The following is a 57,303-nucleotide window of genomic DNA, read 5'->3' on the forward strand; positions in this document are numbered from 1 at the left end:
GCCACTCCCGAATCGGAGTTCTCGTACAACCCGGCCGCGACGCCGGCGGCGAGCGCCAAGCCTGTAGCGGCCAGCCGCCCGGCCGAGCGCGAGGCCAAGGAGTCGCTGATCGCCTCCGACCTGACGATCGAGGGCAAGATCGAGGGCGCCGGCCACATCCGCATCGCCGGCCGCTTCAAGGGCGACGTGCACGTGCAGGGCGACCTGACCATCGAGCACGGCGCCAAGCTGACCGGCGGCGTGCGCGCACGCAAGGTCACCATCGCCGGCGAACTCGACGGCAACATCGAGGCCGCCGAGAGGGTCGAACTGCTCGACGCCGGCGTGATGGTCGGTGACGTCAAGGCCGGCGTTTTGATTGTCGCGGCGGGCTCGAAGATGCGCGGCCAAGTCGAGTTCGGCTGGGACGAGAAGGACGCCGGTGGCAGGTCGCAGGGCAGCCGGAAAACCGAAGGCAGCACCGCGGAGTCCGGCGCCAGCGCATGAGCACACTGCGTCCAGGCGCCGCGCGCCCGGGCGCGGCGCGTCCGGGCAGCCCGGGCGCGACCCGCCCCTGCCCGCATTGCAAGACCACGATCCTGGAAAGCGCCAGCGTCTGCCCGGCCTGCAAGCATCACCTGCGGTTCGACTCGGCCCCGACGCAGGCCCGCGCGAGCGTGCCGCTGCAGGTCGAGGGCACGATCCGGCATCCGCCGAACGAGGCGGCGTGGGAATATTCGATGGTGTTGTCGATCCGCAACGAACGCGGTGAAGAGATCGACCGCAAGGTGATCGGCGTCGGCGCGCTGCAGGCGGGCCAGTCGCGCACGTTCAGCCTCGCGGTCGAGGTGACCGAAGCCCGCGGCGCGAAGCCGGCCAAGGGATTGCTGAAGAGGTAAGTTCGTCGCGGCGGCCCCTGGTGCTCCCTCACAGGCGGCACGACCGCCGACTCACTATCATCGACGGTCCCCGCAACCGACGGACCGCCCATGACCCACCCGCTGCTGAACCTGCGCGACGGCCCGATCGCGCGGCTGCGCCTGACCCGCCCCGAGGTCCACAACGCCTTCGACGCGATGCTGATCGCGGCGCTGACTGGCGCGCTGGAGGCGCTTGCCGGCGACGACGACATCCGCGTGGTGGTGCTGGAGGGCGACGGCGCCTCGTTCTCCGCCGGCGCCGACCTCAACTGGATGCGCGGCATGGCCGCCGCCAGCGAAGCGGACAACCGCGACGACGCCCTCGCCCTGGCCCGGCTGATGCGCACGCTCGACGAGCTGCCCAAGCCGACCATCGCCCGCGTGCACGGCGCGGCGTTCGGCGGCGGCGTCGGGCTGGTGGCGTGCTGCGACATCGCCATCGGCACCCCGCAGGCGAAGTTCGGACTGACCGAAAGCAAGCTCGGGCTGCTGCCGGCGGTGATTTCGCCGTACGTGATCGACGCCATCGGCGCCCGCCAGGCGCGACGCTGGTTCGCCAGCGCCGAGATCTTCGATGCCGCCGAGGCGCAGCGCATCGGGCTGCTGCACGAAGTGGTGGAGGCCGACGCGCTGGACGCCACGATCCAGCGCCAGATCGCCCTGCTGCTCAAGGCCGGCCCGCACGCGGCCGCGCAGGCGAAATCACTGGTGCGCCAGGTCGCCGCACACAGCGACCGCGACCGCCACGATGCCGACAACGCCGCGTTGATCGCGCAATTACGAGTCTCCGCAGAAGGCCAGGAAGGACTTAGCGCGTTTCTGGACAAGCGCAAACCGGGCTGGTGCAGTTGAGCCTCACCACAGCCCACGGCAAACGCAGGACGCGGATCAACACGGATGGACACGGATAAAAGCAGAATCATCGAGAAGGCGCTGACCGACAAGGTCATCGGCGGTTTTTACGCGGTCTACAATGAGCTGGGTGCCGGTTACCTGGAAAGCGTCTATGAAAACGCGTTGGTGATTGCGCTCGCGGAAGCGGGACTGGCGGTGGCGCAGCAGGCGGCGCTCAAAGTCCGGTTCCGCAGCCACGTCGTTGGCGAGTTCAGAGTGGATCTATTGGTCGAGGGCAGATTGATCGTTGAGGTCAAGGCGGTATCGCAGTTGGCCCCTGCCCACGAAGTGCAATTGGTCAATTACCTGAAGAGCTCAGGCATAGCCCTAGGACTGCTGCTGAATTTCGGCCCACGCCCAAATTTCAAACGTCGAATCCTGAGTCCAGCACTCCCAACCTCAGACAGCCGGCAAGCAAGTCCCTCCACGCCGACGTATACCCACCACTTGCCCTAGGCTGTTCCTGCTTTATCCGCCCTTTTTCGCTCTGATCCGCGTCAAAAAAATGTTCAATAAAATCCTCATAGCCAATCGCGGCGAGATCGCCTGCCGGATCATCCGCACCTGTCGCGAGCTCGGCATCCGCACCGTCGCGGTGTATTCGGAAGCCGACGCGGATGCGCAGCACGTGCGCCTGGCCGACGAGGCCCATTGCATCGGCGGGCCGCGTCCGGCCGACAGCTATCTGCGGGGTGAGGCGATCATCGAGGTCGCGCGCAACACCGGCGCGCAGGCGGTCCATCCCGGCTATGGGTTTCTCAGCGAGAACGCCGACTTCGCCGAGGCGGTCGAGGCCGCCGGTATCGTGTTCATCGGCCCCAGTGCCGCGTCGATGCGCAAGATGGGCAGCAAGGCCGGGGCCAAGGAGCTGATGCAGGCTGCCGGCGTGCCGGTGGTGCCGGGTTACACCGGCGAGGACCAGGACCCCGCGCACCTGCAGGCGCAGGCCGACCGCATCGGCTATCCGCTGATGATCAAGGCCGCGCACGGCGGCGGCGGCAAGGGCATGCGCATCGTGCGCGCCGCGGATGAATTCATCGCCAGTCTTGAGAGCTGCCAGCGCGAGGCACGCAATGCGTTCGGCCGCGACCGGGTGCTGCTGGAGCGCTACGTCGAGCAGCCGCGGCACATCGAGATACAGGTGTTCGGCGACGGCCACGGCAACGTGATCCACCTCAACGAGCGCGAGTGCTCGGCGCAGCGCCGTTACCAGAAGGTGCTGGAGGAGGCGCCCTCCCCCGCCCTGACGCCCGAGATGCGCCAGGCGATGGGTGAAGCGGCAGTGCTGGCTGCGCGCGCGATCGACTACGTCAACGCCGGCACGGTGGAGTTCATCGTCGGCCAGGACGCGGACGGCAGGCCCGGCGCGTTCTACTTCATGGAGATCAACACGCGCCTGCAGGTAGAGCACCCGGTAACCGAGCTGGTCACCGGCCTGGATCTGGTCGCGCTGCAGTTGCAGGTGGCCGCCGGTGCGCCGTTGCCGCTGGCCCAGCACGAGGTGCGCCAGCACGGCCATGCGATCGAGGTGCGGCTGTACGCGGAGGACCCGGAGGCCGGCTTCCTGCCGGGCTCGGGCCGGCTGGAGCGGCTGCGCCTGCCGGAGCCCTCGGCCCATGTGCGGATCGACTCGGGCGTGGTCGAGGGCGACAGCGTGACGATCTTCTACGATCCGATGATCGCCAAGCTCATCGTGCACGACCTCGACCGGCCGCGTGCGCTAGCCCGGCTGCGCGAGGCGCTGGCGCAATGCGCGATCGCCGGGCCGAAATCGAATATCGAATTCCTCGAACGGCTGGTGCGCCACCCGCGCGTGGTCGAAGGCACGATCGACACCGGCTATCTCGATCGCCACCTCGATCAGTTCCTGCCATCCGACAGCGCCCCCGACACCGACCTGCTGCTGGCCGCGGCGGTCACGCGCCTGCTCGCCCAGGAGCGCATAATGCGCGAACGGGCGGCCGCCTCGGGCGATCCGACCTCGCCCTGGGCGATCGCAGACGGCTTCCGCCTCGGCCACGGCAGCCGGCGCAGCCTGGCGTTCCTGCACCGCGGGGAGCGTATCGAGCTGCACGCCCAGGGCAGCGATGGCGACTACCGGATCGAACACGACGGCCAGTCCCACACGATCGGCGGTGCGCGGCTGGCCGGTGGCGTCCTCACTTTGCGTAATGGCGGGAGGGGGAAACGATTTTCGGTGCTCGGATCTGCTGTGCTCGACGGGGACACGCTCGATCCGGGCGGTTCCGGCGGCGGCGGTGACCTGCTCGTGCACGATGGCCAGCAGCGCCTGCGCCTGCAGGCGGTCGCGATGTACCGGCCCGAACACGGTGCCGATGGCAGCAGCGCCGACCGCCTCACCGCACCGATGCCGGGGCGGGTGGTGGTGGTCAAGGCCGCCGCCGGCGACGCGGTCGAGTCCGGACAGGAAGTGATGGTGATCGAAGCGATGAAGATGGAACTGAGCCTCAAGGCACCGCGCGCGGGCACGGTCCAAGAGGTGCGTGCGTCCGCCGGCGATTTCGTCGACGCCGACGCGGTGTTGGTGACGCTGGAGCCATGAACATGCGTGCCACGCCCGCGAACCGTGGAACCGAGCTTGCTCGGCTGCATTGTCGCGGAGAAGAGCAGCCGAGCAAGCCCGGCGTCGCGGGTGCGCGGTGATGGGCAACCACGTCCGCATCGTCGAAGTCGGCCCGCGCGACGGGCTGCAGAACGAGAAGACGCTGGTCGCCTCCGCCGACAAGATAGAGCTGATCGACCGGCTCTCGGCGACCGGGCTGAAAAGCATCGAGGCGACCAGCTTCGTCAGTCCCAAGTGGGTGCCGCAGCTGGCCGACGCCGCCGAGGTGTTCGCCGGCATCACGCGCAGGCCCGGCGTGCAGTACCCGGTGCTGGTGCCCAACGAGCGCGGCTACGAGCGCGCGCGCAGCGTCGGGGTCGAGGAGATCGCGGTGTTCACCGCCGCCTCGGAGGCGTTCAACAAGACCAACATCAACGCCTCCATCGACGAGTCGCTGGCGCGGTTTGCGCCGGTGCTCCAGCGTGCTCGCCAGGACGGGGTGCGGGTGCGCGGCTACGTCTCCACCGTGCTCGGCTGCCCGTACCAGGGCGAGGTGCCGCTGGCCGACGTGGTGCGCGTGGCAAGTTCGCTGCACGCGATGGGCTGCTATGAGGTCTCGCTCGGCGACACCATCGGCATCGGCACGCCGCACCAGGCGCGCGCAATGCTGCGGGCGGTCGCCGCGGAACTGCCGATATCGGCGCTGGCGGTCCACTTCCACGACACTTACGGGCAGGCGCTGTCGAATATCCTGGCGTGCCTGGAGGACGGCGTGGCGGTGATCGACTCGGCGGTGTCCGGCGCCGGTGGCTGCCCGTACGCCAAGGGCGCCAGCGGCAACGTCGCCAGCGAAGACGTGGTGTACATGCTGCACGGCCTCGGCCTGGACACCGGCATCGACCTGGACGCGCTGGCCGAAACCGGCCGCTGGCTCGCCGCCAGGCTTGGCCGCGAGACCGGCAGCAAGGTCGGCAGGGCGCTGGCGGCGGCATGAACATGCGGCCGCACACGACCGACCCGTCCTCATCGCGCGACGCGCTGAGCGCGCTGAACGTGGTGAATGCATTGGGCGCCTTCAGCCACCTCGACGCGACGGATGCTGCGGACACGGCAGGCACACTGGCGGCGCTTGAGCGTATCGCCGACGACCCATCGCAACCGGCCGCAAACCGCCTGCTGCTGCAGCAGGCCTGCGAAGCGCTACGCGCGAACCGCGATGCCGCCGAAGCCGCGCACCTGCGCTACCGCGCGCTGTTCGACGCGGTGCCCGACCCGGTCAGCATCCTTGACGAAACCGGCCGCGTGCTGGACCTCAACAAGGCCGGCATGGCCGCCTACCAGCGTCCGCGCGAGCAGATCGTCGGCCAGTCGATCCACGCACTTAATCCGGAACTGCCGCACGACCATCTGAAGCCGATCCTGGACACGCTCAGCCGTGGCGAGACCTGCGTCATGGAGGTCACCAACATGCGTAGCGACGGCAGCCGTTTCCCGGTCGAGGTGCATTTCGCCGGGTTCGTCCACGAGGGGCGCAACTGCATCGTCGCGGTCGCACGCGACCTCACCGGCCGCCGCCAGGCCGAACTGCGCTACCGCGAACTGATTGAGACCATCGACAGCGGCGTGATCGTGCAACAGGCCGACGGCCGCGTGATCCACGCCAACGTCGCCGCCTTGCGGATCTTCGGCATCGGCGAGGGGCAGCATGTCGACGAGGAACTCCAGCCGCAGCACTGGATGATCGTCGACGAACACGGCCGCGAGCTGCCACCGGCGCAGCTGCCACCGCAGCGCGCGATGCGGTGGGGCCGCATCATCGAGAGCACCGTACTGGGCTACTTCCACCGGCAGCGGCGGCAACTGATCTGGTTGTCGGTGACCTCGGTGCCGCAGTACCCCGCCGGCGCGGACCACCCCGAGCAGGTGCTAACCCTGTTTTCCGACGTCACCGAACTCAAGCGCGACAGTGCGCTGTTCGACCGGGCGCAGTCGCTGGCGCACATCGGCGGTTGGGAGTGGGACACCGGCCGCGACAGGCTGTACCTGACCGACGAGGCCCAGCGCATCCTCGGCCGCTATCCCGCGCCGGACACCATGGAGGGCATGCTGGACTGCCTGCGCGATGCCGACCGGGAGACCTTGCGCGACGGCTTCGAGCGCGCGATCGCCACCGGCCGCGCGATCGACCTGGAGCTGCAGGGCGCGCGCGGCAGCGGGCAGCCGTTCTGGGTGCGGGTGATCGGCGAGGCCGAGTCCAGCGACCCGGTCAGCTCGCGTCTGACCGGCACGCTGCAGGAGGTCACCGAGCGCAAGCAGACCGAGGAGACGCTGCGCGTGCAGGCGCGCACCGACCCGCTGACCGGGCTGCTCAACCGCGACGCGGTGCTGCTTGAACTGGACGCGAGGCTGCAGGACGCGGTGCAGGCCGAACTGGCGGTGCTGTACATCGACCTGGACCGCTTCAAGATCGTCAACGACGTGCTCGGCCACGCCGCCGGCGACCGCCTGCTGGCCACCGCCGCGCGCCGCATCCGCCAGGCGGTCGGCACCGAAGGCCTGATCGCGCGTTTCGGCGGCGACGAGTTCCTGGTGATCTGCTCCACCGGCGACGACCCCGGCTGCCCGCAACGACTCGCCACGGCGATCCTGCAGGTGTTCGGCGACAGCTTCCGGCTCGATGGCGAGGAATTCAGCATCACCGCCAGCATCGGCATCGCTCAGGCCCCAGCCGATGGCGTGCGTTCGCAACAACTGATCCAGAGCGCCGACGTCGCGATGTACGACAGCAAGCGGCGCGGCCGCAATGGCTTGCAGGCGTTCACCCACCAACTGGCCGAGCAGCAGCTGCACCGCCTGCAGATGGAAACCCACCTGCGCCGCGCGGTGCAGAACGACGAGTTCCGTCTGGTCTACCAGCCGCAGGTGGCGCTCGCCAGCGGCCGACTGGTCGCGGCCGAATCACTGATCCGCTGGCGCAACCAGTCGCTCGGCGAGATGCGCCCGGACCGTTTCATCGACCATGCCGAGAGCACCGGCGACATCGTCGGCATCGGCACCTGGGTGCTCAACGAATCCTGCCGGCAGCTGCGGCGCTGGCGCGACGACGGGCTGGCGATCGAACGCATCGCGGTCAACGTCTCGTACCGGCAGTTCCTGGGCCAGGACCTGGCCAGCAACGTGCGACGGGCGCTGGCCGAATCGGGCCTGCCCGGCAGCTCGCTGGAACTGGAGTTCACCGAGCGGGTGCTGATCGAGGACGAGCCCGACACCCTGCGCACCTTCGCCGAGCTGCGCGCGCTCGGCGTGACCCTGTCGATAGACGATTTCGGCGAGGGCTACAGCGCGCTTAACTACCTGCGTCGCCTGCCGATCCACGGCCTCAAGCTCAGCCAGTTGTTCGTGCAGGGCGTGCCGGACAACCATTCCGACATCGCGGTATGCCAGGCGATCACCGGCATCGCCACCAGCCTCGGCCTCGGCCTGGTCGCCGAGGGCATCGAAACCGAGGCCCAGCGCGAATTCCTGATGAAGCTCGGCGTGCCGATCGGCCAGGGCTACCTGTTCGCCAGCGGGCTGCCGGGCGATGAGTTTCTCGAGCGCTACCTGGCAGGTGCCCCCGCTCCCACGCCGCGGCCGACCAGTGCGGGACCGGCCGCCCACCACCCGTCGTAGAGCGGAGCCTGCTCCGCTGCCTTGCTCCCGTCGCGCCTAAAGCCAGCCGAGCAAGCTCGGCTCTACGGGCTGCGTGAAAGCGGCGCCGCCGTTAAAATCAGCGCTTTCCGCCCGCAGGACCTCCCTCATGCAGCTATCCGATACCCGCGCCATCATCACCGGCGGCGTCTCCGGCCTCGGCCTCGCGGTCGCCCGGCACCTGGTCAGGCACGGCGGCAAGGTCGCGCTGTTCGATGTCAACGATGAAAAGGGCGAGGCCGCGGTGGCCGAACTCGGCGACACGCACGCGCGCTACTTCAAGACCGATGTCACCGACGAGGCCGGCGTGGAGGGCAACGTTGCGGCGGCCAGCGAATTCCTCGGCGGACTCAACGCGACCATCAACTGCGCCGGCATCCTCGGCGCCGGCCGCGTGCTCGGCCGCGAGGGCGCGATGAAACTGTCGCAGTTCCAGACCACGGTGATGGTCAACCTGGTCGGCAGCTTCAACGTGGCCAAGGCCGCCGCCGAGCTAATGCAGCACAACGAGCCCGGCAACGATGGCGAGCGCGGCGTGATCGTCAACACTGCGTCGGTCGCCGCCTACGAGGGCCAGATCGGCCAGGCCGCGTATTCGGCGTCCAAGGGCGGCGTGGTCGGCATGACCCTGCCGATGGCGCGCGAGCTGGCGCGCTTCGGCATCCGCGTGATGACGGTGGCGCCGGGTGTGTTCTGGACGCCGATGGTCGACGGCATGCCCGAGGAGGTGCAGAAGTCCCTCGCCGCGACCATCCCCTACCCGTCGCGCCTGGGCCGGCCGGAGGAGTTCGCCGACCTGGTCGGGTACATCCTGGGCAACACGTATCTCAACGGCGAGACGATCCGGCTGGACGGGGCGACGCGGCTGGCGCCGAAATAAGCCGCTCTGACAGGCACGACACCTGTAGGAGCGCCCCATGGGCGCGATGCTCTTCGATCCGGCCATGCGCGGAAGCATCGCGCCCATGGGGCGCTCCTACAAAGGCAACCAACGTTCTCTGGAAAACGCATGAAAGCCTACGACATCAAGAAAGGCAACGTGGTCGAGCACAACAACACCGTCTACCAGGTGCGCGACATCGAACGCAGCTCGCCGCAGGGACGCGGCGGCAACGTCAAGTTCCGCTTCACGATGTATTCGGTGCCCGGCGGCAGCAAGTTCGACCTGAGCCTCGGTGGCGACGACGAGCTCAAGGAAGTCGAGCTCAGCCGCCGCCAGGCCACGTTCTCGTACAAGGACGGCGAGGCGTTCGTGTTCCTCGACGACGAGGACTACACCCCGTACACGCTGGATGCCGACGTTGTCGGCGACGCCGCCGGCTACATCGTGCCGGACCTGTCGGGCTGCTATGTGCAGATCATCGACGACGCCCCTGTCGCGCTGCAGTTGCCCGCCAGCGTCTCCCTGGAGGTGGTCGAGACCCCGCCCGAACTCAAGGGCGGCACCGCGACCAAGCGGCCGAAGCCGGCGCGGCTGTCGACCGGCATCGAGATCATGGTCCCGGAGTACATCGGCACCGGCGAGCGGGTCCTGGTCAGCACCAGCACCGGCGAGTTCGCCGGCCGCGCCGATTGAAACGCCCCCCTGTACCGGCCGCGCCGATTGAAACACCCCCCTGTAGGAGCGGCTTCAGCCGCGATGCTTTTCGGCCCGGTCGCGAAGAAGCCCACCCCGGTGTAGGAGCGACGTAAGTCGCGACAAGCCGAACGCGGCGATGATGTACAGGTCGCGGCTGAGAGCCGCTCCTACAAAAACTCGCATCCCTGTAGGAGCGACGTAAGTCGCGACCCGCCAAACGCGGCGACGATGTACAGGTCGTGGCTGAAGCCGCTCCTACGCGAGGGCGCCCTCCAGCCATTTCACCGCCATCCGCCGCAGCGAGAGGTCGGCATCGGGATCGCTCGCGATTCCGGCGATGTCGCGCCACGCCAGGTCGTGCGACTCCTCGCCGATCACGTAACGCTCGTCCTCGCCGGCACGCACGACATAGCGGACGTCGTAGTGCCAGTGCCCCGGCACCTCGCCGCGCTCGGGAATCCAGTGCCGGTCGAGGTCGAACGGTTCCGACTCGACCCGCAGGCCCGGCAGTCCGGATTCCTCCCCGGCCTCGCGCAAGGCGACCCGCGCCAGGTCGCGATCGCCATCGGCGTGGCCGCCCAGCTGCAGCCAGCGTTCGAGCTTGCGGTGATGAGTCAGCAGCACGCGGGTACCGCTGCGGTCGACCAGCCACGCCGAAGCGGTGAAATGCCCCGCCAGCCGCGCCCTCTCGAACGGGTCCTGCGGGTCGGCCAGCAATGCCTCGAATCCAGTCACAATCGCCGCTTCGGCCGGCCAGCGCTGGCGGTATCGCGCCAGTGCCTGCAGCAGGCGGTGGGCGCTTTCGGTGGTCGGAACGCACATACGCGGGTCTGTCGGCAGGCGCGGCAGGGGGCGCGATTATGCGCGCAAAACCACGCGACGCATGCGGCTTGCCGCTGGTTTCCGCACTGGGTTAAGGTGGCGCGCCGCCTCTCCGCATCATGCCGCGCAAGTGGATCGGCCGCAGACACTCACCGGGGATCGGGATGCTCGATAAATTGTTCGCCGCCACGCGCGGCGTGGCCAGTGGCGCTATCCGCCGTTCACGTGCAGGCCGCGCCGCCCGATGGTTGCTGGCCGCCGCGGCGATGTTCGGCGGGCACGCCCACGCCTCCCCCGGCGGTGGCCTGGACGACGCGATCAACACCGCCTTCAAGCCGCTCGCCGATGCGGTGTCGTGGTTGGTGTTTTATCCGATACCCATCGGCTTTGGCGCGACCCTGCCGTTCGTGGTGCTGTGGCTGATCGTCGCTGCGCTGTTTTGCACCGTCTATTTCGGCTTCATCAACCTGCGCGGCTTCGCCCAGGGCTTCCGCGTGATCCGCGGCGACTACGCCCATGCAGGCCACGCCGGCGAGGTCACCCAGTTCCAGGCGCTGGCCACCGCGCTGTCGGGGACGGTGGGGCTGGGCAACATTGCCGGCGTCGCGATCGCGATCAGCATCGGCGGGCCCGGCGCGACGTTCTGGATGATCGTCGCCGGCCTGCTCGGCATGAGTTCCAAGTTCGCCGAATGCACGCTGGGCGTGAAGTACCGCCGCATCAATGCCGACGGCAGCATATCCGGCGGCCCGATGCACTACCTCAGTCGTGGGATCGCCGAGCAATACCCGCGCCTGAAGCCACTCGGCAAGGGCCTTGCGGTGCTTTTCGCGCTGTTCTGCATCGGCGGCTCGCTCGGCGCCGGCAATATGTTCCAGTCGAACCAGACCTTCCAGCAGATGCTCAACGTATCGGGCGGGGCGGACAGCTGGCTGGCCGGCAAGGGCTGGATGTTCGGGCTGGTGATGGCCGCACTGGTCGCGGTGGTGATCATCGGCGGGCTGCGCTCGATCGCGCGGGTCACCGGCAAGCTGGTGCCGGTGATGGCGGTGATCTATTTCGTCTGCAGCATCTACATCATCGGCGCCAATCTGGGCAGCGTCGGGCCGGCGTTCACCGCGATCATCAGCGGCGCGTTCACCCCGGAAGCCGGCTATGGCGGCTTCATCGGCGTGCTGATCCAGGGCTTCCGCCGCGCGGCGTTCTCCAACGAGGCCGGCGTGGGCTCGGCGGCGATTGCGCATTCCGCGGCGCGCACCCGCGAGCCGGCCTCCGAAGGGCTGGTCGCGCTGTGGGAACCGTTCATCGATACGGTGGTGATCTGCACCCTGACCGCGCTGGTGATCGTCATCACCGGCATGTACCAGGTCGACGGCATCGGCGATGGCGTGGCGCTGACCTCAATGGCGTATGCCTCGGTGCTCACCTGGTTCCCCTATCTGCTCGCGGTGTCGGTGTTCCTGTTCGCGTTCTCGACCATGCTGGCGTGGTCGTATTACGGCGAGAAGTCGGCCTGCTACCTGTTCGGTGAGTCGCGCACGGTCAGCCTGGGTTACAAGCTGCTGTTCTGCGTGTTCGTGGTGATCGGTGCGTCCAGCAACCTCGGCGTGGTGATGAACTTCTCCGATGCGATGATCCTGGTGATGTCGGTGCCCAACCTGATCGGCGTGTACCTGCTGGCCCCGGTGATCCGGCGTGAACTCGGCGACTACCTGCGTCGGCTGAACAGCGGCGAGATCCGCAATTACCGCACCCACCCTGAAGGCAGCACCGCATGAGCAGTACGTCCACGCGGGAGCCATCGCTGCTGCAGGCGCTGGTCCCGCTGCTGTTTTTGAGCGCGGCGCTCGCCGGCGCGGTGTATTTGTACGGCGACAACGCCTCCTACGGCGCCAACCAGATCGCGCTGCTGCTGGCCGGCGGCATCGCCGCGCTGGTCGGGCTGCGCAACGGGATGCGCTGGGCGGACCTGCAGGAGAGCCTGGTGCAGGGCGTGTCGCTGGCGGTCGTGCCGATCTTCATCCTGCTGGCGGTGGGTGCGCTGATCGGCACCTGGATCCTCAGCGGCACCGTGCCGACCTTGATCATCTACGGCATGCAGCTGCTGCACCCCTCGTTCTTCTATCCCGCCGCCTGCCTGATCTGCGCGATCGTGGCCCTGGCCATCGGCAGTTCGTGGACCGTCGCGGGCACCCTGGGCGTGGCGCTGATCGGGGTCGCCCAGGGCTTGGACATGTCGCCGGCGATCACCGCCGGCGCGGTGATTTCCGGGGCCTATTTCGGCGACAAGATGTCGCCGCTGTCGGACACCACCAACATCGCCCCGGCGGCCGCCGGCAGCGAACTGTTCGAGCACATCCGGCACATGATCTGGACCACCGGGCCCAGCATCGTGATCGCGCTGATCGCGTTCACCGTGATCGGGCTGGGCGGCGGCGGACGGATGGACGGCGGCGATGCCTTCGGTGACCTGCCGGTCCTGCTGGATGCGCAGTTCGACCTCGGCCTGCACCTGCTGATCCCGATGCTGGTGGTGTTCGTGCTGGCGATGCGCCGGTTCCCGGCCTATCCGACGATCCTGATCGGGGCACTGCTGGGCGCGGTGTTTGCGGTGGTGTTCCAGCCCGACGTGGTGGTCCGCCTAGCCGGCAACGAGGCCTTGTCTCGGCCGATGGCGCTGCTGTCGGGCGCGTGGACGGCGCTGTTCGACGGGTTCAAGGCCGACACCGGCAACGCCGCGGTGGACGATCTGCTCAGCCGCGGCGGCATGATCAGCATGCTCAACACGATCTGGCTGATCGTCTGCGCGATGGCGTTCGGCGCGATGATGGAAAAGGCCGGACTGCTCGAGCGCATGATCCGCAGCGTGCTCAAGGCCGCCCGCTCGACCGGTTCGCTGATCGCCGCGACGCTGGGCACCGCGGTCGGCGCCAATGCCATCGCCGCCGACCAGTACATGGCCATCGTGCTCACCGGCCGGCTGTACCGGCCCGAATACGAACAGCGCGGCCTGGCGCCGGTCAACCTGTCGCGCGCGCTCGAGGACGGCGGCACCATCACCTCGCCGCTGGTGCCCTGGAACACCTGCGGCGCCTACATGGCCGGCACCCTGGGTGTGGCCACGCTGGACTACCTGCCCTACGCGTTCTTCAACCTGGTAAGCCCGCTGGTGGCACTGGTGCTGGCCTACGCCGGCTTCAAGATCCTCCGGCTGCGGCCGGCCGAACCCGTCACCGCCCCGCGCGCCTGACCGGCGCCATCACTGAAAACACCGAGCCGAAACAGACCTATGGAAAAGACCTCGATCCACGGCATGTGGTCCTCGCGCCTTGCCTTCATCCTCGCCGCCACCGGTTCTGCGGTCGGCCTGGGCAATATCTGGCGCTTCCCATACCTGGCCTCTGACAACGGCGGCGGCGCATTCGTGCTGGTCTACCTGGCATGCATCTTCGTGGTCGGCCTGCCGGTGCTGATCGCCGAAATCCTGCTCGGCCGGCATGGCCGCCGCAGTCCGATCAACACCCTGCTCGACCTGACCCGCGAAACCGGTGCGGCCAAGGCCTGGGCGGGTATCGGCTGGATCGGGATCATTGCCGGCGTGCTGATCCTGAGCTTCTACAGCGTGGTCGGCGGCTGGACCCTGCACTACGCGTGGCTGTACCTGATGCAGTTGTTCGGCGGTGCGCCGATCTCCGATCCGGGCGCCACCTTCAGCGCGCTGCTGGCGGATCCGGTTGAGCTCAGCCTATGGCACGCGGCGTTCATGCTGGTGACCGTCGGCGTGGTGGCACTGGGCGTCGAGAAAGGCCTGGAGCGCGCGGTCAGCTTCCTGATGCCGGCGCTGTTTCTGATGCTGCTGCTGCTGGTCGGCTACGGCGCCACCACCGGCTACCTCGGGCAGGCGGCGGCCTTCCTGTTCCAGCCGGACTGGTCGAAGGTCTCCGGCGGGGTGTTCGTCGCCGCGCTGGGCCAGGCTTTCTTCACCCTCAGCCTGGGCATGTGCACGATGATGACCTACGGCGCCTACCTGCCCAAGAACGTCTCGATCCCCAAGACCGGCGCGGTGGTCGCGGTGGCCGACACCGGCGTCGCGCTGCTGGCGGGCCTGGCGATCTTCCCGATCGTGATCGCCTTTGGCATCGACCCCGCCGGCGGCGGCCCGGGGCTGATCTTCACCTCGCTGCCGCTGGCCTTCAACGCGATGTCGATGGGTGTGGTCTACGGCCTGCTGTTCTTTGGCCTGCTGTTCGTCGCTGCCTGGACGTCCTCGATCTCGCTGCTGGAGCCGGCCACCGCCTACATGGTGGAGCGTGGACGCACCAGCCGCCGCAAGGCCGCACTGACCATGGCCGGTGTGTGCTGGCTGCTCGGCCTGGCCTCGGTGCTGTCGCTCAACCTGCTGTCGCACGTTCGCCTGCTCGACCGCGACATCATGGGATTGATCGAGCTGGTCGCGAACGAACTGATGCTGCCGCTGGGCGGGCTGCTGATCGCGCTGTTCACCGGCTGGGCGCTGAAGGAGTCGATCCTGCGCGAGCAGCTCAAGGGCATGTCGCCGGTGCTGTTCACGCTGTGGCGCTGGCTGGTGCGGGTGATCGCACCGCTGCTGGTGCTGGCGGTGCTGCTGAACGTGCTGCTCTGACCCGGCCGAGGGGACGCAGCGGCCGGCTCCGCGATAAACTGATCGCATGGATGACCGGCCCTACGACCCGCGGCAACTGTCCCACTGCGCTGGCGAAATCATCACCCACGTGCGCGAGCTGGCCGCGCGCGGCTGGACCCCGGCGACCAGCAGCAACTTCTCGCAGCGCCTGGACGAGCGGCATGTCGCGATCACCGTGTCCGGCCGCGACAAGGGCCGGCTGACCGAGGCCGACATCATGGTCGTCGACCTCGACGGCCAGCCGGTCGCCACCGGGCACCGGCCGTCGGCCGAGACCCTGCTGCACACCCAGCTGTACTCGCGTTTCGCCGAGGTCGGCTGCGTGCTGCATACCCATTCGCAGACGCAGACGGTGGCCTCGCGGCTGTACTCGGGCGCCGGGCGCGTGCACCTGGAGGGCTACGAGCTGCTGAAGGCGTTCACCGGCAATACCACCCACGAGACCACCGTCGAGCTGCCGGTACTGCCCAACAGCCAGGACATGCACACCCTCGCTGCCCAGGTCGACGCGCTGCTGGACCGGCAATGCATGTGGGGGTATCTGATCGACGGCCACGGCCTGTACGCCTGGGGCCGCGACATGCACGAGGCACGCCGCCACCTGGAGGCGTTCGAATTCCTGCTCGGTTGTGAACTTGAATTGAGGAGACTGCAGCGATGAGCCGGCTACGCGTATTTTCCGATGCCGCCCCCGACACCATGCAGCTCAGCACCCGCGACCACGCCGAAATGGCGCGCGAGCTGGCCCGCATCGGCGTCGGCTTCGAGCAATGGCAGGCCACCCAAGCGGTCGCGCCGGGCGATGCGCCGGAAAAGATCATGGCCGCCTACCGCGCCGACATCGACCGCCTGGTCGAGCAGCGCGGCTTCAAGAGCGTCGACGTGGTCAGCATCGCGCCGGACCACCCGCAGCGCGGGGACATGCGCGCCAAGTTCCTCGACGAGCACTTCCACAAGGAAGACGAGGTGCGCTTCTTCGTGGCCGGCTCGGGGCTGTTCACCCTGCACGTGGACGACAAGGTCTACGAGATCCTGTGCGAGGCCGGCGACCTGGTGTCCGTGCCCGATGGCACCACGCACTGGTTCGACATGGGCCCGGAGCCGAGCTTCGTCGCGATCCGCTTCTTCACCGAGCCCGACGGCTGGGTCGGCCATTTCACCGGCACCGATATTGCGCAGCAGTTCCCGCGCTACGAGCCGGAATAAGGTTCTCCCGTAGGAGCGGCTTCAGCCGCGATCCGAAACCGGCGCGCAATCGGGCACCCGATCGCGGCTTAAGCCGCTCCTACAAAAAATACAGAGAGGACCGACAGCCACATGCCCAAAGCCATCCTCACCGACATCGAAGGCACCACCAGCAGCATCTGCTTCGTCAAGGACGTGCTGTTTCCGTATGCGCGCCGCGCGCTGCCGGGCTACATCGACGCACGCGGCCGCGAGCCGGCGGTGCGCAAGTGGCTGGATGCGGTGGCGACCGAGTGCGGCGGCATGTGCGACGACGCGATGATCGTCGAGGTGCTGCAGGGCTGGATCGACCAGGACCGCAAGCACACCGCGCTCAAGGCGCTGCAGGGCATGGTCTGGGCCGAGGGGTACCGCAACGCCGACTTCACCGCGCACCTGTACCCCGACGCCGCCGCCGCGCTGCGCGCGTGGCACGGCGCCGGCCTGCCGCTGTACGTCTACTCCTCCGGCAGCGTGCCGGCGCAGCGCCTGTTCTTCGGCCACAGCGACGACGGTGACCTGAGCACGCTGTTTTCCGGCTGGTTCGACACCGAGGTCGGCGGCAAGCGCGAGGCCGCCAGCTACCGGCACATCGCCGAGGCGATCGGTCGAGCGCCGGGGGACGTGCTGTTCCTCTCGGATGTGGTCGCGGAACTGGACGCCGCGCGCGAGGCCGGCATGCAGACCGCGCTGGTCGATCGCCGCGAGGACTACCCGCAACCCCGCTCCGGCAGCGATGCGGGCGGGCATCCGCGGGTGGAGTCCTTCGCCGAACTCGACGTCAACGCCTGATGACCGGAACCACGGTGTTCCGAGCAGCCGAGCGCAGCGATCTGGCCGCGATCGTGCGGATGCTCGCCGACGATCCGCTCGGCGCCCGGCGCGAGCGCTACGAGCTGCCACTGCCCCCGGCCTACCAGGCCGCGTTCGACGCCATCGCCCCGGATCCGAACAACGAGCTGATCGTCGCGGAGTCCGGCGAAGGCGGCGTCATCGGCGTGATGCAGATCACCTTCATTCCCTATCTCACCTATCAGGGCGGCTGGCGCGCGCTGGTCGAAGGCGTGCGCATCGACGCCAGCGCGCGTTCGCTCGGCCTGGGCCGGCGCATGCTGGAGTGGGCGATCCAGCGCGCGCGCGAACGCGGCTGCCATGTCGTGCAGCTCACCACCGACAAGGCCCGACCTGACGCCCTGCGGTTCTATGAAAGCCTCGGGTTCGCCGCTACGCACGAAGGCATGAAACTGCATCTGCAGGATTGAACCGCGGCTCTCAGCCGAGTCAGTGAAGCTCCAATACTCACTGCCGACGATTTTTTTCCTCGTCATTCCTGCGAACGCGGGAACCCAGCGACTTTGCTGCCACCGATCAGTCGGCAGCGCGCCACGCCATGATGCTGTGATGGCCGGCCTTCGGGCGAACGGTCGCAGGCGATGTTAGTGTTGAGAAAGGCGGTAGTTCCTGGGACCACAAGCACACACGCGGGGAGGCGGTGATGGGCGATACCTCAGTGACTGACGGGCTCGACAGTTCCACCATTGCGCAATTTGCGGCATCACTTCGCGGCACGCTCATCGTCCCCGTTGACCCTGGCTATGATGAAGCCCGTGCCGTCTGGAACGGGATGGTCGACCGGCGACCATTGATGATCGTGCGATGCAAGGGTGCAGCCGACGTCCTTTGCTCGATCAACTTCGCACGCGAGCACGGCTTGCCGTGCACAGCGAAAGCCGGCGGGCACGGCGTCGCGGGGAAATCCATCTGCGATGACGGGCTGGTGATAGACCTCTCGCTGATGAGCGGCGTCCGAGTCGATGCGGACGCCAGGACGGTACGGGTCGGGCCCGGCGCCAGGCTCGGCGATCTCGACCATGAAACACAAGCCTTCGGGCTCGCCACCACCGCCGGCACGGACTCCAGGACGGGCGTCGCCGGGCTCACGCTCGGCGGGGGGATCGGCGTGCTTGCCCGCACCCATGGACTGGCGGCCGACAACCTGATTGGTGCGGACGTGGCGTTGGCCGATGGCACCCTCGTGCGCGCCAGCAAAGATGAGAATCCCGATATCTTCTGGGCACTTCGAGGTGGCGGCGGCAATGTCGGCATCGTCACGTCATTCGAGTTCCAGCTCCACCGCGTCGGTCCGCAACTGCAGGTGGTGCAGGTCTTCCATCGGCTCGAGGATGCCGCGCAGGTTCTGAGGTTCTATCGGGACTTCAGCGCGCAGGCGCCGGATGAAGTCGCCTGCTACGCGCTGTTCGCCAACATTCCACCTGCGGCGCCCTTTCCGGAGGAACTGCACGGAAAGACCACCCTGGTCCTGTTCGCCTGCTATTCGGGCGATCCAGCCCAGGGGGCTGCGCTGTTGAAGCCGGTCGAGGATTTCGGCATGCCCATCGTGAAGTCGGCCCAGCCGATCCCGTACACGACGCTGCAGAAAACATTCGATGCGGGCACGCCCGATGGCCTCCGCTACTACTGGAAATCGCAGTTCCTCCACGACCTTCCCGACGGTGCCATCGAAACCATTGTCAGCCGTATACAGACGCTGCCGGGCGCGCTCACCATGGGCGGCTTCGAGCCAATGGGCGGTGCGATCAACCGCGTGAATCCGGCCGCCACCGCTTATCCGCACCGCGATGCCGCATTCAATTTCAGTATCTTTGCCGGCTGGAACGATGGCGCTGACGACGACGCCATCATCGGCTGGACCCGCGAGTTCCACGACGCAATGAGGCCCTACTCCAGCGGAGGCGCGTATTACAACTATCTCGACGCCGACGAAGGCGGCCGGGCCAGCGAAGCGTACGGTGAGAACCACCAGCGCCTGTGTGAAATCAAGGCGAAGTACGATCCGGGCAACCTGTTCCGGTTGACCCGGACATGAAGATTTGCGCCTGAAGCGATCGCGTCATTTGCAGCCACGACGCGGATAACTTCGACTACAGCGGCTTGTGTCGGGCGCGGAGCACGGCGACCGCGTCCTCCAGCGACAGGCCGCGCGCGCGCAGCAGGACCTGCAGGTGGAACAGCAGGTCGGCCGCTTCACCCGCCAGCGCCGCATCATCCTGCGCCACCGCGGCCAGTGCCACCTCCACGCCCTCCTCGCCAACCTTCTGCGCGATGCCGCGCACGCCATCATCGAACAGCCCGGTGGTGTAGCTGCCGGCGGGGCGCTCGCGTTCGCGCTCGGCGATCAACGCGTCCAGTTCGGCGAGGAAGCTGCCCGGCGCCTCGGCAAAGCAGCTCGCGCGTCCCAAATGGCAGGTCGGGCCGTGCGGCCGCGCCTGGACCAGCAGGGTGTCGCGGTCGCAGTCGGTCCGCATCGAAACCAGCTGGAGCACATGGCCGGAGGATTCGCCCTTCATCCACAGCCGCCGCTTGCTGCGACTGAAGAAGGTCACGCGGCCGCTGTCGAGCGTCGCCTGCAGCGCCGCGCGGTCCATGTAACCGAGCATCAGCACCCGCAGCGTCGATGCGTCCTGCACGATCGCCGGCAGCAGGCCGTCCTGTTTTTCCCAGGCCAGGGACTCGATCGAGAAGTCCGCACAGAGAACTGCGGGCTGTTGCGAAGGACTCGCATCACTGGACATCGCGCACCTCGACACCTTGGGCGCGCAACTCGCGCTTGAGCTCCGGGATCTGCACCGTGCCGGCATGGAACACGCTGGCAGCCAGCGCGGCGTCGACGTCGACCTCGGCGAACACGTCCACGAAGTGCTGCGCGCCGCCGGCCCCGCCCGAGGCCACCAGCGGCACCGCGCACACGGCGCGCACCGCACGCAGCTGTTCCAGATCGAAGCCGTCGCGGACGCCATCGCTGCCCATGCAATTGAGCACGATCTCGCCGGCACCACGCTGCTGGGCCTCGACCACCCAGTCCAGCGTGCGCCTGGCCAGCGCCTGGGTGCGCGCCGGATCGCCGGTGTACTGGCGCACGCGCCACTGGCCGTCAGCGTCGCGCAGGCTGTCGATGCCGACCACCACGCATTGCACGCCGAACGCCAGCGCCAGTTCGTCGATCAGCGGCGGCCGCTCCAGCGCCGGCGTGTTGACCGAGATCTTGTCGGCACCGGCCTGCAACACCTCGCGCGCGTCCGAGACGCTGCGGATGCCGCCGGCGACGCAGAACGGGATGTCGATCACCCGCGCCACCCGCTCGACCCAGTCGCGCCCGACACGCCGCCCCTCCGGACTGGCGGTGATGTCGTAGAACACCAGCTCGTCGGCGCCGGCATCGCGGTAGCGCAGCGCGAGCTCGACGATGTCGCCCATGTCGACGTGGTCGCGGAAGCGCACGCCCTTGACCACGCGGCCGGCGCGCACGTCCAGGCACGGCACGATGCGGCGGCTCAACACGACGCCTCCAGCGCATCGGCCAGTTCGAAACGGCGCTCGAGCAGCGCCTTTCCGAGCACCGCCCCGGCGCAGCCACTGCGGCGCGCGGCGATGATGTCGGCGACGTCGCGCACCCCGCCCGACGCCTGCAGTGCAACGACCGGCGCCAGGCGGCTGAGCATGGCGTAGAGCTCGAGGTTGGGGCCGGACAGCATGCCGTCGCGGTCGATGTCGGTGCACAGCAGGTGGCGCAGGCCGACGTCGACGTAGCGCGCGAGGACCGCGGGCAGTTCGACCTCGCCGGTTTCGGTCCAGCCGGCCACCGGCAACAGCCAGCGGCCGTCGGCGGAGCGCCGTGCATCGAGTGCGACTGTGATCGCCTGCGCACCGAAGCGCGACAACCAGCCGATCACACGCTCGGGCTCGCGCACCGCCAGTGAACCGACCACGACGCGATCGGCACCAGCCTGCAGCATTGCGGCGACGTCATCCTCGCTGCGCACGCCGCCACCGGTCTGGATGCGCAGCGGCGTGGCCGACTTGATCTCGCGCAGCAGCGGCGCCAGCGAATACCCGCCGGCGCGTGCGGCGTCGAGGTCGACCAGGTGCAGCCATTCGGCGCCGGCTTTCGCATAACGTTCCGCGACCGCGAGCGGCGTGTCGTCGTAACGCGTCTCCTGTGCGTAGTCGCCCTGGCGCAGGCGCACCACGCGCCCTGCACGCACGTCGATCGCCGGGTAGACGGTAAATGGAGCATTGGGCTTGTTCATGCCGGCACCTCACGCAGGAAATTCTCCAGCAGCCGCGCGCCGGCGACGCCCGAGCGCTCGGGGTGGAACTGCGCGCCGTGGCAATGCCTGCGCCGGACCACCGCCGAGAACAGATCGCCGTGGCTGCACGCTGCGAGCGTGTCGGCGGTGACCGGCGCGGCATAGCTGTGGACGAAATACGCCTGCGCACCGTCGTCGATACCAGTCAGCAGCGGGTCCTCGCGGCGGATCTGCAGACGGTTCCAGCCCATGTGCGGCACCCGCACGCCGCCTCGGGGGTAGAGCCGAGCTTGCTCGGCTGGCGTGGTGGCCGACGAATTCGCGCAGCCGATCAGGCTCGGCTCTACCGGAAGCAGTTTGCGCACGCGGCCGGGGATCAGGCCGAGGCATTCGACATCGCCCTCCTCGGACGAATCGAACAGCAACTGCATGCCCAGGCAGATGCCCAGCAGGGGCTGCTGCAGCTCGCGGATCAGCTTGACCAGTCCCAGCGCGTGCAAGCGGGCCATCGCCGCCGCCGCCGCGCCCACGCCCGGCAGGATCACCCGGTCGGCGCCGGCAATGGTCGCGGCATCACCGCTCAGTTGGGCCTGGATGTCGAGCCGCTCCAGCGCGTACAGCACCGAGCCGATGTTGGCGCCGCCCGAATCGATCAGCACCACCTTCATCGCGGCGCCCCGCTCACAGCGCACCCTTGGTGCTCGGCAGCTCGCTGCCCTCGCGCCTCACGGCCTGCCGCAGCGCGCGCGCGACGACCTTGAAGCAGGCCTCGACCTTGTGGTGGTCGTTATCGCCGGAGACCTTCAGGTTGAGGTTCAGCCCGGCGGCTTCACACAGCGAGCGGAAGAAATGCGGCACCAGCTCGGTCGGCAGTTCGCCGACCCGCTCGCGCGCGAACGTGCCATCGAACACAAAGTATGGGCGTCCGGAAAAATCCAGTGCCGCGCTCGCCAGCGCCTCGTCCATCGGCAAGGTGAAGCCGTAGCGTCCGAGGCCGCGCTTGCCGCCGACCGCCTCGCGCAGCGCCTGCCCGAGCGCCAGCGCGCTGTCCTCGATGGTGTGGTGTTCGTCGATATGCAGGTCGCCCTCGCAGCGCAGCTCCAGCGCGAAGCCGCCGTGCTTGCCGAGCTGCTCCAGCATGTGGTCGAAGAAGCCCAGGCCGGTGGAGACCTGCGGCTCGGCGCCGCGGTCCAGGTCGATGGTGACCGCGATGCGCGTCTCGCGGGTATTGCGCGTGACCCGGGCGGTACGCGGCGCATCGACCAGCGCGTGTGCGATCGCCGGCCAGTCCCAATCGCCGCCGAACTGCGGGGTGCGCAACTGGAATGCGCGGATGCCGAGATTGCGGGCAAAGCCGTTGTCGGTTTCGCGGTCGCCGACCACGGCCGAGCGGCCCCAATCGATGCCGCGATCCTTGAGGTAGGCCAGCGCCAGCCCGATGCCGGGCTTGCGCGTGGCGGCGTTGTCAGCCGGCAGGCTGACGTCGATCAGCACGTCGCGGAAGACGATGCCCTGGCTCTCGAACACCTGCATCATCAGGCGGTGCGGGCCGTCGAAGCTGGCCTGCGGGTAAGCCTCCGAGCCGAGCCCGTCCTGGTTGCTCACCATCACGAACTGCCAGCCGGCATCGCGCAGGCGCAGCAGCGCCGGGATCACGCCCTCGACCAGGCGCAGCTTCTCGTAGCTGTCGATCTGGAAATCGGCCGGCTCCTCGATCAGGGTGCCGTCGCGGTCCACGAACAGGATCGGCTGCAGGGCGGTGCTCATGCAGACACCCCGTCGCTGCCCAGCACCGCGGCGACCGCCCGGTTCTGCTCCGGCGTGCCGACGCTGATGCGCAGCGCATCGCCGAGGCGCTCGCTCGAACGCAGGTCGCGCACCACGATGCCGGCGGCCAGCAAGCGATCGAAGGCGTCCTGCGGCTCTTTGAGTCGCGCCAGCACGAAGTTCGCACGCGAGGGATAGGCGCAACGCACCAGCGGCGACGACGCCAGCATCGCGTGCAGGCGCTCGCGCTCATCGAGCGTGGTCTGAATGTGGGCCGCGGAACCTGCGCGCACCGGTTGCGCCAACGCCGCGACCGCCAGCTCGACGCACGGGCCCGGCAACGGATACGGCGCCTGGCAGCGCTGCAGGACTGCGATCAGTCCGGCATCGGCGATGACCGCGCCGATCCGCGCGGCCGCCAGCGCGTGCGCTTTTGACAGCGTGCGCAGCACCGCGATGTTGCGCTGCATGTCCAGCAGCGAGGTCGCCGAGGGCGCCTGCGCATAGTCGAGATAGGCCTCGTCGACCACGACCACCGCGCGGCCTTCCAGCCGCTGCGCGAGTGCCGCGATCGACTCGATCGGCAACAGCGTGCCGGAAGGGTTGCCCGGCGAGCACAGGAACACCAGCTTGACCGCGTTCGCTTCGGCCGCGTCCGCGACGGCGTCGAAGTCGCATTGGAAGCCCTGCGGCGTGTCATGCAACGGCACATCGACCACGCGGGCACCGTGCAGGCGCGCGCTGATGGCGTACATGCCAAAGGTCGGCGAGGTCACCAGCACCGCATCCTGCCCGGGCCGGCACAGTGCACGCACCAGCAGGTCGATGCCCTCGTCGCTGCCGCGACCGGCGAGCAGTTCCCCCGGACGGCAGCGGTACATATCCGAGAGCAGCGCGCGCAGCGCCTCCGGCTGCGGGTCGGGATAGCGCCGCAGCCGCGCATCGGGATCACTGGGGTTGCACCACGGCGACTCGTTGGCATTGAGCCAGATGCCCCCATCGAGTCGCTCGCTGCGAGCGGAGCGATAGCCGGCGAATTCGCGCAGGTCCTCGCGCACCAGGTCCAGCGGATCGGCGGTGGGTGATTGCATCGCAGCCGCGCTCATGAGCCGATCGCCTCCAGCCGCAGGGCGACCGCACGCCGGTGCGCGTCGAGGCCTTCGGCCGACGCCAGCTCCACCGCGCATGGGCCAATCCCGGCCAGCCCTTGCGGCTGCACCTCCTGCACGGTGATCGCGACCTGGAAACTCCCCACGTTCAGGCCGCCGCAGAAGCGCGCCGCACCACTGGTCGGCAGCACGTGGTTGGTGCCGCTGCAGTAGTCGCCGAGGGCTTCGGGCGCCCAGTCGCCGAGGAATACCGAGCCGGCCGCCTGCACCTGCGGCAGCCATGCCCGCGCGTCGCGCAGGGCCAGGATCAGGTGCTCGGGCGCATAGCGATTGCTGATAGCGAACGCCTGCTCGGTCGATTCGACCCGGACCAGCCTCGAGCAGGCCAGTGCGCGCCGTGCGATATCGGCGCGCGGCAGCTGCGCCAACTGCGCCTCGACCTGCGCCGCGACCGCATCGAGCAGTGCGGCGTCCTCGCTCAGCGCGATCACCTGCGAGTCGGGGCCGTGCTCGGCCTGCGACAGCAGATCGGCCGCGACGAAGACCGGATTGGCGCCGGCATCGGCGATCACCAGCACTTCCGACGGGCCGGCCGGCATGTCGATGCCGGGTCCGCCCTCGGCCATCGCAACCTGGCGCTTGGCCTCGGTGACCCAGCCATTGCCGGGGCCGAACAGCTTGTCGCAGCGGGGCACGCTGCCGGTGCCGAACGCCATTGCCGCTATCGCCTGCGCGCCGCCGAGCTTGAAGACCTGCCGCACGCCGCAGCGCATCGCGGCATACAGCACTGCCGGATCGGCGCTGCCATCGCTGCGCGGTGGGGTGCACAGCACCGCGCCGCGGCAGCCGGCCAGTTGCGCCGGCACCCCGAGCATCAGCGCAGTCGACGGCAGCGGCGCGGACCCGGCCGGCACGTACAGGCCAATCTGCCGGATCGGCCGCAGGATGCGCTCGCAGCGCACGCCCGGCGCGGTGTCCATGGCGTACGGCGCGCTCATGCCGCGCTCATGGAACAGTGCGATGCGCGCGGCGGCGTCGTCGATGGCACGACGCAACGGCGGCGCCAGGGCGGCCGGGGCCGCCGCGAGTTCAGCCTCGGATACGAGTAGCTGGTCGAGCGCGACGCGGTCGAATCGCAATGTCAGGGCCCGCAGTGCTTCATCGCCGTGTTCGCGGACTTCGGCGATCAGCTGAGCGACCGCCGCTGTGACGTCGGCGGAGTTCTGCTGGCTCGGGCGACGCAACAGTGACTCGCGTTGCGCCTCGTCCAGCGCGCTCCAGTCGATGCGGCGCAGGCCACTGCGGTCCGGCGCGACTACGTTGGTCTGGGGCACGCTCATGTCGGCACCCGCGCTCATGCCAGCATGCCCTCCACCGGCAATACCAGCAGCCCGCGGGCACCGGCGCGCTTGAGCTCCTCCAGTCGCTGCCAGGTCACCGCGCCATGGCACAGGGCCTGCAGCGCCAGTCCATCGCTGCCGTCGATGCGGGTGACCGTCGGCGCCTCGGCATCGGGAAGCAACGGCAGCAGGCCGGGCACCGCCTCGCGCGAGGCCTGGAACAGCAGCAGCTTGCTGTTGCGGATGCGCAACGCGCCGTCGAGCCGGCGCAGCAGCAGTTCGGCCAGTTCGGCGCGCGGATCGTCGAAGCTGCCGGTCGGCCCGGCCAGCACCGCTTCGCTTTCAAGCAACGTCAACACCGGCTTGAGCTGGTTGGCCGCCAAGGTGGCGCCGCTGGACACCAGGTCGCAGATCGCATCGGCCTGGCCGAGCCGGGGGGCGATCTCCACCGAGCCGGACAACTGCACCACGTCGGCGGCGAGGCCCTGCGCGGCCAGCCATTCCGACAACAGCGCCGGATAACTGGTCGCGATGCGCTTGCCTTCGAGCTGGCGGGCGTCCTGCCAGGTCCAGGTGTCGGGCACCGCCAGCGCCAGGCGGCAGGCCCCGAACCCGAGCGCACGCCATTCGCGGAAGGCCGGTGCGCGCTGCGCCGCGCGGCGCTCGCGGTCCTGCTCGAGCAGCACGTTGCGGCCGACGACGCCCAGATCGCAGACGCCGTCGGCGATCAAGCCTGGGATGTCGTCGTCGCGGACCAGCAGCAGGTCGACCGGCAGGCTTTCGCCGTAGCAGAACAGCCGGTCGCGGCTTTCGCGCCAGCTCAATCCGCACGAGGCCAGCAGGGCGCGCGCGGCGTCGGCGAGGCGGCCGGATTTCTGGATGGCGATGCGCAGACGGTCGCGCGCCGCCGCGGGGACGGGTGGGCTCATATGGGGTGCCTCAGCGGTGGCGCGAAGGTGGGGACGTGTCGCGCTGCAGCGCGGCGTCATAGCCGCCGGCGCCACGGTCGAGCGTGCGTGCGACCCGCCCGATCGTGGTGACGCTGACCTGGGTGCGCTCGTGGATTTCGCGATACGGCACGCCGGCGGCGACCAGCGGCACCACCCGCCAGCGGTCGGTCATCGCCTCCAGCTCGGCCGGAGTGCACAGGTCGTCCAGGAACGCGCACAGCTGCTCGACGCTGCGCAGCCCGAGCATCGCCGTGGCGAGGCCGGTGATCGCGTCGTGCTCCTGCTCGGCGGGGTTGGGGCGACGTTTCATGCTGTCTTCTTGTATTAATGCGCTGTCACGTTAATTGGTTGCGAGGCATCCGTCAACCCGCTGCCGGTATCCGGTTTGGAACCAAGGCAGTCCATCTGTGTTTGCCGTAGCGATCAGGCGGCGGCACGTCGCGTCATACCGGGCGTGATGCGTGCCGCGGGGTGATCCGTAGAGCCGAGCTTGCTCGGCTGCTCCTCCGCTGCGGTCGGGCAGCGGAGCAAGCTCCGCTCTACCAAGCGCCTGTGGGCGCGGGACGCAATCCGCGACACCAGCGATCGCGGCCATGGGCCGCTCCTACAAAAGCCCCGCCGCGCGCCGCGCGCTCGACCCGGAGTACACTCCGGCGGTCCCCGCCCGGGGATGTCGGCTGCGGTTGGCCAGTTCGTGGGGGACACGCATGGAGCATTTCAGGCGATCGCTGATTCTCGCGCTCGCGTCGTACCTGCTGCTGGCGAGCGGCTGGGCGCAGGCGCAAGGGGTGATGGAGCTGGAAGCCGGCACCTCGCAGGTGTCGCTGTCCACGCACCTGCAGTACTTCCACGATTCCGACGGCGATGCGGACCTCGCCACCGTGGTGCGCCGTGCGCGGCAGCAGCGGTTTCTGCCGCTGCCTTCGGACAATGCCGCCTTCGGCTTCCAGACCGGCGCATTCTGGTTCCATGCCGACCTGGTCAACCGGCGCGCGGACGAGCAGCGCTGGCTTCTCGTGCAGGAGTACGCGCTCAGCGACCGCCTCGACGTCTACCTGCGTTACGCCGACGGGCACGTCGTGCACCAGGCCGGTGGCGACCATCTTGCGTTCGCCGAGCGAAGCATTCGTTACCGGCACCCCAACTTCTGGCTGGAGCTGCCGGTCGGCGAGCCGGTCGACCTGTTCGTACGCGTGCGCAGCCAGAGCTCGATGCAGGTGCCGCTGACGCTGTTCACGCCGACCGCGTTTACCGAAAAATCGCGCGACGCGCAGCTCGGCATCGGGCTGTACTACGGCATCCTGCTGGCGTTGTTCATCTACAACCTGGTGCTGTGGCTGACGCTGCGCGATGCCAGTTATTTCTGGTACCTGTTCCACGTCACCGCGTTCGGGCTGGTGCTGTTCACCCTCAACGGGCTTGGCTTCGAGCACCTGTGGCCGGACTCGGCCTGGCTCGCCGACAAGTCGGTGCCGCTGTCGATCTGCCTGGCGCAGATCGGCATGCAACAGTTCACCCGCACCTTCCTCGGGCTGGGCGAGCGCTGGCGACTGGGCGATCGGGTCGGACTGGGCCTGATCGCGTTCTTCGTGATCTTCGGCATCGCCGCGACCCAGCTGCCCTACTCCATCGCCACCCCGATCGCCTCGCTGGCGGTGTTCGTCAACATCGTCTGGATCGCGGCGGCCACGGTGGTGGCGGTACGCCGCGGCTATCGCCCGGCGCGGATCTTCCTGCTGGCCTGGGCGATGTTCCTGCTCGGCACGGTGCTGTTCGTGGCGCTGGCGTTCGGCCTGCTGCCCAAGACCTTCGTCACCGAATACGGCGTACAGATCGGCTCGGCACTGGAAATGCTGCTGCTGTCGGTGGCGCTGGGCCATCGCTACGCGGCGCTGCGCAGCGCCAACGAGCGCATCGTGCGCGAAGCCAAGCAGCAACTCGAACACAAGGTCCAGCAACGCACCACCGAGCTGCGCAGCGCGCTGGGGCAACTGGAGGACGCGCATACCCGACTGCGTGAAACCAGCCAGCGCGACGGCCTCACCGGGCTGCATAACCGCACCCATTTCCACAACGCGCTCGAGGCGCTGGTGGCCAAGGCGCGCCGGGAACAGCAACCGCTATCGCTGCTGATGATCGATCTGGACTATTTCAAGATGATCAACGACCACTATGGCCACCTGGTCGGCGACGAGTGCCTGCGCTGGGCCGCGCATGCGATCGGCAAGGCCTTGCGGCCGCACGACGCCCTGCTGGCGCGCTTCGGCGGCGAGGAGTTCGTGGCCGCACTGCCCGGGCAGGACCTGCAGCGCGCCACCGGCGTGGCCGAGCAGTTGCGCCAGCAGCTGCGCGAGCGCACCTGCAGCAGCGGTGAGCACTCCATCGCGGTGTCGGCCAGCATCGGCGTGCATATGCTGGACACGCGCAGCCTGGACAGGAACGTCGAGGAGGTCATCGACGAGGCCCTGCAGGCGGCCGACCAGGCACTCTACGTGGCCAAGGCGCACGGGCGCGATTGCGTGAGGGCGGCGCCGCTGCCGGCCTGAGGGCAAGCCTCAGCGATCCGCGATCGCCGCCAGCACCAGGCCTTCGTGCACCAGCCGTACTGCGGTCGCGACCTCGGCATCGAGCGCACGATCGCGATCCAGGAACGGGATCTCGGTGCGGATCGCGGCATGCGCCGCGGCCACCTTGTCGCCGGGGCGGAACTCGTCGGCAGTCGCCAGTTCGTTACGCAGGCCTTCGACCTCCCGCAGAAACGCCTCACGGTCGCCGGCGTCGCCCAACCCGCACCGCACCTTGTCCGCGAACGTCGCCGCATCCACGCGGCCGGCCAGATCACGCGCGGCATTGATCATGTCGCGCCGCAGGTCCAGCGCCTGCGCGGCGGTGTACAGCTCCAGCGCGAGCACCTTGCCCAGGTCATCGGCCATCGCCAGTGCATGGCGCGCTTCGTTGGCGCCCATCGAGACGTGGTCCTCGGCATTGGCGCTGGTCGGGATCGAATACACCGACGCCGGATGCGCCCGGCTGGCCAGGTCGTTGACGATCGCCGCGGCGGTGTACTGCACGATCATGAAGCCCGACTCGGTCGCGTCCTCGTTGCCGATCAGGAAGCCCGGCAGCCCGTCGTTGGTCGCCGGGTCGACCAGCTTGTTGAGGCGGCGCTCGGAGATGCTCGCCAGCACCGGGATCGCCGCCTTGATGTAGCTCATCGCCAGCGCCAGCGGCATGCCGTGGAAGTGGCCGGCGGATATCACCTGTTGCTCGACATGATCGGCTTTGGCGTCGGGAAAGATGATCGGATTGTCGGTCAACGAGTTGAGCTCGATCTCCAGCACGCGCGCGGCCTGCGCGACCGCATCGCGCACCGCGCCGTGGACCTGCGGCGTGCAGCGCAGCGAGTAGCTGTCCTGTGGCTGGTGTTTCTTGCCGCCGCGGAACGGCCGGAAGCGGGTGTAGAACTTCTCGCGGCCGTGGCGCTGGTCCAACGGCACCCAGTCCCAACCGATGTCGAACCGCAGCTCCCGCGCCTCATTGGTGTCCCAGCACTGCGGATGCCACGGACGGAAGCGCGGCACCAGGTGATACGGGATGTCGGCCAGCGTGGAGCCAGCCAGCATCCGGCGCAGGTTGGCAGCGGCTTCGACCTGCCCCGGATGCGGACGCAGCGCGTGCACCTCCTCGGCGAACGCGCCGAGCCGGCCGGCAAACGCGTCAATGGTCATCGCCGCGGCAAGGTCGGCGGTTTCCAGCAGTGCCTCCAGCCTGTGCAGCGCGAGCACGCCGCAAGCCAGCATCTGCGCGGTGCCGTTGTTGAGCGCGAGCCCTTCCTTGTACGACAGGGTGACCGGCGTCAGGCCTGCGCGCTGCAGCGCCTCGGCCCCGGGCATGCGCTCGCCCTGGTAAAACGCCTGGCCGCCACCGAGCAGCACGATCGCCAGGTGCGACAACGGCGCCAGGTCGCCCGAGGCGCCGACCGAACCGAGCTGCGGCACCACCGGCACGATGCCGGCGTTGAGCATCGCCGCGAGCGCCTGCAGGGTCTGCACGCGGATGCCGGAATGCCCGCGCATCAGCGTGTTGATCCGTATGCACAACATCGCCCGCACGATCTCCGGGGCGAACGGCTCGCCCACGCAGACCGCGTGGGTCACGATCAGGTTGCGCTGCAGTTCGGCGTGCAGCGACTCGTGCGGGTTGACCGCGTCCACCCCGGCGCCGGAGCGCAGCCGGTGCGCGCCGAGCAGCCGGTCGGCATTGCTGCCGAAGCCGGTCGAGACACCGTAGATGGGCTCCTCGCGGCCGACCTGATCGGCCAGGAACTCGGCGGCGCGCGCGACCGCGGGCAGTTGCGCGGCGGCGAGCTCGACCTGCGCGCCATGCGCGACCATCACCAGCTGCGCGCGCGTCAGCGTGCGGCCGTCCAGCGAGATCGGCCTCATAACCGCGCCTCCGGCAAGACCGCCGCCTGTGCCAGCTCGACCCGCAAGGTCCTGGCCAGCTCGGTGCGTGGCACCTCGAACTGGTCGGCGCGGCGCAGGTCCTTGATCGTCACCGTGCCGCGGGCGATCTCGTCCTCGCCGAGCACGGCGACGAAGCGGATGCCGGCGCGATCGGCGTACTTGAACTGCTTGCTCAGCTTGGACGATTCCATCACCACCTCCGTGTTGAGCCCGCCCTGGCGCAGCTCGGCCGCCACCGCCAGACAGTGCGGCAGCGCGGCGGCGTCCATCTGCGTGACCAGCACCTGGACCGTGCTCTCGGCGGTATCGACCAGTCCGGCCTCGCGCAGTTGCCAGAACAGGCGGGTCAGGCCGATCGAGATGCCCACACCGGGCAGCTTCGACTTGCTGTACTGGCCGGCGAGATCGTCGTAGCGACCGCCCGAGCAGATCGAGCCGATCTGCGGGTAGTCATCCAGCGTGGTCTCGTAGACGGTGCCGGTGTAGTAGTCCAGGCCGCGCGCGATCGAGAAGTTCAGCGCGTAGTCGGACTCGGGCACGCCGAGCGCGCGGACCAGCTCGAGCACCTCGCGCAGCTCGTTTATGCCCTCGCGCAGGGCATCGTTGCCCTCCCCCAGCGCATCGAGCCGCGCCATCGCATCGGCGTGCGAGCTCGAGCGCACCCCGACGAACTCCAGGATCGTCGCAACCGCATCGTCGCCCAGCCCGAAATCCTCCCCGGTCAGCGTCTCGCGCACGTAGTCCGCACCGCGCTTGTCGAGCTTGTCGACCTCGCGCAACACCCGGGCCTGCAAGTCGGGCCCGGCGATGCCCTGGGCCTCGAAGAAGCCGCGCATCAGCTTGCGGTTGTTGAGCTGGATGGTGAACTTGCCAATTGCCAGTTCCGAGAACACAGCAAAGATCACCGCCGGGAACTCGGCATCGAAGCGCACGCTGAGCGCGTCCTTGCCCACCACGTCGATGTCGCACTGGTAGAACTCGCGGAACCGTCCGCGCTGCGCGCGCTCGCCGCGGTAGACGCGCTGCATCTGGTAGCGGCGGAACGGGAATGCGAGGTCATGCTCGTGCTCGGCGACGTAGCGCGCCAGCGGCACGGTGAGGTCGAAGCGCAGCGCCAGTTCGGGTGGGCCGTCGCTGTTGGATGCCTTGCCGAGCGCGCCGGTCGACTGCACGAAATACACCTGGCGCTCGGTCTCGCCACCGGACTTGGTCAGCAGCACCTCCGACAGCTCCATCACCGGGGTCTCCACCGGCAGGAAGCCGAAGCGCTCGAAATTGCGCCGGATCGTGTCCAGCATGCGCTGGAAGGCGATCTGGTCACGGGGCAGCAACTCCATGACCCCGGGCGGGGTACGCGGCTTGATCAAGCGGGACTCCAGTGCGGCCGCTCGAGGGCGGGCGCCGATACAGGTTGAGGGCAATGCGGTGAGGCGCAATCAGACCGCACAGTCTAGCGGCAGCGCCCGCGCGGCCCTACCCCGGCGAGGCCCGACGGCTGACGACGCAAGGGCGCGTCGCAATGCCCTCGCTCGTGGATGGATGGGCCTGCCTATTGCCTGCCCGATCCCGACTAGCTAAAATGCGCGGCTCTGCTGTCGGGGTGTAGCTCAGCCTGGTAGAGCGCTACGTTCGGGACGTAGAAGTCGCAGGTTCAAATCCTGTCTCCCCGACCATTCGGAATAAATTAGCCGAATCAAGCAGTTGATGAAAAGCCGGCTTAATGCCGGCTTTTTTGTTGGCCGCGACCAATGCGGCCGGCAGCGCTCGACATGTCAACGCTGGGCTGCCGGCCCAGCCTACTTCGGCCCGGATCGGCAGTTACGCCGCAGCGTCGACCTTGGCCACGTCCGGGTGCCGCACCTGGCCCTCGCCGCGCACCACGTAGCGTTCGATCGTCAGCGACTCCAGGCCCATCGGGCCGTAGGCGTGCAGGCGGGTGGTCGAGATGCCGATCTCGGCGCCGAGGCCGAGGGTGCCGCCGTCGTTGAAGCGCGAGGAGGCGTTGACAACCACCGCCGAGCTGCGGATCTCGCGGATGAAGCGCTCGGAGGTGGCGCTGTCGGCGGTGGCGATGACCTCTGTGTGGTCGGAGCCGTGGCGCTGGATGTGGGCGATGGCCTGGTCGATCGAGTCGACCACGCGCACGGCCAGGATCGGCGACAGGAACTCGGCCGCGAAGTCCTCCTCGGTGGCCGGCACCGCGCCGGGAAACAGCGCCCGGGTGCGGTCGCAGCCGCGGATCTCGGCGCCGCGCGCCTGCAGCTCGGCCAGCGCGTTGGGCAACCACGCCTCAGCGATGTCGGCATGCACCAGCATCGTTTCCAGCGAGTTGCACACGCCCGGCCGCGACAGCTTGCCGTCGATCGCCAGCTTCAGCGCAAGCGTCGGGTCGGCGGCGCGGTCCACGTACAGGTGGCACACGCCCTTGTAGTGCTTGATCACCGGCACCCGCGCGTTCTCGGCGACGAAGTGGATGAGCTTTTCGCCGCCGCGCGGGATCGCCAGGTCGACCAGATCGCTGAGCTGCAGCAGCTCCAGTACGTGCTCGCGCGCGGTGTCCTCGACCAGCGCCACCGCTTCGGGCGGCAGGCCCTGCTCGCGCAATGCACTGTGCAGGCACGCGGCGATCGCGATGTTGCTGTCGCGCGCCTCGGAGCCGCCGCGCAGCAGCACCGCGTTGCCGGCGCGCAGGCACAGCGCGGCGGCGTCGGCGGTCACGTTGGGGCGCGCTTCGTAGATCATCGCGATCAGGCCCAGCGGGATCCGGACCTTTTCCACCACCAGCCCGTTGGGGCGCACGTCCTTGCGGGTCACCTGGCCGACCGGGTCGGGCAATTCGCCGATCTCGCGGATCGCGGTCACGATGCCGGCCACGCGCTCCTCGTCCAGGCGCAGGCGGTCGAGCATCGCGCCGGTGGTGCCGGCCTGGTGCGCGCGGGCCATGTCGGCGGCGTTGGCCTTGAGGATGTCATCACGGCCGGCGGCCACGGCATCGGCCATGGCGCCCAGCAGCGCCGCGCGCTGCGCGCCGTCGAGGCTGGCGATCTGGTGGGAGGCGGCGCGGGCGCGCTCGGCAAGCTTGCGGACGTATCCGGTCATCGTTGGTTCTCCATGAACAGTTCGGGGGTGGCGGCGGCCGCCGCGGCGCTCAGCAGGACCATGTCCTCGCGCCGGATCACGCACTCGCAGTTGTTGAAGCCCAGCACGCTCTCGATCTCGCTGCTGTGGCGGCCTGCGATGCGCTGCAGGTCGCTGGACTGGTATTGCACCAGACCGCGCGCGAGGCGGCGGTGACCCTTGGCCGGCAGGATGTCGATCATGGCCGAGCGGCTGAAGTCGCCCTCCACCGACAGCACCCCGCCGGGCAGCAGCGACGCGCCCTGCAGGGTCAGCGCGTTGGCCGCGCCCTTGTCGATGCGTACCGCACCGCCGCTGGGCGGGGTATGCCGCAGCCACATCTTGCGCGCGCCCAGCCGGTCGCCGTGGGCCGGAATGAGAGTGCCGTGCAGCCGGTCCTCGGCCAGTGCCGAAATGGTCTCGGCGTTGTGGCCGCAGAACAGCACGGTGTCGATGCCCGCCGCCGCGGTCTTGGTCGCGGCCTCCAGCTTGGTGTACATGCCGCCGGTGCCGAGCAGGCCGGCCCCGCCCTGCGCCATGTGCATGATCTCGGGGGTGATCTCCTCGATCCGCGGCACCGGCCGCGCAGTCGGGTCATTGCCCGGATGGCCGGTGTAGAGGCCATCGGTGTCGGTGGCGATCAGCAGCACGTCGGCCTCGACCAGGGTCGCGACCACCGCGGCGAGGTTGTCGTTGTCGCCGAGCTTCAGCTCGTCGACCGCGACGGTGTCGTTCTCGTTGACGATCGGCAGCGCACCGATGCGCAGCAGTTCGCGCAACGTGCGCTGGGCGTTGAGATAGCGGCGGCGGTTACGCAGGTCGTCGTGGCTCAGCAGCACCTGCGCGACCGGCTGCTCGACCAGGCCCTGCCACAGCGCCAGCATCGGCGTCTGGCCGACCGCCGCCAGCGCCTGCCGCTGGACCAGCCCGATCCCGCTGCTCGCCATCAGCCCGCGGCCGGCCGACACCGCCCCGGACGACACCAGCAACACCTCGCGCCCCTCGTCATGGAAGCGCGCGATCATGTTGGCCAGGACCGCCGCATTGCGCTTGCCCAGACCGCCCTTGCCGTCGGTCAGCAGGCTGCTGCCGACCTTGAGCACGGCGCGCTGCCAGCGCGGCAGTTGTTGTTCGGGAAAGGGTGATGTCATTTTTGGAGATCCTCCAGGGAGTCGAGTCGGTCGAGTGCCCGCGATCGAGCGGTCGGAAACCGCCATGCCGCTGAAGCGCCTGGGAGCGGGCGGCTCACGCCTGCTGGCGAAGCGCCGAACCGCTTCGGCCGCCACGCGTCCACTGCTGGACGACGGAAAGTCGGCACGTCGGTGCCACCGCACGTGCGCTGGCAGGAATGCTGCCGACGACAAACGCGGCCGGACCTAACCAGTATCCGCGCAACGCGCCTAGGCGGGCCATGAGCCGCTGCCCAGCGGGTGCCCGGAAGCAGGTTTGCTCCCGGGCGGGAGGCACAGTGTGCAAGCCCGGCTCGAACCGCCCCAAGTGCGGCTACCGGACCCGAAGAACTGCTGCCATCAGCGGCTGATCATAACATCAGGCGGGTTGGCGCCGATTCTGCGATGCAGATGGACTGCGAGCGGGCCGCCCAGGCCGGCGCCCTCGTGCCGGCGCCTCGCAGACGATGGCCGTATCGGATCTGCCGGTCGTTGGCAAGCATCTTGCTACGTCCATACTGCGAACTGCGTCACAAAACTTTCGGCGCGTCTGGGGCAGGCACAAAAGCAGCCGCGCGCCAAATCAGGGGATAGGGATTTGAGTCGTCCGACCGCGCAACCTGTGGCGTCCAGCCTTGCTGCTGCGCTGATCCTGGCGATGTTTCTACCCGCCAAACTGACGGCCGCCGGGCTCGATGATGCGCAGGCCGAGTCGCGTTATGCGGCCGAAATGGCGCACGCCGCGGCACTTAGTGACCAAAAGCGCTGGGTGGATGCGCTGGCCATCTACGAGCGCCTGCACACACAGACCCCGCAGGAGCCGGACGTCTACCATCGCCGGGTCATGACGCTTGCCGACCTTGGCAGTGCCAGTCTTGCGTGGTCGTTGCACCAGGCGCGTCCGGAGCTCTTCAGCGACGCCGAGCGCGCCCGCCTGAGCGCCGACCGGATCGCCCGGCTGACGGTTTGGGGCGGTTTCAGGCCGCTGGACGAACCGCGGCGACTGCAGGACATGCAACGCGCCGCCGACGCCCGTGCGTCCGGCACCGGTGCGCTCGAGCCGGATCCGAGCGCGCCGCTGCGCCAGGGCTTCGACGATCTGGTCATCCTCAACGGACTGGAGCGCCACCAGGAAACCGCCAGCCGCTATCGACAGATGCGCGCCGATGGCGTCGACATCCCACCGTACGCCCTGGCCGCCGCCGGCGATTCGCTGCTGGCGCTGCGACAACCCGAAGCGTCCATCGAGGCGCTGGAGGATGCAGCGGCCGAGTTGCCCGACGACATCGACACCCAGGTGGTGCTGGCGTATGCCTACCTGGAAAGCGAACGGCACGCCGATGCGCTGCGCCACCTGCAGCAGATCGCGGCCAACGAGCCGGCCTGGCCACAGACCGAAGATGTCCGGGTCGGCTACCGAAACTGGAACCGCTATAGCGCCGACAGCAACCTGGCGATGATCCGGGCCTACTCCGAGGACCCCGCCGGTGCACAGGCAATGCTGGCGCCGATGACGCGGCTGGCGCCCAGCAATCCAGACCTGCAGGCCAAGCTCGGCATCGTGCTGCTGCAGCGCGGCTGGGAAGACCAGGCGCTGGAACGCTTCGACATCGCCCACACGCAGGACCCGCGCAACCTGGAAGCGCGCATCGGCCAGGTCAATGCCCTGGTCGCGCAGCAACGGATGGATCGCGCGGCCACGGTGCACGGCGCGCTGCTCGACACCTACCCCGACAACGTCCACGTGCAACGCCTTGATCGCCAGTGGCGCGCCGGCACCGGGGCCCAGGTCGAGATCGCCGCCACCCGCGGCCGCAGCGAAGGCCAGAACCGCACCGCCAGCACTTCTCCACTGGGCACCGACGACGGCGGCTACGCGGTCAGCGTCTACTCGCCGTTGCTGGGAGACCGCTGGCGCGTCGGTGCATTCCGCGAGGACCGCTGGGCCGAGTACGAGGGCCCCCGGGTGCACAACCGCCGCCATGGCGTCGGCCTGCGCTATGCCCACGATCGCCTCGACCTGGATGCACGCGTGGCGCGCAGCAATGATGGTTTCGACGACGCCACCAGTCTGGCGCTCGACGCCGGCTGGCGTTTCAGCGAAGTACTCGAAGGGCGGGCATCGATCGAACGCAACAGCGCCGATGCGTCGCTGCAGGCGCGTGCCAGCGGCATCGGCGCCGACACAATCGCGCTGGGGCTGGACTGGACGCCCGACGAGCGCACCGCGCTCAGCGGCGAGCTGCGCCAGTGGCGCTACGACGACGGCAACCGCCGCGAGGGCTTCGCATTGAGTGGCCAGCGTCGGCTGCGGGTCGAGCCCCGTTTTGCCGTGGCACTCGAGGGCGACTTGTATGCCAGCCGCAGCAGCCGTGACGATGCGCCGTACTTCAATCCAGGCCGCGATGCCGGCTGGAACCTGGCCGCCGCCGTCGATTCGATCCATTGGCGCCGCTACGACCACGCCTTCAGCCAGCGCTTCGCCGCCGGCGTTGGCCAGTACTGGCAGGAGGGCTTCGGCAGCGCGGTTATCCCCAACCTGCAGTACCGCCACAACTGGCAGCTCGGCACCGGCCGCCAGCTTGACTACGGATTGACCTGGTCGCGCCCGGTCTATGACGGTGCGCGCGAAACCCGCCTGTCATTCGACATCGCCTTGCGCTGGGGGGGGAACTGAGCATGCGCACCCGACTGCAATCAATCATTGCCCCCCTGCTGGTGGGCATCGCGCTGGTGCTGTGCTCCGTGCCGGCCGCGGCCAAGCTGCTGGTGCTGAGCTACCACGACATCCGCGACGACGTGGCGCGCAAGGGTGATCCCGATCTCTACGCGATCAGCACCCAGAATTTCGCGGCTCACCTGGACTGGCTCAAGGGCAACGGCTACACCGCGGTGAGCCTGGATGACCTGGTTGCCGCATCGCGTGGCGAGCGCACACTGCCGCAGCGTGCGGTGTTGCTCACCTTCGATGACGGCCTGCGCAGTACCTATACCCGCGCCTTTCCCCTGCTGCGCGCCTACGGGTTTCCGGCGGTGGTCGCCCCGGTGACCAGTTGGGTCGACCTGCCGCCCGGACGCACGATCAACTATGGCCCGCGCCCGTTCGACCACGACGATTTCCTGACCTGGGCGCAACTGCGAGAGATGCACGACAGCGGCCTTGTCGAGGTCGCCTCCCACACCCACGACCTGCACACGGGCGTGCTGGCCAACCCGCAGCGCAACGAAATCCCGTCCGCGGTCACCCGGCGCTTTGATCCCGACACCCGCAGCTACGAATCCCAGGAGCAGTACCTCGCCCGCATCCGTGCCGACCTGGCGACAAGCGCGCAGGAAATCGAAAGCGGCATCGGCATGCGTCCGCGCTCGGTGGTTTGGCCATATGCCGCCTACAGTTCCCGCACCAACGATATCGCCGACGATCTGGGCATGGAGATCTCGTTCGATCTTGAAGGCGTGGAGCAATCGATTTCCGCCGAGCGCGACGCCGGGCTGCACGGGCTCTCCCGGTTGCTGGTGTTCGACAACCCGACGGTGGAGGAACTGGTCCGCGCGCTGCGTGCACCCGGCGATGCCGAGGAGCGGCTGCGTGCGATCCAGGTCGATCTCGACTATGTCTACGACCCGGACCCCAAGCAGGTCGAGCGCAACCTCGACGTCTTGATCGAGCGGATCAGCCGGATACAGCCGAGCCACGTGTTCCTGCAGGCATTCGCCGACCCCGACGGCGACGGCGCCGCCGACGCGCTGTACTTCCCCAACCGGCACCTGCCGATGCGCGCCGACCTGTTCGCGCGCGTCGCCTGGCAGTTGCGCACCCGCGCGGAGGTCAAGGTCTATGCATGGCTGCCGGTGCTCGCATACAAGCCGGCCGACGCCACTTTGCGCTCGTCGCTGGCGCTGGCCGATGCCGAGCCCGGCGAGGTGTTCAGGCTCGATCCGACCGACCCGCGCGCGCGCCGTCTGGTCGGGGAGATCTACGAGGATCTCGCAATCGCCAGCCCGATCGACGGGCTGCATTTCCACGACGACGCATTGCTGCGCGAGACCGAACTGCCGGAACTCGCCGCCGGCGACCCGGTGGCCCGCACCCAGTACCTGATCGCCTTTACCGACGAACTGCGCCGTGCCGCCGAGCAATGGCGGCCCAAGCTCAGGACCTCGCGCAACCTGTTCGCACGGCCGGTGCTGGAGCCCGCCAGCGAGGCCTGGTTCGCCCAGAGCCTGCCGGCCTTCCTGCCCGCCTACGACCACACGGTGATCATGGCGATGCCGCATATGGAGGGCAGCGACAGGCCGCTGGCCTGGTTCGACCGGTTGGCCGCTGCGGTCGCGGCACAGCCGGGAGCGCTCGCGCGGACGGCCTTCCAGCTCCAGACCATCGATTGGCGCGACGACGATCGCACGCCGGGCGCGCTGCTGCCCGCCGATACCCGCCGGCTGCAGGCCGCCGGCGTGCGCCACCTGGCGTACTACCCCGATGACTTCATCGGCGACCGGCCCACCCTGGAAAACGCGCGCGAAGCGATCTCCGCGCGCAGCTTCCCCTATCTGAGGGACCAGCCGTGACCCCCACCGAAGTACTGCTCGCCTTCGCCTTCTACTACCCGGTGGTGATGTCGTTCTTCTGGATGACCGGGGGCATCTACTACTACGTCCGCCGCGAGCGCCGTGCTCGACCGCGCCACCAGCCGCCGCCGATGGACACCTATCCATTCGCATCGATACTGGTGCCCTGTCACAACGAGTCCGACAACGTCGACGAGACGATCGAGGCACTGCTGCAGCAGCAGTACCCCGACTTCGAGATAATCGCGATCAACGATGGCAGCACCGATGCGACCGGCGCGCATCTCGACGCGCTGGCAGCCGTGCATGAGCGGCTGCGGGTCATCCACCTCGACCACAACGTCGGCAAGGCCAACGCGATGCGCATGGGCGCGCTGGCAGCGCGTTCGGAATACCTGGTATGCATCGACGGCGACGCGCTGCTCGATGAGTACGCCACCCACTGGATGGTGTGGCACCTGTGCAGCGGTCCGCGCGTGGGTGCGGTCACGGGCAATCCGCGGATCCGCAACCGCTCGACCCTGCTGGGCAAGCTTCAGGTCGGTGAGTTCTCCTCGATCATCGGGATGATCAAACGCGCACAGCGCGTGTACGGCCGTCTGTTCACCGTATCGGGAGTGATCTCCGCATTCCGCAAGACCGCGCTGCACCAGGTCGGCTACTGGTCCAACGACATCGTCACCGAGGACATCGACATCAGCTGGCGGTTGCAGATTGACCGCTGGGACATCCGCTACGAACCCAATGCGCTGTGTTTCATCCTGATGCCGGAAACCCTGCGCGGCCTGTGGCGGCAGCGGCTGCGTTGGGCCCAGGGCGGTCTGGAGGTCCTGCTGCGGCACGGTTCGCGCCTGTTCGAATGGCGCCGCCGTCGCATGTGGATCGTGGTCGCCGAATACCTGCTCAGCGTCGGCTGGGGCGTTGCCATGCTCTCGCTGATCGTGCTGTGGGCACTGAGCCAGTTCCTGCCGCTGCCGGCCGAGCTGCATGTCGGCGGGCTGGTGCCGCGCTGGCATGGCGTCGTGCTGGCGATGGTCTGCCTGCTGCAGTTCGCGATCAGCCTCTGGATCGACCGCCGCTACGAGCCGACCACCGGCCGCACCTACTACTGGATGATCTGGTATCCGGCGGTCTACTGGCTGCTCAGCCTGACCACCACGCTGGCCGCCATCCCCAAGACCTTCCTCAGGCGCCGTGGGCAGCTCGCGGTGTGGATCAGTCCGGACAGGGGTTACCGATGAACGCCGAAACCATTCTGCACGATCGATTCATCTACCTTCCCACGCAGCAGAGTCGCGCCTCGCGCACGTTCTTCGGCTTGATCACCCTGCTTGCGTGGGCGATCTACATCTATCTGTGGTTGCCACTGACCACCCTGGCGCTGTGGCTGCTCGGCGTGCGCTCTGCCTATCTCGAAGTGTTTCTGCTGCATGAGCCGCTCAAGCCGCCGGCGATGCTGACGCAGTTGCCGCTGATCGCGCTGGCCTGCGCCGTGGTGCTGATCGTCTGGGCGGAATACAACCGCCGCCGCTTCCAGGGCAAGGAACGCCGCTTTGCCCAGGCCGACGTCCAATTGTCGGAAATGTCCGAAGCGATGCACACGACCTTGGCACTGGGCACTGCGCTGGTCGCAGCGAAGACCGCGACCTTGCGGATGGATCGCGGCATGCCGACGGCCATCGACGTCGCCCGGCCCCTCTCGCGCGGCGTCCCGGCGCCGGCCCCGGCGACGGACCTGCCAGCCATCAAGGCACCCACGGCCGATACCGTCTGACCTCGGGCACCGTTTAGCTTCCGCTTCGGGTTCAACGCAGTTTCGCCAGCCGCTCGCGCAACTGCGGCAGCCCCGGATCGGCCGCCGCGCCGGGTGACACGCGCGCCCTCAGGCTGGTTTCCGGATCACCCGCCCCCCACTGCGACGGATCGGCTGCCTGCCGATAGGCGTCGCGGAAAGGCACGCCCTGCCGGGCCAGATCGACAGCAAGGTCGGTCGCGTACATCGACGGCTCCAGCGCCTCACGCATGCGCCCGGGCTGCCATTCAAGCTCGCGCAGCAGGTCCGGCAGCAGCTCCAGCGCGCCCAGGCCGCGACCGAAAGCGTGGAAGATCGCGCCCTTGGAGAACTGCAGGTCGCGGTGGTAGCCCGAGGGCAGCGACAGCAGTTGCTCGATCTCGATGCGTGCCGCGGCGACGCTGGCATAACTGGCGCGCATAAGCTCGATCACGTCCGGGTTGCGCTTGTTCGGCATGATCGAGCTGCCGGTAGTGTATTGCGCCGGCAGGGCGACAAAGCCGAACTCGGCGCTGGTGAACAGACTCAGGTCCCAGGCCAGCCGGCGCAGGTCGAGCACGGCCGAGCCGAGTGCCTCGATCGCGGCCATCTCGAACTTGCCGCGCGAAAGCTGCGCATAGGCGGCGGAAACCTGCATGCGGCCGAAGCCCAGCGCCGCGGTGGTGTGTTCACGGTCCAGTGGCAGGTTGACGCCATAGCCGGCCGCGCTGCCGAGCGGGTTGGCGTCGATCCAGGCCAGCGTGTCGCGCGCGCGCGTCGCATCGTCGATGAACGACTCGGCCCACGCCGCCCACCACATGCCGGCCGAAGACACCACCGCGCGCTGCAGGTGGGTGTAGCCGGGCAACGGCAGCATAGCTTCGGCTTCGGCGCGCGCGAGTGCCACCCCGGCGGTTTCGCGGCACAGCGCCACCACGCGCGCGAGCCGGTCCTTGAGCCACAACCGGGTCGCGACCAGCACCTGGTCGTTGCGGCTGCGGCCGGTGTGGATCTTGCGGCCGGCATCGCCCAGGCGCTGGACCAGCCGCGCCTCAATCGCGGAGTGGCCGTCCTCGTGCGACGCATCCAGCATGAATGCGCCGCTGGTGAAGTCCTCGGCCAGCGCGCTCAGCTCGCGCTCGATGCCGGCCAGCTCCGCGTCGTCCAGGATGCCGATGCGCTGCAGCCCCTGCGCGTGCGCGCGGCTGGCCTGGATGTCGAACACGAAGAACTCGCGATCCAGGATCACGTCGTCGCCGGCGCAGAACCGCTGGATGCGCGCATCGATCCTGATGCCGGGTTTTTGCCAGAGAAGATCGCTCATGTCGGGGTCCTGTGGATGCCTGGTCGCGGGTACTGATGTCGATGCCGTTTTTGCCGACAGGCTTTTGTCGGCGGTAGGAGCGGCTTTAGCCGCGATCTGGTACCACGCGCTCGTCTGCTTTCCGATCGCGGCTGAAGCCGCTCCTACCGGTCGTGCGGGATGCCGGTCAGCTCCGGCAACCCGAACGCGCGATTGAGGTTCTGCAACGCCTGCGTCGCTGCGCCCTTGAGCAGGTTGTCCTCGGTCGCCACGACCACCAGCCGGCGGCCATCGCCGGACAGCCCGAAACCACCGAGCTCGACATGGTGGGTGTGGGCGATTCGGCTGACCCACGGTGCCTTGTCCCCGACCCGCACCAGCGGCTCGGCGGCGTAGCGCTGGCGGTAGCGCTCGATTATTTCCTCGCGATCGAACACGCGCGCCAGGTGCAGGTTGGCGGTGATGGTCAGGCCGCGGAAATGCGGCGCGACGTGCGGCATGAACTCGACCGGGTGGCCGAGCCGGTGGCTGACCTCGCGCTCGTGGACATGCCCGGTCAGCGCGTAGGGCATCAAATTGTCGCGCAGCAGGTCCGGACTGTTGCTGTCCGAGGGCATGGTGCCTGCTCCGGAATACCCAGACACACCGAAGCACTGCACCGGCCCGTCCAGCACGTCGAGCATCGGCGCCAGTGCGAGCTGCATCGCGGTGGCATAGCAACCGGGATTGCTGATCCGGCGCTGTCCGGTGTAGCCGTCGCGGGCGAGCTCCGGCAGGCCGTAGTACCAGGCGTCATCGAAGCGGTAATCGGCCGAGAGATCCACCACGACCGGCTCGCGCCCGGCGGCATCGAGCGCGGCGACCAGTCCGGCCGCCTTGCCGTTGGGCAGCGCCAGCACCACCGCGTCGAGCGCCTGCGCCGCCACCTGTTCGTGCGAGGGCGCGCTGTAGCGCAGTGCACGGCCGCGCTGGTCGACATGGCCGGGGATGCGATCGGCCACGCGTTGGCCCTCGAGCTCGCGCGAGGATACGAACGCCAGCTCGAACCGCGGATGCTCGCCTAGCAGACGGATCAGTTCCGCGCCGACGTGGCCACGCGCGCCGACAACTCCGATTGCGATGGGCGTGTTCATGCGGCCGCGCTCGCGCTCTCGAGCAGCGTCGGCGTGCGGGTGCGGCAGTGCTCCAGACAGCGCCCGATCTGGTCGAAGTCGTCCAGCCCGTACCAGAACACGTTCCAGCGCTCCCGCCTGATGAAGCCATCGGCCTGGTCACAATAGAAGCCGTTGATGCCGTTGCCATGGCGCGAGCGCCAGAACAGCCGCGGGTTATGCTCCCGCATCAACAGCCAAACCGCGCGACCCAGCCCCTCGCCCTGGGCATCGTCGAGCACCGCGAACTTGTCTAGATAGTGCACGCCCTGCTCGCAGGTCAGGATGATCGCGGCGCGGTAGTGCTCGCTGACGTAGGCGCGCTGCAGCCGCGTGCGTTCGAAATACTCCGGCAGCAGCGGCCGGCCGAAGGCCGACTCGATCAGGCCGCGCAACCGTGGCAGGTCGAGCTGGTCCCAGCGCTCGGCCTGCAGCACGCACTCGCCGCGCCGTACCAGCGTGCCGGAGCCGCGATGGGTGAACAGCTCCTTGGCCAGTTCACCGGGCCGGGTGATCGATACCGACGAGGCCGGCGGCAGCGCCATCAACAGATGGTGGATCTGCTTGATCTTGAGGCGCATGCCCGAGTGCAGCCACGGTTGCGCGATCAGCTCGTCGTACTCGGTGCTCAGGTTGATCGAGTCGATGATCCTGCCCTCGCCATCGAGCAGCCCGCCGGTGCCGGTCAGGAACACGATCTTGTACGGCTGCAGGGTCTTGATCAGCTCGTTGGCCGCCCAGTCGGCATTGACGTTGACGATCTGGCCTTCGTCGGTCTCGGCCAGCGAGGCGATCACCGGGATCGAGCCGACATTGATCGCCGCCTGGATGCCGTCGGTATCGACCCGGGTGACCCTGCCGACCAGGCCGTAGACGTCGCGGTCGAGCACGGCGGCCTCGAACACGCCGGACTGGATCGAAGTCGCGCGCACGCCCTGCGCCTGCAGTGCCTCTACCAGCCTCAGGTTCTCCTGCCGCATCACCTGTCGCACCACGGCGAGCACCGCCGGGTCGGTCACGCGCAGGTCATCGACGGTGCGTTTTTCGATCCCGGCAATTTTCATCTGCTCGTCGAGCTGCGGGCCCGCGCCGTGCACCACGATCGGGGTCAGCCCGACCTGCTGCAGGAACGCGAGCGAGGAGACCAGCGCATCGAGTTCGTCGCGCAGCACCGCGCCGCCGACCTTGACCACGGCAAACCGCGCCGCGTCGAGCTGCGAGAAGCGCTTGAGGTACTGCTGGATCTCCTTCGCGCTGGCCATGCTGGAGAGCAGGCGAACGATGGTCTGGCGGGTCTGGATGTCGTAGGCGGTGTGCATTGCGGTCGTTTGCGTCTTTTTGTAGGAGCGGCTTCAGCCGCGATCGGTTACTCGGGTACTCGTGCCGGATCCGGATCGCGGCTGAAGCCGCTCCTACGGAACCGGTGGGGCATCGATGATGCGGGCGACCGACTCGGCATAGCGCTGCAACTGCTCCAGCGCGACCCACTCGTCGGCGGTGTGCGCCTGGGCGATGTCACCCGGGCCGTAGACGATTGCAGTCAGGCCGGCGGCGGAGAACAGCGACGCCTCGGTCCAGAAATCGACCGCGTTGCCGATCGGCAGCTCGAGCGCTTCGGCCAGGTCGCGCGCCTGCAGGCGACGATCCTCCGCCGATGCGATGTCGCCCAGTGGCAACGGCGGCCCGCGGAAGGTTTCTTCGTAGTGCTCGATCGCATCGGCCTCGACCAGCGTGCCGAAACGCTGGTGCAGCGCATCGATCGACATCGACGGCAGCGGCCGGAAGCCGAAGCGCAGCTGCGCATCGGGCGCGATCATGTTGGCCTTGATCCCACCTTCGAGCCTGCCGATGTTGAAGCGCAGCCCGGTCAGGCCGCCGAAGCGCTGGTGCGATTCGGCCTCGACCAGGTCCAGCGCGCGGCTGCCCCAGCGAATCGCCTGGTGCAGCGCGCTGGCCTGCAGCGCGTCGGCGCCGGAGGCATGCCCGGCGTGGCCGCGGAACCGCATCAGCACCGAGCTGATCCCGCGATGGGTCAGCACCGCTTCGCACCGGGTCGGCTCGGCGATGATCGCCTCACTGAAGCCATGGTCGCGCGCGAGGAAGGCCTTGATGCAGCGCGCGTCGTTGGCTTCCTCATCGGTGCTGAACAGGAACGCGGCAGCGCCGGTGGTCACCGCGGCCGCGGCCAGCAATCCGGCCGCCGCACCCTTGATGTCGCACGCGCCAAGCCCGACCGCGCGCTCGCCGGCCACGCGCAGCAGGTGCGGATCGGCGCTCCAGGCCTTTGATGCCGGCACCGTGTCCAGGTGCACGTTGAACACCCGGGCCGCCTGGCCACGCGCCGCCAGCATCGACACCGCCCCGTCGCCGTGGTCGAGCACCTCGACGCGGAAGCCGGGCAGGTGCTCGCGCAGGTAGTCGAAAATGCCGCCGGTATCGATCGCGCGCGGCGGATTGCGGGTGTCGAAGGAGACCAGGGCTTCAAGGTGATGGAGCACGTCGGCAAGCATGTCGTTGTCCCGGGCACGGTAGGAGCGGCTTCAGCCGCGAATTTTGCTGTTGCTGTTGCTGTTGTAGGAGCGGCTTCAGCCGCGATCGCTGGATCGGTACGTGCGCACAGGTATCGATCGCGGCTGAAGCCGCTCCTACAAGAACGCTGGGGCTATCTGCGGTTGACCTCAGCCCACAGGGTGCTGCTCATGCCGAACAGCTTGATGAAGCCCTCGGCCTCGGCCACGCCCCAGTCGGCGGTCTGCGCGTAGGTCGCACCCTTGGCGCTGAGGATGTGCTTTGATTCGACCGCGACCGCGTCGACCGCGCCACCGTGCGTCTCCAGCACCACCGTGCCGTTGACCATCGACTGGCTGGACGCCAGGAACGCCTCCAGGTCGCGTTTGAGCGGGTCGTGGAAAAAGCCCTCGTAGACCAGCTCGACCCACTTGCGCGCGACCTCTGGCTTGAACCGGTTCTGCTGCTTGCTCAGCACCGCCTCCTCGAGCGCACGGTGGGCAGTGAGCAGCGCAGCCAGGCCCGGCGCCTCGAAGATGATCCGACCCTTAAGCCCGATGGTGGTGTCGCCGGTGTACAGCCCGCGGCCGACGCCGTACTGCGCGAACAATGCATTGAGCCTGGCGAGCATGACGTGCCCGGCGAGCCTCTCGCCGTCCAGCGCGACCGCCTCGCCGTGCTCGAAGCGCACCGACACGCGCAGGGCTTCGCCCGGCCACTCGCTGCGCGGCTTGCACCAGCCCGCTGCCCCAGCACCAGGGGCTTGCCAGCGATCGATCTCGCCGCCGGACAGCGTCAGCCCGAGCAGGTTCTCGTTGATCGTGTAGGCCTGCTGCTTGGCGCGCACGCCGAAGCCGCGCGCCTCCAGGTACTGCTGCTCGTAGGCGCGGACCTGGCTGTGCTGCTTCTGGATTTCGCGGATTGGCGCGAGGATCTCGTAGTCGCCCAGCGCCTTCACCGTCAGGTCGAACCGCACCTGGTCGTTGCCCATGCCGGTGCAGCCATGCGCGATGGCCCTCGTGCCGAGCTCCGCGCAACGTTGCAGCGCCGCCTCGACGATCAGGTAACGGTCCGACACCAGCAGCGGGTATTGACCCTGGTAGCCCTCGCCCGCCCAGACGAACGGCTTGACGAAGCTCTCCCAGAGCGCCGGACCGCCGTCGACGGTCACATGCGAGCTCACCCCCAGTTCGGCCGCGCGCTGCTCGATGAAGGCGCGTTCGTCGGCATCGACGCCGCCGGTGTCGGCAAACACGGTGTGCACGTCCCAGCCGCGCTCCTGCAGGTACGGCACGCAGAAGCTGGTGTCGAGGCCGCCGGAGAAGGCGAGGACGATGTTGTTGGAGCCGGGACCGGGGACCGGGGACCGGGGACTGGGAAAAGCGATCTGGGACGACATGGAAGCTCCGAGCAGATTGAAGAAAAAAAGATGAGCAAGCGCACAAGCCGACGCGGCTACTTCTATCCGGGTCCCTGGTCCCCGGTCCCGGGTCCCACCACTTGCGCAGCAAGCGCCACCATCACCGCCTTCTGCACGTGCAGCCGGTTCTCGGCCTCGTCGATCGCGATGCAGCGCGGCGAGTCCATCACCGCATCGGTCGCCTTGACGTTGCGGCGCAGCGGCAGGCAGTGGCTGAAGACGGCATCACGGGTCAGTGCCATCTTGGCTTCGTCGACGATGAAGTGCCGGTAGCGGTCGCGGATGGATTTTTCCGGCGCGAAGTTGCCGAAGTACGGCAGCGCGCCCCAGCTTTTGGCGTAGACCACGTCGGCGCCACGATAGGCGCTGTCGATGTCGTGGCTGACCACGAGCGAGCCGCCGCTCTCGGCCACGTTCTGCTCGGCCCAGCCCATGTAGCGCTCGTCGAGCACGTACTCGGGCGTGGGGCACAGCAGGGTCACGTCCATGCCGAGGCGCGTGGCGATCGTCAGTGCCGAGTTGGCGACCGCGGTGTTGAGCGGCCGGGGGTGGTAGGTCCAGGTCAGCACGAACTTCCTGCCCGCAAGATCAGCGGTGCCGAAGTGCTCCCGCAACGCCAGCGCGTGCGCCAGCTCCTGGCACGGGTGGGTGATCGTCTCCATGTTGATCACCGGCACCGGTGAATACTTCGCGAAGCTGCGCAGGACCCGGTCCTGGCGGTCAACCGACCAGTCGACGAACTTGGGAAACGCCCGCACGCCGATCAGGTCGACATAGCGGCCGAGCACGCGTGCGACTTCGGCGATGTGCTCTTCGGTGTCGCCGTCCATCACGCTGCCCAGGTCGAACTCGATCGGCCACGCGTCCTTGCCCGGTTGCAGCACCACCGCGTGGCCGCCGAGCTGGAACGCGCCGACCTCGAAGCTGGTGCGGGTGCGCATCGAAGGGTTGAAGAACACCAGCGCGATCGACTTGCCCTTCAATGCCGATCCGCTGCCGTCGTGGTCCGGCGCGCGGTGCTTGAACGCGGCCGCTCGCGCGAGCAGCGCGTCGAGTTCGCTGCGCGACCAGTCCTGGGTGTTGAGAAAGTGCTTGAGGGCCATGGAAGTCGTGTCCGCGGGGTTCTGTTGGACAGTCCGGCCAGGGAAGGCCGGGGTTTTGCGCATGGATGCGCGAGAAGTTACGCAAACAAAAAAGCCCAGCGCGGAGGCTGGGCTTTTCGTGTGTCACGCATGAATCGCGTGCGTGCGCGTCGCTACCCGGCCGGATTGGGGGGCAGCGGTCGGCGCGCGCGCGAGGTCATGCCCGCCGCCATGTAGGCGGAGGTCAGGATGTCGGCGTCGGCGCGCAGGGCCTGGGTGGCGGAGGTGTTCATGAGGGGGCGAATGCTCGCATGCGGCCGGAGGCGGCGCAAGCGCTCAATCGGTCGTGCCCAGGGGCGCACGGGCACCGGCTACCGCCGGCGTGATCGCAACGCGGATGCGAAGCCGGTTGCCCGGGTCCTCCGGCAGGCGCGAGCGGTACTTGCCGCCCTTGTAAACGTAGTCGACGTCATAGGCGATCGGCCGGCGGAACTGGCGCTCCACCGGTACCGAGCGGCAGTTGGCGACGGACTCCTCGAGCGGCTGTCCGTCGCGGCTCAGTGCCTCGCGGACCACACCGACGACCCGTGACAGCCGCGAGTCGTCCTCGCTGCGCGGACGCGGCGACTGGTCGCACTGTTCTTCCATGCGGGTCGCGGTCAGGGTCTGGTACACCGGCGACACGCGCAGCACCTGCGCATAATCGAAACGAACGTTCTCGACCTGCAGCACAGTGGTGTCCTGCGCCCACGCCGGCCCGGTCGCAATGGCCAACAGCAAGCTCGGCAGTAGCAGGGCAATGCGGGACATGGGATCCGCAGTCGGGTCGGTCCCGGGATTGTAGGGGCAGTGCGGCCGCCCGGGCCTGAATCTTGCCTGTCATGCCCGGTGGACGGCGATAGAATGGCGTGAACCCTCGCCGTGCCGCCCATGAGCCTGCAGCTTTTCAACAGCCTGACCCGCCGGGTCGAAGCCTTTACGCCTGCCGACCCGGCCCGCGCCACGATGTACTTGTGCGGCCCCACGGTCTACAACTACGTGCACATTGGCAATGCGCGCGGCCCGGTGGTGTTCGGGGTGTTGGCCGAGCTGCTGCGTCGCCGGTTCGGCACGGTGAGCTACGCCCGCAACGTCACCGACGTCGATGACAAGATCAACGCCGCCGCGCGCGAGCAGGGCGTGCCGATTTCGACCATCACTGACCGCTTTGCCGCCGCCTATCGCGAGGACATGGCCGCGCTCGGCGCTTCGCCGCCGGACCTCGAGCCCGAGGCGACCGGCCATATCGCCCAGATCGTGGCGATGATCGAGCGGCTGATCGCATCCGGCCACGCCTACGCCGCACAAGGCCATGTGCTGTTCGCGGTCGCCAGCTTCGCCGACTACGGCAAGCTTTCGCGGCGCGATACCGACGAGATGCTGGCCGGCGCGCGGGTCGAGGTGGCGCCGTACAAGCGCGACCCGGGTGATTTCGTGCTGTGGAAACCCTCGACCGACGATCTCCCCGGCTGGGACTCGCCGTGGGGCCGCGGCCGGCCGGGCTGGCATATCGAGTGCTCGGCGATGGCCGCCGCGCACCTGGGCGAGACCATCGACATCCATGCCGGCGGGGTCGACCTGCAGTTCCCGCACCACGAAAACGAGATCGCGCAGAGCGAGTGCGCCCACGGCGGTCGGCCGTTCGCGCGCTTCTGGCTGCACAACGGCATGCTCAACTTCGGCGGCGCCAAGATGTCCAAGTCGGTAGGCAACATCGAGAAGGTGCACGACCTGGTGCGTGCCCACCCGCCGGAGGCCCTGCGCTACGCCCTGCTGTCGGCGCACTACCGGCAGCCATTGGAGTGGTCCGATAGCCTGATCGAACAGAGCGTGCGCACCCTGGACCGGTTGTACGGCACGCTGCGGGACCTGGCCGATGTCGAGGCCACCGCTTCCATCCCGGCCGGCATCGAGGCGACGCTCGATGACGACCTCAACACGCCGCAGGCACTGGCCGAGATCGCGCGTATTGCCGGCGAGGCGCGCAAGGCCGGCTCGCCCGGCGACCGTACCGGGCTGAAGTCCGAACTGCTCGGTGCGGGCCTCGCACTGGGCCTGCTGCAGCAGGACCCGGCGGCCTGGTTCGCACGCGGTGCGGACGCGGGCGACGGTGGCCGCATCCAGGCGCTGGTCGATGAACGTGCCGCCGCGAAGCAGGCCCGCGATTTCGCGCGCGCCGATGCGATCCGTGCGCAGCTCGCCGGCGAAGGCATTCTGCTGGAAGACACGGCGCAGGGAGTACGCTGGCGTCGCGCCTCGGCGTGAGCGCCGCTGTCCAGTCGTAGGGTGGGCACGTTTTCTGTGCCCACCACCCGCGGCGGCGACAGGCACGAAAAGCGTACCCATGCATCGACAAGATCCTGAAAGGATGGAAGTGACCGACACCCCGTTCCCGCTCGAACCCACCCCGCTCGAGGCACAGGCCGCGATCCGCGAAGAGTTCGCCTTCTTCGGCGACTGGTCCGAGCGCTACCAGTACCTGATCGACCTCGGTCGCAAGCTGCCCGACCTGCCGGGCGAATGGAAGACCGACGAGCACCGCCTGCACGGTTGCCAGTCGATGGTGTGGATCGTCGTGCAGGGCGATGCCGACCGACTCGACTTCCACGCGATCAGCGACTCGGCGATCGTATCGGGCCTGATCTATCTTGCGCTGCGGGTGTACTCGGGCCGTAGCGCGGCCGAGATCGTACAGACGCAGGCCGACTACATCGCCGAGATCGGCTTGGCCAAGCACCTGTCGCCGACGCGCAGCAACGGCCTGACCGCCCTGCTCGGCTTTATCCAGGACCAGGCGCGGCAGCGGTCATGACGATCGCGGCGGCCCCGCGCACGGCCCTCGTAGGGCGGGCACGTCGTTTGCGCCCACCGGCCGGTGGCAGCAGCTGACGGGCCCACAAAGCGCGTCCCGCCTGTGAGTACCCCACGAAAAAGCCCCGCGATGCGGGGCCTGTTCCTAGCAGAGACGACTTAGCGGAGACTACGTAGCGAAGACGGCTTGATCGATCAGTCGCCCATCTGCTTCTGCAAGTGCTCCCAACGCTCCTGCGCGTCAATCGAGCGCTCAGCGGTGAGGCGGGCTTCGAGGCGGTCCAGGCCGATCTCCTCGCCGGTCTCGGCGCAGAACCCGTAGTCGCCGCTGTCCACCCGCTTGAGCGTGCTGTCGATCTTGCTGATCAGCTTGCGATAGCGGTCGCGGGTGCGCAGCTCCAGCGAGTTCTCGGTTTCGCGCGTGGCGCGCTCGGCTTCGTCCCCGACATCACGCACTTCGTCCTTGAGGTTCTCGATGGTCTGCTTGGATTCCTCGACCAGATCGGCCCGCCACTTCAGCAAACGCTGGCGGAAGTACTCCAACTGCAAGGGGCTCATGTATTCCTCGTCCGGGCTCGGCTTGTAGCCGGCGGGGAGGATCGGACGCCCGGTGGCGTCGTCGGTCTTGTAGGGCACGACTTTCACCTTGCCTTTCGGCGCAGGTGCCTGCGATTTTGCGGCAACCGCCACCGCCACCTTGCCGACCGGACGCTTGACCGGGGCGAGGGGCGAGGCTGCTACGGGTTTCTGGGCCGACTGCGCCCGGCTTTCGGACTTGGCCGAAGCGGACCTGGCGGCAGCGGAGGTTTTTTTCGATCCCGAAGCAACCGGCTCGGCCTTGCTGGCCGGACGTGCGGCCGGCTTCTTTACCGCTTGCGGTTTGGAAGCGGACTTTTCGGCCTTGGACGCTGGCTTGCTGCCCGGTTTGCTGTTGGGTTTGGAGGGCGATTTCGACACAGCGCTGGACTTGCGGGCTGCAGCCTTGGCTGGCACGGCCTTCCTGGCGGGCGATCTGGTGGCGGCGGCCTTTTTTGCGGCGCTGGAGTTCTTTGCAGCCGGCGCCTTGGTGGCCGTCTTGACCGGCGCCCGGGTGGCCTGCTTGTTCGCGGCCTTGGCTGGAGACGACTTGCCGGCCGGCTTTTTTGCCGCGATCTTCTTGGCTGCCGGCTTTTTCGCAGTGGCTTTCTTGGCGGGCGCGGCTTTCCTGGCCGCGGCCTTTTTGGTCGCTGGCTTCTTCGCCGCGACTGCCTTCGTCGAGGCTGCCTTCGTCAAGGATTTCTTCGCCGGCGCAGCCTTCTTGGTCGCGACTTTCTTGGCCACCGGCTTGCTGGCCGCCGATTTCCCGGCCGCAGGCTTCCTGGCGGCGCTCTTGCTGGCCGACTGGATGATTTTCTTGGCGGCCTTGGCGGCCTTCTTTGCAAGTTTCTTCACTGCCACGGGCGGCATGTCCTTTTTGTTCCCTTGTGAGGGGAAAGCGCGCTGTTATACCCTGCCCCGGCACTCGCGGCAACCGCGCCGGACCCCTCGTGGGGTTTACCGCCCCGCGTCGGTCCCGCCCCTGAGGCGCGCCATGCGCCCGGCGGATCGGTGATCGACCGGACACCCGGCCGCGCATGATGGGCCGCACGCATGAAGGTATCGTGATCGATCGACTGCTCATCGCCGTACTGCGCGCCTACAAGCGCTGGATTAGCCCGCTGCTGGGGCCGCGCTGCCGTTTCCATCCGAGCTGTTCGGAGTACGCCATGCAGGCGATCGCGCGTTTCGGCGCGCCCAAGGGCGCCTGGCTGGCCTTGCGGCGGATCCTGCGTTGCCATCCACTGCACCCTGGCGGACACGATCCGGTGCCGTCACCAGAATCGTCTCCACGATCGCCGCCGCGCTAATCCCTTCCCCCGCCCCCATCCCACAACGAGGCCCGACGCCGATGTCCCATACCCTGATCGTCAATGCCCGCCTGGTCAACGAAGGCCGTGAATTCGACGGCGACCTGCGCATCGAGAACGGCCGCATCGCGCAGATCGGGAGCGGCCTGTCGGCGCGTGCCAACGAGGCGGTGGTCGATGCCGCCGGCCGCCGCCTGCTGCCGGGCATGATCGATGACCAGGTGCATTTCCGCGAGCCGGGCATGGAGCACAAGGCCGACATGGCGACCGAATCGGCCGCCGCGGTGGCCGGCGGGCTGACCACCTTCATGGACATGCCCAATACCAGCCCGCCGACGCTCGATGCGCAGGCGCTGGAAGACAAGTACCGCCGCGCCGCCGGGCGCGTCTGGGGCAACCATGGGTTCTACCTGGGCACCAGCACCGGCAACCTGGAGGCGATCCAGCGGCTGGATCCGCGCAGCGCGCCGGGGGTCAAGGTGTTCATGGGCGCTTCGACCGGCAACATGCTGGTCGACGACCCGGAGGTGCTCGATGCGGTGTTCCGCGACGTGCCGACGCCGATCATCACCCATTGCGAAGACACCCCGATGATCGAGGCCGAAACCGCCCGCTACAAGGCAAAGTACGGCGACGACATCCCGGCCGAATGCCATCCCGACATCCGCTCGCGGCAGGCTTGCCTGAAGTCTACCGAGCTGGCGCTGTCGCTGGCGCGCCGGCACGGCACCCGCCTGCACGTGCTGCACATCTCCACCGCCGACGAGCTCGCCCTGTTCGAGACCGGCCCGCTGATCCGCGCCGACGGCAGCCGCAAGCAGATCACCGCCGAGACCTGCATCCACTTCCTGCGCTTCGACCGCGGCGACTACGCTTCGCTCGGCCATCTCATCAAATGCAATCCGGCCATCAAGGATCCGGCCGATCGCGAAGCGTTGATCCGCGCCGTGGCCGAAGACACCATCGACGTGCTCGCAACCGACCACGCGCCGCATCTGCTGGAGGAGAAGGAGCGTCCATACACGTCGGCGCCCAGCGGTCTGCCGCTGGTGCAATACGCGCTCAATGCCGCGCTGGAGCTGGTGCACGAGGGCCGGCTGACGACCGCGCAGGTGGTGCAGAAGTTCGCGCACGCACCAGCGCAGCTGTTCGATGTCGAGGGGCGGGGCTTCCTGCGCGAGGGCTATGCGGCCGACCTGGTGCTGATCGACGATGCGCCGTTCACGGTGCGGCGCGAGGACGTGCTCTCCAAGTGCGGCTGGTCGCCCTTCGAGGGCCGCACGTTCCACTCGCGGATCGCCTCGACCTGGGTCAACGGCGTGCTGGCCTGGGACGGCAGCCAGCTGGTCGGCGGGCCGGGCGGGCAGCGCCTGGTGTTCGCACGATGAGCCAGGGATGGGCCGGGCCACTCCGGCTTGCCGCCTGCTCGATGGTGCTTGCGATGGCGACCGCATGCGCCGCCGGTGCGCAGGCGCGCCCGCCAGTGCTGCCGGAGGCCGCGCGGCCCATCGCGGCACCGGTAGAGACCAGCGTGGTGCCGGAATCGGTCCCGCAGGGCGGATTGGTGATCGGCCGGACCACGCCGGATGCGATCGTCGAATACGGCGGCCGGCGGCTGCATGTTACGCCGTACGGCAGCTTCGTGTTCGGCGCCGGCCGCGATGCCAGCGGACCGCTGCTGCTCCGCATCACACCTCCCGGCGGTAGCGCCCTCACCCACCGCGTGGCCGTGACGCCGCGCGACTGGCCGATCGAACGCGTCGATGGGGTGCCGCCGAAAACGGTCGATCCGCCGCCGGCGATCGCCGCACGGATCGCACGCGAGCAGGCCGAGGTCACCGCCGCGCGCGAGCGCGACGACCCCCGCACCGACTTCGCGCAGGCCTTCATCTGGCCGGTGGAAGGTCGCATCAGCGGCCGCTTCGGCAACCAGCGCATCTACAACGGCACGCCGGGTTCGGCGCACTCGGGCATGGACATCGCCGCCCCAGCCGGCGCCGAGGTCAAGGCGCCGGCCGCGGGCGTGATCACGTTCGCCCGGCCGGACCTGTACCTGACCGGCGGCACGGTGCTGCTCGACCACGGCCACGGCATCAGCTCGAACTTCCTGCACCTGTCGCGGCTGGACGTGCAGGTCGGCGAGCGCATCGAGCAGGGCCAGGTGATCGGCGCGGTCGGCGCCACCGGCCGCGCGACCGGGCCGCACCTGCACTGGGGCATGAACTGGCTGGCGACCCGCATCGACCCGCTGCTGGTGCTGGAACGCACCCGCTGAGGTAGAGCCGGGCTTGCTCGGCTGTCTTCACCCGTCGAAAGCACCGTAGCAACTGTGTTGATCAGGCAACCACAGGCGGTTGTCTCTTCGAGTCGCACAGGCGGGCATTCAGGATGACCAGCAGTTTGCGCATCACCGCGACGATGGCGACTTTGGCGGGCTTCCCGCGGGTACGCAGGCCTTGGTAGAAGTCGCGTAACCGGGGTTGGTAGCGCATCGCCGACAACGCCGCCATGTACAGCGCAGTGCGTACGCTGTCGCGGCCACCCCAGATCATTCGCTTGCCGCTCATCGTGCCGCTGTCGCGGGACATCGGGGCAACGCCGACCAGCTTGGCAATGGCCTTGCCGTCGACGTGCCCCAGTTCGGGCAATTGACAGGTCAAGGTCGCCAGCAACACCGGGCCTACGCCCTTGACGGCCCGCAACGTGGACAGGGCCGGCTGGGTATCAAGCTGCTGCCGGATCTGCGCGTCCAATGTGGCCAGGGTGCGCGTCAGTGCGTCGATATGGCGCTGCGTCAGGCGACGCAACGTGGGGTCGGTCAGCGCCTCCAGCCGCTGGCGTTCGCTGACCCGCATCTGCACCACGTGGCTGCGTCGCAGTATCCATTCGGCCAACCGGCGCTGCGCCGCGCTGCGGGGCTGGTAGCGCCAGTGGCAGGGCCTGGGCCATGTGCGCCAGCACCCGCGCATCCAGGCGGTCGGTCTTGGCCAGTTGGCCGGTGGCCTTGGCGAAGTCCCGAGCCTGACGTGGGTTGATCCGGACCATCGGCAGTCCGACCTGAAACAACGCATCCAGGGCCGCCTGCTCGTAGCCGCCGGTCGCTTCCAGCACCACCTGCTGCGGCTGCAGGGTCAACAGCCACTTCGCCAGACCCCGCCATGGCGGCGATATTGGCCACGCTGCGGGTTTCCCCGGTTTCATGAACCACCACATCCAACGTGGCCTTGCTGACATCGATTCCGATTCCGCCGTGCATGGGCATGCTCCGTTACGCTAAAGGGGTCGAGAGCAACTCCCTGGCTAGCCCAGCCTTATCGATACGAGCGGTTGTTCCAGCAACTGTTCGGGCGTATCAGGGAGATTCCGGCGTGGGGACCCTGCTACGGCACGGTCGCAAGACCAA

49 protein-coding genes, 1 tRNA gene and 1 pseudogene (1 of these 51 cut by a window edge) are annotated in these 57,303 nt (G+C 68.4%); 28 read left to right on the forward strand and 23 right to left on the reverse strand.

The annotated features are described in order from the left end of the window. From ACJQWM_RS03610 to yeiP, 9 genes are all read left to right on the forward strand, one after another. Window positions 1-486: the 3' portion of a bactofilin family protein gene (locus tag ACJQWM_RS03610; RefSeq protein WP_332701839.1), read on the forward strand. The gene continues 90 nt to the left of window position 1, outside the view; only the last 486 of its 576 coding nucleotides appear in the window; the start codon falls outside the window, past its left edge; it ends in the stop codon at window positions 484-486. Continuing rightward, entirely contained in the window at window positions 483-878 is a 396-nt protein-coding gene (locus ACJQWM_RS03615; RefSeq protein ID WP_332701837.1) for a hypothetical protein, read from the forward strand. Before ACJQWM_RS03610 ends, ACJQWM_RS03615 begins: the two co-directional genes overlap by 4 nt. A 90-nt stretch (window positions 879-968) precedes the next feature. Next, window positions 969-1,751 (forward strand): enoyl-CoA hydratase-related protein, encoded by a 783-nt coding sequence (locus ACJQWM_RS03620; protein ID WP_332701835.1) that lies wholly within the window; start codon window positions 969-971, stop codon window positions 1,749-1,751. A 45-nt stretch (window positions 1,752-1,796) separates the two neighbouring features. Further along, a complete protein-coding gene (locus ACJQWM_RS03625; RefSeq protein WP_330970146.1) occupies window positions 1,797-2,249 on the forward strand; it encodes a GxxExxY protein in 453 nt (150 codons plus the stop codon). Between the two features lie 49 nt (window positions 2,250-2,298). Continuing rightward, complete coding sequence (locus ACJQWM_RS03630; protein ID WP_332701829.1) at window positions 2,299-4,356, forward strand: acetyl/propionyl/methylcrotonyl-CoA carboxylase subunit alpha; 2,058 nt, start codon at window positions 2,299-2,301, stop codon at window positions 4,354-4,356. 100 nt (window positions 4,357-4,456) lie between these two features. Next, window positions 4,457-5,350, forward strand: coding sequence for a hydroxymethylglutaryl-CoA lyase (locus ACJQWM_RS03635; protein WP_332701827.1), 894 nt, complete (start codon window positions 4,457-4,459; stop codon window positions 5,348-5,350). Then, a complete protein-coding gene (locus ACJQWM_RS03640) occupies window positions 5,347-8,028 on the forward strand; it encodes a sensor domain-containing protein (RefSeq protein ID WP_332701825.1) in 2,682 nt (893 codons plus the stop codon). Before ACJQWM_RS03635 ends, ACJQWM_RS03640 begins: the two co-directional genes overlap by 4 nt. Before the next feature lie 127 nt (window positions 8,029-8,155). Continuing rightward, window positions 8,156-8,926, forward strand: coding sequence for an SDR family NAD(P)-dependent oxidoreductase (locus ACJQWM_RS03645; protein ID WP_332701823.1), 771 nt, complete (start codon window positions 8,156-8,158; stop codon window positions 8,924-8,926). 129 nt (window positions 8,927-9,055) lie between these two features. Continuing rightward, window positions 9,056-9,622, forward strand: coding sequence for an elongation factor P-like protein YeiP (gene yeiP / locus ACJQWM_RS03650; RefSeq protein ID WP_332701821.1), 567 nt, complete (start codon window positions 9,056-9,058; stop codon window positions 9,620-9,622). Window positions 9,623-9,880: 258 nt separating this feature from the next. Here yeiP and ACJQWM_RS03655 read toward each other — a convergent pair whose 3' ends face one another. Next, window positions 9,881-10,447, reverse strand: a complete 567-nt coding sequence (locus ACJQWM_RS03655; protein ID WP_332701819.1) for an NUDIX hydrolase — start codon at window positions 10,445-10,447, stop codon at window positions 9,881-9,883. A 164-nt stretch (window positions 10,448-10,611) separates the two neighbouring features. Between ACJQWM_RS03655 and ACJQWM_RS03660 the strand changes: the two genes are divergently transcribed. The 8 genes from ACJQWM_RS03660 (at window position 10,612) to ACJQWM_RS03695 (ending at window position 19,221) form a co-directional block, all read left to right on the forward strand. Beyond that, on the forward strand, window positions 10,612-12,225 hold the full coding sequence (locus ACJQWM_RS03660) for an alanine/glycine:cation symporter family protein (protein WP_332701817.1): 1,614 nt from the start codon (window positions 10,612-10,614) through the stop codon (window positions 12,223-12,225). After that, a complete protein-coding gene (gene nhaC / locus ACJQWM_RS03665) occupies window positions 12,222-13,697 on the forward strand; it encodes a Na+/H+ antiporter NhaC (protein WP_332701815.1) in 1,476 nt (491 codons plus the stop codon). The genes ACJQWM_RS03660 and nhaC overlap by 4 nt, the downstream gene beginning before the upstream one ends. A gap of 39 nt (window positions 13,698-13,736) precedes the next feature. After that, window positions 13,737-15,089 (forward strand): sodium-dependent transporter, encoded by a 1,353-nt coding sequence (locus ACJQWM_RS03670; RefSeq protein WP_332701813.1) that lies wholly within the window; start codon window positions 13,737-13,739, stop codon window positions 15,087-15,089. 46 nt (window positions 15,090-15,135) lie between these two features. Continuing rightward, the gene (locus ACJQWM_RS03675; protein ID WP_332701811.1) at window positions 15,136-15,771 is read left to right on the forward strand and encodes a methylthioribulose 1-phosphate dehydratase; all 636 of its coding nucleotides are present in this window, start codon (window positions 15,136-15,138) and stop codon (window positions 15,769-15,771) included. Beyond that, entirely contained in the window at window positions 15,768-16,316 is a 549-nt protein-coding gene (locus ACJQWM_RS03680; protein WP_332701809.1) for a 1,2-dihydroxy-3-keto-5-methylthiopentene dioxygenase, read from the forward strand. The genes ACJQWM_RS03675 and ACJQWM_RS03680 overlap by 4 nt, the downstream gene beginning before the upstream one ends. Window positions 16,317-16,427: 111 nt before the next feature. Continuing rightward, a complete protein-coding gene (mtnC, locus tag ACJQWM_RS03685; protein WP_332701807.1) occupies window positions 16,428-17,126 on the forward strand; it encodes an acireductone synthase in 699 nt (232 codons plus the stop codon). After that, window positions 17,126-17,596, forward strand: coding sequence for a GNAT family N-acetyltransferase (locus tag ACJQWM_RS03690; RefSeq protein WP_332701805.1), 471 nt, complete (start codon window positions 17,126-17,128; stop codon window positions 17,594-17,596). The genes mtnC and ACJQWM_RS03690 overlap by 1 nt, the downstream gene beginning before the upstream one ends. A 233-nt stretch (window positions 17,597-17,829) precedes the next feature. Then, complete coding sequence (locus tag ACJQWM_RS03695) at window positions 17,830-19,221, forward strand: FAD-binding oxidoreductase (protein WP_332701803.1); 1,392 nt, start codon at window positions 17,830-17,832, stop codon at window positions 19,219-19,221. Between the two features lie 55 nt (window positions 19,222-19,276). Here the strand turns inward: ACJQWM_RS03695 and hisIE are convergent, their stop codons facing one another. Genes hisIE through ACJQWM_RS03740 form a run of 9 tightly spaced genes read right to left on the reverse strand, consistent with a single transcriptional unit; the run spans window position 19,277 to window position 26,918 of the window. Next, entirely contained in the window at window positions 19,277-19,927 is a 651-nt protein-coding gene (hisIE, locus tag ACJQWM_RS03700) for a bifunctional phosphoribosyl-AMP cyclohydrolase/phosphoribosyl-ATP diphosphatase HisIE (RefSeq protein WP_332701801.1), read from the reverse strand. Next, a complete protein-coding gene (gene hisF / locus ACJQWM_RS03705) occupies window positions 19,917-20,693 on the reverse strand; it encodes an imidazole glycerol phosphate synthase subunit HisF (protein WP_332701799.1) in 777 nt (258 codons plus the stop codon). The genes hisIE and hisF overlap by 11 nt, the downstream gene beginning before the upstream one ends. Next, window positions 20,687-21,442 (reverse strand): 1-(5-phosphoribosyl)-5-[(5-phosphoribosylamino)methylideneamino]imidazole-4-carboxamide isomerase, encoded by a 756-nt coding sequence (gene hisA, locus ACJQWM_RS03710; protein ID WP_332701797.1) that lies wholly within the window; start codon window positions 21,440-21,442, stop codon window positions 20,687-20,689. The genes hisF and hisA overlap by 7 nt, the downstream gene beginning before the upstream one ends. Beyond that, on the reverse strand, window positions 21,439-22,110 hold the full coding sequence (locus ACJQWM_RS03715) for an imidazole glycerol phosphate synthase subunit HisH (RefSeq protein ID WP_332701795.1): 672 nt from the start codon (window positions 22,108-22,110) through the stop codon (window positions 21,439-21,441). The genes hisA and ACJQWM_RS03715 overlap by 4 nt, the downstream gene beginning before the upstream one ends. 13 nt (window positions 22,111-22,123) lie before the next feature. Then, complete coding sequence (gene hisB / locus ACJQWM_RS03720; protein ID WP_332702099.1) at window positions 22,124-23,197, reverse strand: bifunctional histidinol-phosphatase/imidazoleglycerol-phosphate dehydratase HisB; 1,074 nt, start codon at window positions 23,195-23,197, stop codon at window positions 22,124-22,126. A gap of 8 nt (window positions 23,198-23,205) precedes the next feature. After that, a complete protein-coding gene (gene hisC / locus ACJQWM_RS03725; RefSeq protein WP_332701793.1) occupies window positions 23,206-24,300 on the reverse strand; it encodes a histidinol-phosphate transaminase in 1,095 nt (364 codons plus the stop codon). A gap of 11 nt (window positions 24,301-24,311) precedes the next feature. After that, on the reverse strand, window positions 24,312-25,613 hold the full coding sequence (hisD, locus tag ACJQWM_RS03730; protein WP_332702097.1) for a histidinol dehydrogenase: 1,302 nt from the start codon (window positions 25,611-25,613) through the stop codon (window positions 24,312-24,314). A gap of 59 nt (window positions 25,614-25,672) precedes the next feature. Beyond that, window positions 25,673-26,587, reverse strand: a complete 915-nt coding sequence (gene hisG, locus ACJQWM_RS03735; protein ID WP_332701791.1) for an ATP phosphoribosyltransferase — start codon at window positions 26,585-26,587, stop codon at window positions 25,673-25,675. A 10-nt stretch (window positions 26,588-26,597) separates the two neighbouring features. Then, window positions 26,598-26,918, reverse strand: coding sequence for a YerC/YecD family TrpR-related protein (locus ACJQWM_RS03740; RefSeq protein WP_332701789.1), 321 nt, complete (start codon window positions 26,916-26,918; stop codon window positions 26,598-26,600). Window positions 26,919-27,315: 397 nt separating this feature from the next. On the opposite strand from ACJQWM_RS03740, the gene ACJQWM_RS03745 reads away from it, so the two are divergent. Beyond that, complete coding sequence (locus ACJQWM_RS03745) at window positions 27,316-29,154, forward strand: sensor domain-containing diguanylate cyclase (RefSeq protein WP_332701787.1); 1,839 nt, start codon at window positions 27,316-27,318, stop codon at window positions 29,152-29,154. A gap of 9 nt (window positions 29,155-29,163) precedes the next feature. Here ACJQWM_RS03745 and ACJQWM_RS03750 read toward each other — a convergent pair whose 3' ends face one another. Together ACJQWM_RS03750 and hisS are read right to left on the reverse strand one after the other, a co-directional pair. After that, complete coding sequence (locus tag ACJQWM_RS03750; RefSeq protein WP_332701785.1) at window positions 29,164-31,053, reverse strand: HAL/PAL/TAL family ammonia-lyase; 1,890 nt, start codon at window positions 31,051-31,053, stop codon at window positions 29,164-29,166. After that, the gene (hisS, locus tag ACJQWM_RS03755; protein WP_332701783.1) at window positions 31,050-32,441 is read right to left on the reverse strand and encodes a histidine--tRNA ligase; all 1,392 of its coding nucleotides are present in this window, start codon (window positions 32,439-32,441) and stop codon (window positions 31,050-31,052) included. Before hisS ends, ACJQWM_RS03750 begins: the two co-directional genes overlap by 4 nt. A gap of 229 nt (window positions 32,442-32,670) precedes the next feature. Here hisS and ACJQWM_RS03760 point away from each other — a divergent pair. Continuing rightward, window positions 32,671-32,747 (forward strand) — tRNA-Pro (locus ACJQWM_RS03760). Between the two features lie 145 nt (window positions 32,748-32,892). Here the strand turns inward: ACJQWM_RS03760 and ACJQWM_RS03765 are convergent. Next, window positions 32,893-34,173: a glutamate-5-semialdehyde dehydrogenase gene (locus tag ACJQWM_RS03765; RefSeq protein ID WP_332701781.1), complete on the reverse strand. Its 1,281-nt coding sequence runs from the start codon at window positions 34,171-34,173 to the stop codon at window positions 32,893-32,895. Further along, complete coding sequence (proB, locus tag ACJQWM_RS03770) at window positions 34,170-35,342, reverse strand: glutamate 5-kinase (protein WP_332701779.1); 1,173 nt, start codon at window positions 35,340-35,342, stop codon at window positions 34,170-34,172. The genes ACJQWM_RS03765 and proB overlap by 4 nt, the downstream gene beginning before the upstream one ends. A 616-nt stretch (window positions 35,343-35,958) precedes the next feature. Between proB and pgaA the strand changes: the two genes are divergently transcribed. The 4 genes from pgaA to pgaD are packed head-to-tail and all read left to right on the forward strand — an operon-like array spanning window position 35,959 to window position 41,703. Next, window positions 35,959-38,037, forward strand: a complete 2,079-nt coding sequence (gene pgaA, locus ACJQWM_RS03775) for a poly-beta-1,6 N-acetyl-D-glucosamine export porin PgaA (protein WP_332701776.1) — start codon at window positions 35,959-35,961, stop codon at window positions 38,035-38,037. A gap of 2 nt (window positions 38,038-38,039) precedes the next feature. Then, window positions 38,040-39,929, forward strand: a complete 1,890-nt coding sequence (pgaB, locus tag ACJQWM_RS03780) for a poly-beta-1,6-N-acetyl-D-glucosamine N-deacetylase PgaB (protein WP_332701774.1) — start codon at window positions 38,040-38,042, stop codon at window positions 39,927-39,929. Next, a complete protein-coding gene (gene pgaC / locus ACJQWM_RS03785) occupies window positions 39,926-41,170 on the forward strand; it encodes a poly-beta-1,6-N-acetyl-D-glucosamine synthase (protein WP_332701772.1) in 1,245 nt (414 codons plus the stop codon). The genes pgaB and pgaC overlap by 4 nt, the downstream gene beginning before the upstream one ends. After that, window positions 41,167-41,703, forward strand: a complete 537-nt coding sequence (gene pgaD / locus ACJQWM_RS03790) for a poly-beta-1,6-N-acetyl-D-glucosamine biosynthesis protein PgaD (RefSeq protein WP_332701770.1) — start codon at window positions 41,167-41,169, stop codon at window positions 41,701-41,703. The genes pgaC and pgaD overlap by 4 nt, the downstream gene beginning before the upstream one ends. 31 nt (window positions 41,704-41,734) lie before the next feature. On the opposite strand, the gene argH is transcribed toward pgaD, so the two are convergent. From argH to ACJQWM_RS03825, 7 genes are all read right to left on the reverse strand, one after another. Continuing rightward, window positions 41,735-43,024 carry an argininosuccinate lyase gene (argH, locus tag ACJQWM_RS03795; protein WP_332701768.1) on the reverse strand — a complete coding sequence of 430 codons (1,290 nt, stop codon included), beginning with the start codon at window positions 43,022-43,024 and terminating at the stop codon, window positions 41,735-41,737. Between the two features lie 143 nt (window positions 43,025-43,167). Then, entirely contained in the window at window positions 43,168-44,136 is a 969-nt protein-coding gene (gene argC, locus ACJQWM_RS03800) for an N-acetyl-gamma-glutamyl-phosphate reductase (RefSeq protein ID WP_332701766.1), read from the reverse strand. Then, on the reverse strand, window positions 44,133-45,473 hold the full coding sequence (locus ACJQWM_RS03805; protein WP_332701764.1) for an acetylglutamate kinase: 1,341 nt from the start codon (window positions 45,471-45,473) through the stop codon (window positions 44,133-44,135). Before ACJQWM_RS03805 ends, argC begins: the two co-directional genes overlap by 4 nt. 93 nt (window positions 45,474-45,566) lie before the next feature. Beyond that, entirely contained in the window at window positions 45,567-46,664 is a 1,098-nt protein-coding gene (locus ACJQWM_RS03810; protein WP_332701762.1) for an acetylornithine deacetylase, read from the reverse strand. Window positions 46,665-46,816: 152 nt separating this feature from the next. Then, window positions 46,817-48,061, reverse strand: a complete 1,245-nt coding sequence (locus ACJQWM_RS03815) for an argininosuccinate synthase (protein WP_332701761.1) — start codon at window positions 48,059-48,061, stop codon at window positions 46,817-46,819. 62 nt (window positions 48,062-48,123) lie between these two features. Beyond that, window positions 48,124-49,185, reverse strand: coding sequence for an N-acetylornithine carbamoyltransferase (locus ACJQWM_RS03820; protein ID WP_332701758.1), 1,062 nt, complete (start codon window positions 49,183-49,185; stop codon window positions 48,124-48,126). A 315-nt stretch (window positions 49,186-49,500) separates the two neighbouring features. Further along, window positions 49,501-49,974: a hypothetical protein gene (locus ACJQWM_RS03825; RefSeq protein ID WP_332701756.1), complete on the reverse strand. Its 474-nt coding sequence runs from the start codon at window positions 49,972-49,974 to the stop codon at window positions 49,501-49,503. A gap of 120 nt (window positions 49,975-50,094) precedes the next feature. On the opposite strand from ACJQWM_RS03825, the gene cysS reads away from it, so the two are divergent. Both cysS and ACJQWM_RS03835 read left to right on the forward strand, forming a co-directional pair. Further along, on the forward strand, window positions 50,095-51,468 hold the full coding sequence (gene cysS / locus ACJQWM_RS03830; protein ID WP_332701754.1) for a cysteine--tRNA ligase: 1,374 nt from the start codon (window positions 50,095-50,097) through the stop codon (window positions 51,466-51,468). A 109-nt stretch (window positions 51,469-51,577) separates the two neighbouring features. Beyond that, entirely contained in the window at window positions 51,578-52,015 is a 438-nt protein-coding gene (locus ACJQWM_RS03835) for a SufE family protein (protein WP_332702095.1), read from the forward strand. Window positions 52,016-52,209: 194 nt separating this feature from the next. On the opposite strand, the gene dksA is transcribed toward ACJQWM_RS03835, so the two are convergent. Further along, a complete protein-coding gene (gene dksA, locus ACJQWM_RS03840; protein WP_332702093.1) occupies window positions 52,210-53,451 on the reverse strand; it encodes an RNA polymerase-binding protein DksA in 1,242 nt (413 codons plus the stop codon). A 179-nt stretch (window positions 53,452-53,630) separates the two neighbouring features. On the opposite strand from dksA, the gene yidD reads away from it, so the two are divergent. From yidD to ACJQWM_RS03855, 3 genes are read left to right on the forward strand one after another with little or no spacing between them, the layout of a single operon-like run. Further along, on the forward strand, window positions 53,631-53,900 hold the full coding sequence (gene yidD / locus ACJQWM_RS03845; protein ID WP_332702091.1) for a membrane protein insertion efficiency factor YidD: 270 nt from the start codon (window positions 53,631-53,633) through the stop codon (window positions 53,898-53,900). Between the two features lie 41 nt (window positions 53,901-53,941). Next, the gene (locus ACJQWM_RS03850; RefSeq protein WP_332701752.1) at window positions 53,942-55,288 is read left to right on the forward strand and encodes a dihydroorotase; all 1,347 of its coding nucleotides are present in this window, start codon (window positions 53,942-53,944) and stop codon (window positions 55,286-55,288) included. A 53-nt stretch (window positions 55,289-55,341) separates the two neighbouring features. After that, window positions 55,342-56,175, forward strand: coding sequence for a M23 family metallopeptidase (locus ACJQWM_RS03855; protein ID WP_411306681.1), 834 nt, complete (start codon window positions 55,342-55,344; stop codon window positions 56,173-56,175). A gap of 61 nt (window positions 56,176-56,236) precedes the next feature. Here the strand turns inward: ACJQWM_RS03855 and ACJQWM_RS03860 are convergent. Continuing rightward, window positions 56,237-57,156 (reverse strand): annotated as a pseudogene (locus tag ACJQWM_RS03860) (IS110 family RNA-guided transposase). Between the last annotated feature and the right edge of the window lie 147 nt (window positions 57,157-57,303).

The sequence above is a fragment of the Novilysobacter longmucuonensis genome, from assembly GCF_046600735.1.
In the GTDB taxonomy this organism is placed as follows: Bacteria; Pseudomonadota; Gammaproteobacteria; order Xanthomonadales; family Xanthomonadaceae; genus Novilysobacter_A; species Novilysobacter_A longmucuonensis.

Coding starts and splice junctions, on each gene's coding strand:
- ACJQWM_RS03615 (WP_332701837.1), top strand. CDS start 483: ATGAGCACACTGCGTCCAGGCGCCGCGCGCCCGGGCGCGGCGCGTCCG.
- ACJQWM_RS03620 (WP_332701835.1), top strand. CDS start 969: ATGACCCACCCGCTGCTGAACCTGCGCGACGGCCCGATCGCGCGGCTG.
- ACJQWM_RS03625 (WP_330970146.1), top strand. CDS start 1,797: ATGGACACGGATAAAAGCAGAATCATCGAGAAGGCGCTGACCGACAAG.
- ACJQWM_RS03630 (WP_332701829.1), top strand. CDS start 2,299: ATGTTCAATAAAATCCTCATAGCCAATCGCGGCGAGATCGCCTGCCGG.
- ACJQWM_RS03635 (WP_332701827.1), top strand. CDS start 4,457: ATGGGCAACCACGTCCGCATCGTCGAAGTCGGCCCGCGCGACGGGCTG.
- ACJQWM_RS03640 (WP_332701825.1), top strand. CDS start 5,347: ATGAACATGCGGCCGCACACGACCGACCCGTCCTCATCGCGCGACGCG.
- ACJQWM_RS03645 (WP_332701823.1), top strand. CDS start 8,156: ATGCAGCTATCCGATACCCGCGCCATCATCACCGGCGGCGTCTCCGGC.
- yeiP (WP_332701821.1), top strand. CDS start 9,056: ATGAAAGCCTACGACATCAAGAAAGGCAACGTGGTCGAGCACAACAAC.
- ACJQWM_RS03655 (WP_332701819.1), bottom strand. CDS start 10,447: ATGTGCGTTCCGACCACCGAAAGCGCCCACCGCCTGCTGCAGGCACTG.
- ACJQWM_RS03660 (WP_332701817.1), top strand. CDS start 10,612: ATGCTCGATAAATTGTTCGCCGCCACGCGCGGCGTGGCCAGTGGCGCT.
- nhaC (WP_332701815.1), top strand. CDS start 12,222: ATGAGCAGTACGTCCACGCGGGAGCCATCGCTGCTGCAGGCGCTGGTC.
- ACJQWM_RS03670 (WP_332701813.1), top strand. CDS start 13,737: ATGGAAAAGACCTCGATCCACGGCATGTGGTCCTCGCGCCTTGCCTTC.
- ACJQWM_RS03675 (WP_332701811.1), top strand. CDS start 15,136: ATGGATGACCGGCCCTACGACCCGCGGCAACTGTCCCACTGCGCTGGC.
- ACJQWM_RS03680 (WP_332701809.1), top strand. CDS start 15,768: ATGAGCCGGCTACGCGTATTTTCCGATGCCGCCCCCGACACCATGCAG.
- mtnC (WP_332701807.1), top strand. CDS start 16,428: ATGCCCAAAGCCATCCTCACCGACATCGAAGGCACCACCAGCAGCATC.
- ACJQWM_RS03690 (WP_332701805.1), top strand. CDS start 17,126: ATGACCGGAACCACGGTGTTCCGAGCAGCCGAGCGCAGCGATCTGGCC.
- ACJQWM_RS03695 (WP_332701803.1), top strand. CDS start 17,830: ATGGGCGATACCTCAGTGACTGACGGGCTCGACAGTTCCACCATTGCG.
- hisIE (WP_332701801.1), bottom strand. CDS start 19,927: ATGTCCAGTGATGCGAGTCCTTCGCAACAGCCCGCAGTTCTCTGTGCG.
- hisA (WP_332701797.1), bottom strand. CDS start 21,442: ATGAACAAGCCCAATGCTCCATTTACCGTCTACCCGGCGATCGACGTG.
- ACJQWM_RS03715 (WP_332701795.1), bottom strand. CDS start 22,110: ATGAAGGTGGTGCTGATCGATTCGGGCGGCGCCAACATCGGCTCGGTG.
- hisC (WP_332701793.1), bottom strand. CDS start 24,300: ATGCAATCACCCACCGCCGATCCGCTGGACCTGGTGCGCGAGGACCTG.
- hisG (WP_332701791.1), bottom strand. CDS start 26,587: ATGAGCCCACCCGTCCCCGCGGCGGCGCGCGACCGTCTGCGCATCGCC.
- ACJQWM_RS03740 (WP_332701789.1), bottom strand. CDS start 26,918: ATGAAACGTCGCCCCAACCCCGCCGAGCAGGAGCACGACGCGATCACC.
- ACJQWM_RS03745 (WP_332701787.1), top strand. CDS start 27,316: ATGGAGCATTTCAGGCGATCGCTGATTCTCGCGCTCGCGTCGTACCTG.
- ACJQWM_RS03750 (WP_332701785.1), bottom strand. CDS start 31,053: ATGAGGCCGATCTCGCTGGACGGCCGCACGCTGACGCGCGCGCAGCTG.
- ACJQWM_RS03765 (WP_332701781.1), bottom strand. CDS start 34,173: ATGACCGGATACGTCCGCAAGCTTGCCGAGCGCGCCCGCGCCGCCTCC.
- proB (WP_332701779.1), bottom strand. CDS start 35,342: ATGACATCACCCTTTCCCGAACAACAACTGCCGCGCTGGCAGCGCGCC.
- pgaB (WP_332701774.1), top strand. CDS start 38,040: ATGCGCACCCGACTGCAATCAATCATTGCCCCCCTGCTGGTGGGCATC.
- pgaD (WP_332701770.1), top strand. CDS start 41,167: ATGAACGCCGAAACCATTCTGCACGATCGATTCATCTACCTTCCCACG.
- argH (WP_332701768.1), bottom strand. CDS start 43,024: ATGAGCGATCTTCTCTGGCAAAAACCCGGCATCAGGATCGATGCGCGC.
- argC (WP_332701766.1), bottom strand. CDS start 44,136: ATGAACACGCCCATCGCAATCGGAGTTGTCGGCGCGCGTGGCCACGTC.
- ACJQWM_RS03805 (WP_332701764.1), bottom strand. CDS start 45,473: ATGCACACCGCCTACGACATCCAGACCCGCCAGACCATCGTTCGCCTG.
- ACJQWM_RS03810 (WP_332701762.1), bottom strand. CDS start 46,664: ATGCTTGCCGACGTGCTCCATCACCTTGAAGCCCTGGTCTCCTTCGAC.
- ACJQWM_RS03815 (WP_332701761.1), bottom strand. CDS start 48,061: ATGTCGTCCCAGATCGCTTTTCCCAGTCCCCGGTCCCCGGTCCCCGGT.
- ACJQWM_RS03820 (WP_332701758.1), bottom strand. CDS start 49,185: ATGGCCCTCAAGCACTTTCTCAACACCCAGGACTGGTCGCGCAGCGAA.
- ACJQWM_RS03825 (WP_332701756.1), bottom strand. CDS start 49,974: ATGTCCCGCATTGCCCTGCTACTGCCGAGCTTGCTGTTGGCCATTGCG.
- cysS (WP_332701754.1), top strand. CDS start 50,095: ATGAGCCTGCAGCTTTTCAACAGCCTGACCCGCCGGGTCGAAGCCTTT.
- yidD (WP_332702091.1), top strand. CDS start 53,631: ATGGGCCGCACGCATGAAGGTATCGTGATCGATCGACTGCTCATCGCC.
- ACJQWM_RS03850 (WP_332701752.1), top strand. CDS start 53,942: ATGTCCCATACCCTGATCGTCAATGCCCGCCTGGTCAACGAAGGCCGT.
- ACJQWM_RS03855 (WP_411306681.1), top strand. CDS start 55,342: ATGGCGACCGCATGCGCCGCCGGTGCGCAGGCGCGCCCGCCAGTGCTG.